General features: G+C 43.1%; 45 protein-coding genes and 1 riboswitch (2 of these 46 cut by a window edge). Of the genes, 21 read left to right on the top strand and 24 right to left on the bottom strand.

All coding sequences use genetic code 11. The annotated features are described in order from the left end of the window. Positions 1-508 carry the 5' portion of a DUF3530 family protein gene (locus tag AB4298_RS13975; protein WP_371987190.1) on the bottom strand. 395 nt of this gene lie to the left of the window's left edge, so only the first 508 of its 903 coding nucleotides appear in the window; the start codon lies at positions 506-508; its stop codon lies beyond the left edge, outside the window. 118 nt (positions 509-626) lie between these two features. After that, on the bottom strand, positions 627-3533 hold the full coding sequence (gene rapA / locus AB4298_RS13970; protein WP_371987189.1) for an RNA polymerase-associated protein RapA: 2907 nt from the start codon (positions 3531-3533) through the stop codon (positions 627-629). A 341-nt stretch (positions 3534-3874) separates the two neighbouring features. Between rapA and AB4298_RS13965 the strand changes: the two genes are divergently transcribed. From AB4298_RS13965 to AB4298_RS13950, 4 genes are all read left to right on the top strand, one after another. Beyond that, positions 3875-5269, top strand: coding sequence for a PhoH family protein (locus tag AB4298_RS13965; protein ID WP_248999070.1), 1395 nt, complete (start codon positions 3875-3877; stop codon positions 5267-5269). A gap of 183 nt (positions 5270-5452) precedes the next feature. Then, positions 5453-9157, top strand: a complete 3705-nt coding sequence (locus AB4298_RS13960; RefSeq protein WP_248999071.1) for a response regulator — start codon at positions 5453-5455, stop codon at positions 9155-9157. A 148-nt stretch (positions 9158-9305) separates the two neighbouring features. Further along, positions 9306-11711: a zinc-dependent metalloprotease gene (locus AB4298_RS13955; protein ID WP_371987187.1), complete on the top strand. Its 2406-nt coding sequence runs from the start codon at positions 9306-9308 to the stop codon at positions 11709-11711. 442 nt (positions 11712-12153) lie between these two features. Next, on the top strand, positions 12154-12468 hold the full coding sequence (locus AB4298_RS13950) for a hypothetical protein (protein WP_248999073.1): 315 nt from the start codon (positions 12154-12156) through the stop codon (positions 12466-12468). Positions 12469-12526: 58 nt separating this feature from the next. On the opposite strand, the gene AB4298_RS13945 is transcribed toward AB4298_RS13950, so the two are convergent. The 4 genes from AB4298_RS13945 to AB4298_RS13930 all read right to left on the bottom strand — a co-directional run bounded on the left by AB4298_RS13945 (position 12527) and on the right by AB4298_RS13930 (position 17843). Beyond that, entirely contained in the window at positions 12527-12877 is a 351-nt protein-coding gene (locus tag AB4298_RS13945; RefSeq protein WP_371987185.1) for a hypothetical protein, read from the bottom strand. Between the two features lie 28 nt (positions 12878-12905). Further along, the gene (locus AB4298_RS13940) at positions 12906-13289 is read right to left on the bottom strand and encodes a hypothetical protein (protein WP_371987184.1); all 384 of its coding nucleotides are present in this window, start codon (positions 13287-13289) and stop codon (positions 12906-12908) included. Between the two features lie 263 nt (positions 13290-13552). Continuing rightward, the gene (locus AB4298_RS13935; RefSeq protein ID WP_371987182.1) at positions 13553-16633 is read right to left on the bottom strand and encodes an efflux RND transporter permease subunit; all 3081 of its coding nucleotides are present in this window, start codon (positions 16631-16633) and stop codon (positions 13553-13555) included. A 127-nt stretch (positions 16634-16760) separates the two neighbouring features. Further along, positions 16761-17843 (bottom strand): efflux RND transporter periplasmic adaptor subunit, encoded by a 1083-nt coding sequence (locus tag AB4298_RS13930; protein ID WP_371987180.1) that lies wholly within the window; start codon positions 17841-17843, stop codon positions 16761-16763. Between the two features lie 274 nt (positions 17844-18117). Here AB4298_RS13930 and AB4298_RS13925 point away from each other — a divergent pair, with 274 nt between their 5' ends. Next, positions 18118-19068, top strand: a complete 951-nt coding sequence (locus tag AB4298_RS13925; RefSeq protein WP_371987179.1) for a LysR family transcriptional regulator — start codon at positions 18118-18120, stop codon at positions 19066-19068. 48 nt (positions 19069-19116) lie between these two features. Here the strand turns inward: AB4298_RS13925 and AB4298_RS13920 are convergent, their stop codons facing one another. After that, positions 19117-19773, bottom strand: a complete 657-nt coding sequence (locus tag AB4298_RS13920; protein WP_248999079.1) for a Qnr family pentapeptide repeat protein — start codon at positions 19771-19773, stop codon at positions 19117-19119. 35 nt (positions 19774-19808) lie between these two features. Beyond that, positions 19809-21170 carry an MATE family efflux transporter gene (locus tag AB4298_RS13915; RefSeq protein WP_371987202.1) on the bottom strand — a complete coding sequence of 454 codons (1362 nt, stop codon included), beginning with the start codon at positions 21168-21170 and terminating at the stop codon, positions 19809-19811. A gap of 246 nt (positions 21171-21416) precedes the next feature. Here AB4298_RS13915 and AB4298_RS13910 point away from each other — a divergent pair, with 246 nt between their 5' ends. Continuing rightward, positions 21417-21707, top strand: coding sequence for a co-chaperone GroES (locus AB4298_RS13910; protein ID WP_220782516.1), 291 nt, complete (start codon positions 21417-21419; stop codon positions 21705-21707). Positions 21708-21798: 91 nt separating this feature from the next. Next, positions 21799-23442 (top strand): chaperonin GroEL, encoded by a 1644-nt coding sequence (gene groL / locus AB4298_RS13905; RefSeq protein ID WP_371987177.1) that lies wholly within the window; start codon positions 21799-21801, stop codon positions 23440-23442. 111 nt (positions 23443-23553) lie between these two features. Here groL and AB4298_RS13900 read toward each other — a convergent pair whose 3' ends face one another. Together AB4298_RS13900 and AB4298_RS13895 are read right to left on the bottom strand one after the other, a co-directional pair. Next, the gene (locus tag AB4298_RS13900) at positions 23554-24288 is read right to left on the bottom strand and encodes an HNH endonuclease family protein (RefSeq protein WP_371987176.1); all 735 of its coding nucleotides are present in this window, start codon (positions 24286-24288) and stop codon (positions 23554-23556) included. A 343-nt stretch (positions 24289-24631) separates the two neighbouring features. Then, on the bottom strand, positions 24632-24778 hold the full coding sequence (locus tag AB4298_RS13895; protein WP_371987174.1) for a hypothetical protein: 147 nt from the start codon (positions 24776-24778) through the stop codon (positions 24632-24634). Positions 24779-25065: 287 nt separating this feature from the next. Between AB4298_RS13895 and AB4298_RS13890 the strand changes: the two genes are divergently transcribed. Then, a complete protein-coding gene (locus AB4298_RS13890) occupies positions 25066-25620 on the top strand; it encodes a recombinase family protein (RefSeq protein WP_371987172.1) in 555 nt (184 codons plus the stop codon). A 31-nt stretch (positions 25621-25651) separates the two neighbouring features. Here AB4298_RS13890 and AB4298_RS13885 read toward each other — a convergent pair whose 3' ends face one another. Together AB4298_RS13885 and AB4298_RS13880 are read right to left on the bottom strand one after the other, a co-directional pair. Next, positions 25652-26113, bottom strand: coding sequence for a hypothetical protein (locus AB4298_RS13885; protein WP_371987171.1), 462 nt, complete (start codon positions 26111-26113; stop codon positions 25652-25654). A gap of 3 nt (positions 26114-26116) precedes the next feature. Next, positions 26117-27142, bottom strand: coding sequence for a RexA family antiphage protein (locus AB4298_RS13880; RefSeq protein WP_371987169.1), 1026 nt, complete (start codon positions 27140-27142; stop codon positions 26117-26119). 403 nt (positions 27143-27545) lie between these two features. Here AB4298_RS13880 and AB4298_RS13875 point away from each other — a divergent pair, with 403 nt between their 5' ends. Beyond that, positions 27546-27800 (top strand): hypothetical protein, encoded by a 255-nt coding sequence (locus tag AB4298_RS13875; RefSeq protein ID WP_371987167.1) that lies wholly within the window; start codon positions 27546-27548, stop codon positions 27798-27800. Between the two features lie 12 nt (positions 27801-27812). On the opposite strand, the gene AB4298_RS13870 is transcribed toward AB4298_RS13875, so the two are convergent. From AB4298_RS13870 to AB4298_RS13850, 5 genes are all read right to left on the bottom strand, one after another. Next, complete coding sequence (locus tag AB4298_RS13870; protein ID WP_371987166.1) at positions 27813-28331, bottom strand: tyrosine-type recombinase/integrase; 519 nt, start codon at positions 28329-28331, stop codon at positions 27813-27815. Positions 28332-28937: 606 nt separating this feature from the next. Further along, positions 28938-29555, bottom strand: coding sequence for an excalibur calcium-binding domain-containing protein (locus AB4298_RS13865; protein WP_220782523.1), 618 nt, complete (start codon positions 29553-29555; stop codon positions 28938-28940). Between the two features lie 167 nt (positions 29556-29722). Beyond that, positions 29723-30283: a hypothetical protein gene (locus tag AB4298_RS13860; RefSeq protein WP_371987165.1), complete on the bottom strand. Its 561-nt coding sequence runs from the start codon at positions 30281-30283 to the stop codon at positions 29723-29725. 10 nt (positions 30284-30293) lie between these two features. After that, positions 30294-30866 carry an imm11 family protein gene (locus tag AB4298_RS13855; protein WP_371987164.1) on the bottom strand — a complete coding sequence of 191 codons (573 nt, stop codon included), beginning with the start codon at positions 30864-30866 and terminating at the stop codon, positions 30294-30296. A 213-nt stretch (positions 30867-31079) separates the two neighbouring features. Next, positions 31080-33230, bottom strand: a complete 2151-nt coding sequence (locus AB4298_RS13850; RefSeq protein ID WP_371987162.1) for a bifunctional 2',3'-cyclic-nucleotide 2'-phosphodiesterase/3'-nucleotidase — start codon at positions 33228-33230, stop codon at positions 31080-31082. 1115 nt (positions 33231-34345) lie between these two features. Here AB4298_RS13850 and AB4298_RS13845 point away from each other — a divergent pair. Beyond that, on the top strand, positions 34346-35974 hold the full coding sequence (locus AB4298_RS13845) for a BCCT family transporter (protein ID WP_248999088.1): 1629 nt from the start codon (positions 34346-34348) through the stop codon (positions 35972-35974). A 202-nt stretch (positions 35975-36176) separates the two neighbouring features. Here AB4298_RS13845 and AB4298_RS13840 read toward each other — a convergent pair whose 3' ends face one another. Continuing rightward, positions 36177-36524: a hypothetical protein gene (locus AB4298_RS13840; protein ID WP_248999089.1), complete on the bottom strand. Its 348-nt coding sequence runs from the start codon at positions 36522-36524 to the stop codon at positions 36177-36179. Positions 36525-36972: 448 nt separating this feature from the next. On the opposite strand from AB4298_RS13840, the gene AB4298_RS13835 reads away from it, so the two are divergent. From AB4298_RS13835 to AB4298_RS13825, 3 genes are all read left to right on the top strand, one after another. Further along, positions 36973-37698 (top strand): DUF6445 family protein, encoded by a 726-nt coding sequence (locus AB4298_RS13835; protein ID WP_371987160.1) that lies wholly within the window; start codon positions 36973-36975, stop codon positions 37696-37698. 109 nt (positions 37699-37807) lie between these two features. Then, on the top strand, positions 37808-38779 hold the full coding sequence (locus AB4298_RS13830) for a tetratricopeptide repeat protein (RefSeq protein ID WP_371987159.1): 972 nt from the start codon (positions 37808-37810) through the stop codon (positions 38777-38779). A 101-nt stretch (positions 38780-38880) separates the two neighbouring features. Next, entirely contained in the window at positions 38881-39288 is a 408-nt protein-coding gene (locus AB4298_RS13825; protein WP_371987158.1) for a hypothetical protein, read from the top strand. Between the two features lie 108 nt (positions 39289-39396). On the opposite strand, the gene ppnP is transcribed toward AB4298_RS13825, so the two are convergent. Further along, on the bottom strand, positions 39397-39678 hold the full coding sequence (gene ppnP, locus AB4298_RS13820; protein ID WP_371987157.1) for a pyrimidine/purine nucleoside phosphorylase: 282 nt from the start codon (positions 39676-39678) through the stop codon (positions 39397-39399). 393 nt (positions 39679-40071) lie between these two features. Here ppnP and AB4298_RS13815 point away from each other — a divergent pair, with 393 nt between their 5' ends. Then, positions 40072-43272, top strand: a complete 3201-nt coding sequence (locus tag AB4298_RS13815; RefSeq protein WP_371987155.1) for an HD domain-containing phosphohydrolase — start codon at positions 40072-40074, stop codon at positions 43270-43272. 39 nt (positions 43273-43311) lie between these two features. Here AB4298_RS13815 and AB4298_RS13810 read toward each other — a convergent pair whose 3' ends face one another. Further along, positions 43312-44151 (bottom strand): phosphatase PAP2 family protein, encoded by an 840-nt coding sequence (locus AB4298_RS13810; RefSeq protein WP_371987154.1) that lies wholly within the window; start codon positions 44149-44151, stop codon positions 43312-43314. Positions 44152-44435: 284 nt separating this feature from the next. Between AB4298_RS13810 and AB4298_RS13805 the strand changes: the two genes are divergently transcribed. From AB4298_RS13805 to AB4298_RS13795, 3 genes are all read left to right on the top strand, one after another. Next, positions 44436-45602: a BamA/TamA family outer membrane protein gene (locus AB4298_RS13805; protein ID WP_248999096.1), complete on the top strand. Its 1167-nt coding sequence runs from the start codon at positions 44436-44438 to the stop codon at positions 45600-45602. A 2-nt stretch (positions 45603-45604) separates the two neighbouring features. Further along, entirely contained in the window at positions 45605-46405 is an 801-nt protein-coding gene (locus tag AB4298_RS13800) for a hypothetical protein (RefSeq protein WP_371987153.1), read from the top strand. Between the two features lie 385 nt (positions 46406-46790). Then, the gene (locus AB4298_RS13795) at positions 46791-48317 is read left to right on the top strand and encodes a TerC family protein (RefSeq protein ID WP_248999098.1); all 1527 of its coding nucleotides are present in this window, start codon (positions 46791-46793) and stop codon (positions 48315-48317) included. Positions 48318-48380: 63 nt separating this feature from the next. Here the strand turns inward: AB4298_RS13795 and AB4298_RS13790 are convergent, their stop codons facing one another. Together AB4298_RS13790 and AB4298_RS13785 are read right to left on the bottom strand one after the other, a co-directional pair. Next, on the bottom strand, positions 48381-49706 hold the full coding sequence (locus AB4298_RS13790; protein ID WP_248999099.1) for an NCS2 family permease: 1326 nt from the start codon (positions 49704-49706) through the stop codon (positions 48381-48383). 151 nt (positions 49707-49857) lie between these two features. Then, a riboswitch (purine riboswitch) is annotated at positions 49858-49957 on the bottom strand. 101 nt (positions 49958-50058) lie between these two features. Then, on the bottom strand, positions 50059-50955 hold the full coding sequence (locus AB4298_RS13785; protein ID WP_248999100.1) for a DMT family transporter: 897 nt from the start codon (positions 50953-50955) through the stop codon (positions 50059-50061). Between the two features lie 144 nt (positions 50956-51099). Here AB4298_RS13785 and AB4298_RS13780 point away from each other — a divergent pair, with 144 nt between their 5' ends. From AB4298_RS13780 to AB4298_RS13770, 3 genes are all read left to right on the top strand, one after another. Next, positions 51100-51603 carry a MarR family winged helix-turn-helix transcriptional regulator gene (locus tag AB4298_RS13780; protein WP_248999101.1) on the top strand — a complete coding sequence of 168 codons (504 nt, stop codon included), beginning with the start codon at positions 51100-51102 and terminating at the stop codon, positions 51601-51603. A gap of 344 nt (positions 51604-51947) precedes the next feature. Next, positions 51948-53855 (top strand): methyl-accepting chemotaxis protein, encoded by a 1908-nt coding sequence (locus tag AB4298_RS13775; protein ID WP_371987150.1) that lies wholly within the window; start codon positions 51948-51950, stop codon positions 53853-53855. A gap of 93 nt (positions 53856-53948) precedes the next feature. Further along, entirely contained in the window at positions 53949-55271 is a 1323-nt protein-coding gene (locus tag AB4298_RS13770) for a toxin-antitoxin system YwqK family antitoxin (RefSeq protein WP_371987149.1), read from the top strand. A gap of 120 nt (positions 55272-55391) precedes the next feature. Here the strand turns inward: AB4298_RS13770 and AB4298_RS13765 are convergent, their stop codons facing one another. Continuing rightward, positions 55392-55643 carry a DUF2999 family protein gene (locus AB4298_RS13765; protein WP_220765371.1) on the bottom strand — a complete coding sequence of 84 codons (252 nt, stop codon included), beginning with the start codon at positions 55641-55643 and terminating at the stop codon, positions 55392-55394. A 283-nt stretch (positions 55644-55926) separates the two neighbouring features. Here AB4298_RS13765 and AB4298_RS13760 point away from each other — a divergent pair, with 283 nt between their 5' ends. Then, positions 55927-56607, top strand: a complete 681-nt coding sequence (locus AB4298_RS13760) for a Bax inhibitor-1 family protein (protein WP_371987147.1) — start codon at positions 55927-55929, stop codon at positions 56605-56607. A gap of 102 nt (positions 56608-56709) precedes the next feature. Here the strand turns inward: AB4298_RS13760 and AB4298_RS13755 are convergent, their stop codons facing one another. Continuing rightward, positions 56710-57671: the 3' portion of an HlyD family secretion protein gene (locus AB4298_RS13755; RefSeq protein ID WP_371987145.1), read on the bottom strand. Its footprint extends 70 nt past the window's final position; 962 of the gene's 1032 nt are visible here — the last part of the coding sequence; its start codon lies beyond the right edge, outside the window — the gene reads right to left on this strand; the stop codon is at positions 56710-56712.

Genomic DNA, 57671 nt, shown 5'->3' with positions numbered 1-57671 from the left:
TGTCTAGTTGCATCATGGAGTTGAGCATAAAATCGTGCTGCTTTTGCTGGATTTTAGCCAGTTCTTCATCACTATAATCTGGTGTTTCTTGGTCAGCCAACAGAGTGTGCTCTTGCTCACCGGCTTTAGTTATTTCATCAGCTTTAGTCGCAAAATAAGCGGGCTGACTTAAACTCGCAGGAGTTAATGCTAGCGTTGCCCAACCGGAATGGTTGAGTTGATGGCGTAGATAGTTTGCTGCGCCGGGCGCATCGGCGCGTTGAGAGAAGTCAGGAACGATGATCGCTAACCCATGTTTGGCTTTGCCTAGCCATGGTCTGAGTAAAGCAGGGATCTCTTGGCCATTAACTTGTAGTTGTTTGATTTCGTTTGCTGGTAAATAGTGGTAATTATCCGTGGTCAGCTCTGCAGTGAAAGCGCTCGTGGAGTAGAAGATAGCCCCTGCAAATGCACTCATACTTAATGTCATTAAAGCAAAGCGCTGGAATAAAAAAATAGAAAACTTCATCTTGGCAAACAACCTTTTATACCTACGACATAGATGACGGTAAGCGCAACAGTATATACGTTTAGCAGGTATAAAAAAGCCCTGACAAGTCAGGGCTTTTCGATTTGTATCAGCTTAATTAAGCGTGGCTAACTAATACCAATCTAATTGCATCAAGCTGTAGCTTGCTGCTGTCTAAATAACGGTTTAGCTCACCCATCTGCTCGCTTAAGTGACTAAGTTCTTCGTCACGAATGTTAGGGTTAACCGCTTTAAGTGCTTTTAAGCGCTCAAGCTCGCCTGACAGCTGGCTAGTCATCTTTTCACGTGCGCATTCAGTAAGCGTATGTAGCTCTGCATTGGCAAAGGCTTCAGCTTTAGAGAATAACGGATGTAAGATTGCTTGCGAGGCATTAACTAGCTTACTTGCGATATGACGGTTCACCGCACTCAACTGCTTGTTAAAGCTTTCGTAAGTCACGTTGTCAGACAGGTTATTACCGTTCTTATCTAGCAACACACGAATAGGTGTTGGTGGTAAGTAGCGGTATAGCTGACTTGACTTAGGTGCAGATGCATCGGCTAGGTAAATAAGCTCTAAGAACACAGTACCAGCAGGTAATGCCTTATTCTTCAGTACCGCAACGCTTGTCGTACCGGTTTCAGATGAAGTGATTAAGTCTAGACCCGTTTGTACCAATGGATGCTCTTGGGTGATCAACGCGATATCATCACGAGACAATGCCATGTCACGGTCAAATGTTACGGTAATACCGTCTTCTGGTAACCCTGGGTATGTTGGGAACATCATGTGTTCGCTTGGATGCAAGACAATCGCGTTCTCGCCGCTATCTTCTTGCTCAACACCAATAATGTCCCATAGGCGAATCACCGAGCCAATTAGCTGAGTATCTTCATCTTTTTCCGCCAGGCTTTGTACTAGCTTGTTAGCACGCACACCACCGTGAGAATTGATCTCAAGCAGTTTGTCACGGCCTTGCTCCATCGCCAGTTTAAGCTCTTGATAACGGGTCTTAGTATTATCAAGTAAGCTCGCTAGGGTCTCTTCATCATTATTCAACAAGGTTTCTAGTAACTCACCAGAAAACTCGTTAAATAGAATGTGACCACTTGGGCAAGTGCATTCAAAGGCGTTCAAACCTTGGTGATACCACTCAGTTAATCTTTCTTGTGCGGTGTTGGCTAAGTAAGGTAGGTGGATCTCAACATCGTTCTTTTGACCGATACGGTCCAAACGACCAATACGCTGCTCTAGTAGATCTGGGTTTAACGGCAGATCAAACAATACTAGGTTGCTGGCAAACTGGAAGTTACGACCTTCAGAGCCGATTTCACTACAGATCAGCGCCTGAGCACCACCGGTTTCTTGGGCAAAGTAAGCGCCAGCTTTATCGCGCTCGATAATAGACATGCCTTCGTGGAAAACAGTCGCTTGAATACCTTCACGGGTGCGTAGTGCTTCTTCTAGGCTTAGAGCCGTTTCAGCTTGGCTCGCAATAATCAGCACTTTCTTGCTGCGGTTGTTCTTTAGGAAATCAATTAGCCAGTCAACACGTGGATCGAACTTCCACCATGCCGCACTGCCGCTATCGAAATCTTGGTAGATCTTCTCTGGGCTAAGCACTTGGCGAACTTTAGCATTAGTATCTAAATGCTTGTTCATCATCGAGCTAACGCGGTAAGCTGTCACATACTGCTCAGGCATTTTTTGCGGATGTGTGTGCAAAATACGCTGCGGGAAGCCTTTTACAGATGCACGACTGTTACGGTATAGCACGCGGCCAGTACCATGGCGGTCAAGCAAGTCTTGCAATAAGCCATCGCGCGCTTGGAAGCGGCTGTCGGCATCCGCAGACTCATCTTGAATTAATTCAATGTTAGCGCTGATGTCTTTTTCAGATAAAAGACCCGTTAAGCTAGCAATTGCTTCAGCAGATAACTGCTCACCTGAGGCTAGGGCGTCCGCAGCAGTTGCAACGTCTTTGTAGCTGTCTTCTTCTTTTAAGAAAGCTTCATAGTCGTAGAAACGATCTGGATCCAGTAGTCGCAGACGCGCAAAGTGGCTCTGGTGACCTAATTGATCTGGGGTTGCAGTAAGCAATAGTACGCCAGGGATTTCTTCACTCAATGCTTCAACAATTTGGTAAGCACGGCTTGGCGCTTCTTCAGACCATTCTAAGTGGTGCGCTTCATCAACAACCATTAGATCCCAATCAGCATCTAAGGCTTGATCTAAACGGCGTTTTTTACGCAGTAGATCTAATGAACAGATCACTAGCTGCTCAGTATAGAATGGGTTGTCATGATCAGCATAAGCTTCAACACAACGGTCTTCATCGAATACTGAGAAGCGCAGGTTAAAGCGGCGTAGCATTTCGACTAACCACTGGTGGCGAAGTGTGTCTGGCACGATAACCAAAATACGCTCAGCACGGCCCGTTAGTAGCTGCTGGTGGATAATCAAACCGGCTTCGATAGTTTTACCTAAACCCACTTCATCGGCTAGCAATACGCGCGGTGCAAAACGCTGACCTACTTCGTGAGCAATCCACTGCTGATGCGGGATCAGTCCTACTCGTGGCCCTTGCAGTCCTAACAAGTCTGATGTGGCTAGCTTATTGCGAAGCTGCTGACATTGGTAACGCACATTAAATCTATCTAGACGATCGATTTGACCGGCAAATAAACGGTCTTGTGGTTTATTGAAACGAATGTTGTGATTAAGCAAAGTTTCGCGCAGGCTAACTTGCTCACCGGTTTCGTTATGAGTGCCGTGGTAAATAATCAGTGAATCTTTTTCTTCAACTTCAGTGACTGTAAGACTCCACTCTTCGTGGCTCTCGATACTGTCGCCTGGATTGTAGATAACACGTGTAAGCGGGGCTTCGGTGCGAGAAAACAATCTATTTTCGCCAGTGGCTGGGAAAAGTACGGTCACCATGCGACCTTCAACTCCAACAACGGTACCTAAACCTAATTCTGATTCAGTGTCACTGATCCAACGTTGACCTAAGGAAAACGGCATTTAAAACTCTCATATACTGGGTGAATCACAAGGGGCGCGTATGTTATACCAATCGCGAGCATATTGAAAATTGAACCCGCTAATATTCGCCTTAATCTGAAATAATAGTGTACTAAATAATCAGTTGCTCTGAAGTATTTTTTTGTGTCATGCCTTTGTCATATCGCCGCTATATCAATGGTTGTCTGTTGAAGATACAAAAACAGGTTTAAAAAATTACATAGAATATTGAAGCGCACGGTTATTGGTGGCAGTATAAAGTTAACGTTAACAAATTTATAACCAATAAAAGGAGCTGGGCATATCTTGTAATTGACTACTAATGCACAATTGGAGGCGCCATGGAACAAAACGACAGAAAGTTGTTTGTACTGGATACCAACGTATTACTGCATGAACCTTTAGCGATTTATTCCTTTAAGGAACATGACGTAGTCGTACCAATGACAGTTCTTGAAGAACTGGACCTGATTAAAGATAGAAAACGAGACGTCAGCCGTGATGCTCGAGTCGCGATTAGAGCATTAGAAGATATATTGGGTGGCCAAACTACCCCTGAGCAAATTGTCCAAGGCGTGCCACTACCGAGTCGAGAAGGTCAAGGCGAGGTATCGGGTTCACTCTCTATTTTCCCCGACCATCAAATCGAATTCACCATCGGCAGCATGCCTGGTGACAATAACGATAACCGCATTATTAACACCGCGTTACACCTGCAGCAATTGCACCAACCTCGTAGAGTCGTACTCGTTACTAAAGATATTAATATGCGCCTAAAAGCTAAAGGTGCGGGTATCGAGCAAGTTGAAGACTATCGAACCGATCAGTTAATCGATGATATTCGCTTTCTGACCAAAGGTTTTCATCGTATTGAAGGTGACTTTTGGGCACATACCGATGACGTAACGACTGAAAGTGATGGTCGTCATACAGTGCATAGTGTGCCACTCGAAAAGCTTGGCGATGATATGTTCTACACCAATCAATATCTGTTGGATGAAGGTAGTGAGTTCTGTGGTCGTATTATTGAAAAAACGCCGACAGAGCTTAAGTTTCTTGATTTAGGCCAAGAACGATTGCTCAATCTTGAGGCTTGGGGGATTAGGCCAAAGAATATTTATCAGGGTATGGCAATGCAAGCGCTGTTGGATCCAGACATTGATCTGGTTATTTTAACTGGCCCCGCAGGTTGTGGTAAAACTTTGCTCGCGATGGCCGCGGCGCTTGAATTGGTGGTTGAGCAAGGTAAGTATGAAAAAGTCATCGTTACCCGTAATACCCCTGAGATTGCCGAGTCGATTGGTTTCTTGCCGGGTACCGAAGAGGAAAAGATGGCACCTTGGTTAGCAGCGATTACCGATACCCTTGAAGTACTGCATAAGAATGACGTCAATCCTAGTGGTAGCATGAACTACATTATGGATAAGGCTAACATTCAGTTTAAGTCGATTAACTTTATGCGCGGTCGTTCGATTCAAAACTCAGTTGTATTGCTCGATGAGTGCCAAAACTTAACCGCGTCACAGATCAAAACCATGATCACGCGCATGGGTGAGGGCACTAAGTTGATTTGTAGTGGTAACTTGGCGCAAATTGACTCCAATTACCTCACCGCAGTGACCTCTGGATTGACCTATATTGTCGAACGTTTTAAAGATTTTGATGGCAGTGCAAATGTCTATTTAAATGGGGTTGTACGTTCACGTTTAGCTGAGTTTGCAGAAGAAAACCTATAGCTAATATTGTTTTCTAGGATGATTGATTAGGGCCTCACACTCGTAGAGGCCTTTTTTTAACTTTTAAGTTACATTTTTAAGCTATTATTGAAAGCTATCTTACTGATATTATTAACTCCAAAGGCCTGCTTTAAGGCGTTGCGCATTTGAATAATCTCAAAAGAGTATTACCAAGGGTTGTAAATGAAACGGATTGAACCGACGCTTCAGTTAAAGTCAACGATTCAAAAAAACTATAATCGAGCCGTTTTTTACACCTACATTGGCGTAATCATCATGGCGTCGCTTACCGCATGGATGTCATTTGACCGACAAAAAGCGCAGCTGATCCAGCAAACTGAAGAGTTAGTTGAACGTCATGTGCTGCAGGTCGATTTACTACTTGAGTCGAGTATTCGCGCGGTTAAAAGTCTGCGTAACGTGGCGGTTGATCATCTGCGTTTAGGAGAATTAGTCCGTAAAGAACGTTTACCTCAGTATGAAAAGTTTAACGAAAGCGGCCAGTTTTTTACCTTAGAGCCGAGCTATGCCAAAAGTGGTGAGCCATTTACCAATATGGGACGCATCACGGGCGCGGGCTCACTTAATGGCCGTAGCGACAAGTTTTATCAAGAACTAGAGATGCTATTTGAGCTGTCTCTATCTTTTCCTGTCGCCAATGAAGCGGCGCCTAAAGCCTCGTCTATCTACTACATCTCTAAACGCCGCATCATGTCGTATTATCCGTGGCCGTCTGATGAGCAACGATTTCGTGATGAACTGCTTAATAAGAAGCAGTTTCAACTAGTCACACCATCAAATAATCCGCAGCGCAGTATTGCCTGGAGCCCTGCATACGTAGAAGCCACAGGTAAAGGTTTGCTGACTACCTTAGGCGTGCCTATCTATTTAGAAGATGAGTTTATTGGCTCGATCAATTTAGATATGACACTTGCATCGCTGCGTAAGCAAATCCGCTTGTATTTTAAAATGCCGGGTACGGTTATTTTGCTGGATCAAAATAACAATATTTTGACCCACAGCGATATCGACACCTCTGATGTAAACCGGGTTTATCACATCAGCCAGAAGATCCCGTCTGAGCTGCACTCAATTCCTGAATCAGAGTTGTTTGATGCCCATGAAGGCATTATTCGTAATGGTTACTACATTCACTCGGTGGCTCTGCACAATGCACCGTGGCGTCTATTGTATCTACAAGATGTTGACGACCTATTTAAAGATTCGTGGGAAAAACTTGAGCTTACATTCCTATTAGTGGTGTTGGCGCTATCGATTTTGGTGACAATTGTTCACTGGCAAACACGTCGCTCGTTCGTTAATCCAGCATCGCGTTTATTGACTCATTTAGAAGAGTGTTCGGCTGAGCCAATCAAGCCTCCAGAAAAGATCACCGTAGGCTGGGCTCCATGGTTCCAGCTAGTGAGCCGAATTTTTGAAGAAAACAAACAGTACACACGGCATTTGGCTGAGCAAAACCGCCGGCTCGATAAGCTGGTGGCACAACGTACTGAAAGGCTAAAAGACACCACAGAGCGTCGCGAGCAAGAGTATGCACTATTGCGATCGCTACTCGACTCAATCCCTGAAGCGATTGTGTTTAAAGACAAAGAAGGCCGTTATTTAGGTTGTAATAAGTCGGCAGAGCGCATGTTAGGTTTCAGTGAGAGCGAAATGATCGGCCAGTTCTCAGATGCCTTAACGCCAGATGAGCAGGCGATACGTATTCGCGCTGAAGATGAACGCGTTTTAACGGATAGAACACCACTGCGTTATCAAGAAAAAGTCGATATTGCCGGTAAACCAGTATTGCTCGATGCACTTAAAATCCCATTTTATAACCGCCGTGGTGAACTACTCGGTTTGATTGCCGTATGGCGTGACGTAACCCGAGAATATGAATCTGCTGAGCAGCTACGTCTGTCTGAAGAACGTTATCACTTAGCCATGGATGCGGTAGAAGATGGTCTTTGGGATTGGTATTTAGATTCAGAGCAGATTATCTGTAACCCAGCGTATTACTCAATGTTGGGGTATAAGGTTAACGAATTCCCGGCACTCGTTTCGACTATAGACGAGCTTATTCACCCAGACGATCTGATTCGAGTACAAGAGTACCGCGAGCAATACCTAAGCGATCCTATTGGTGCTTACGACATCGAGTTTAGAATGTTAGGTAAGAGCGGTGAGTATCATTGGTTGCTATCTCGTGGGCGTATGGTGGAGTTTACTCCGAGCAATCAGCCAAAGCGTATGGTGGGTACCCATAAAGATATTACTCGTCATAAGCGTAACGAAGTGGCGATGCTGGAAGCCAAGCAAGATGCGGAAATGGCTAACCTGTACAAGAGTGAGTTCTTGGCCAATATGAGTCATGAAATCCGTACACCAATGAATGCCATTATCGGCATGTTACAGCTGGCGCAGCGCACCTCACTCACAGCACAGCAAAAAGATTACCTTGAAAAAGCTGGATTCTCGGCGCATTCATTACTACGAATTATCAACGATATTCTTGATTTTTCTAAAATTGAAGCCGGTAAACTGGAGCTTGAACGCGTGGGATTCCCACTGGATAAAGTACTAGAACATGCGCTAGATCTAAACGCACTTAAAGCACAAGAAAAAGGCGTTGAGTTACTGCTGTATGCACCGGTTACTGCTGGTTTGATCTTAGAAGGCGATCCGCTGCGTTTAGGTCAAGTACTGATTAACTTACTATCAAATGCCGTTAAATTTACTCAGTCGGGTGAAATCGAGCTCGGTTGTGAAGATGTTGGTGAGCGCGATCATCGCATCACGCTTAAGTTCTGGATCCGCGACACTGGTATCGGTATCACTAAAGAGCAGCAGGCGACTTTGTTTGATGCCTTTGCTCAAGCTGATGGTTCTACTACCCGTAAATATGGCGGCACCGGCTTGGGTTTGTCTATCAGTAAGCACTTAGTGTCAATGATGGGCGGCAAAATGCAGGTTGAAAGTGAAGTTGGTGAGGGGAGTACTTTTAGCTTCACCATTAGCTTTGAGATTGCCGAAGAAGCTGAGGTATTGCCATTAATCGTACCTGAAACCTTAGGTAACCTGAGAACACTGGTTATTGACGACAATCCTACGGCATTACAGATCTATTCGAGTGTGATGCGAGACTTCCATTTCCATGTTGATACAGCGGCAAGTGGCCCTGAAGGCCTTTATAAGCTTGAGAATAATCCGGTCGATCTGATCTTGTTGGACTGGATGATGCCTGAAATGGATGGTATTGAAGTCATTAATAAGATCGATGAAATGGTTGCAGACGGTCGTTTAGCAAAAAGACCCGTTATTATGATGATGACGGCATATGCCGCTGAGCCGATGCAAAAAGATGTTGCTGAAGCTAATGTCTATGCTTTGCTGCAAAAGCCGTTTAAGGCTTCATCTTTGTTTGATGAGATTATTTCAGCCTTTGCTGACGAGCCAAGTTTGAACCCTCTGCCAGAGGTGATGGAAGAAGTCGAAGATAAAGATGCGGGTTATATCTTGCTTGTAGAAGATAACTTTATTAACCAGCAAGTGGCGACCGAGCTTCTTAAGAGCGCGGGTTACACCGTCGACGTGGCTGAAAATGGTCAAATTGCTCTCGATATGATCGATAAAGCAACTTATGACGCCGTATTAATGGATATTCAAATGCCAGTAATGGATGGTCTTACGGCTGCTAAAGAGCTACGTAAGCGTTATTCAACTGAACAACTTCCAGTTATTGCGATGACGGCTCATGCTATGTCAGGCGATAGAGAAAAAAGTTTAGCTGCAGGCATGAACGCGCATATCACTAAGCCGATTGTGCTGACTGAGCTGTTTGACACCTTAAGTCACTGGATCACTAAATGCGGTAGAAAGTCTTAAGTAAACATTTGATCGCGATAGTTGTTCAAATAGACCAAGATAGGCTTGCTAAAGTGCAAGCCTATTTATTAAGCTGATCTAATGACTGATTAATAATAAAGACAATCGAGCTAAATACGATTGCGACCAACAAGATCAAGGAGATCGAATGAGACCCTACAAGCTCGCGCTGGCAATAGCACTTGCCGTTGTGCCCATGACCAGCGCCGTGGCTGCCACCACAAACACAGCAACGATTATAAAGAAAAGTCAGGCAGCAACAGGTTTCATTAATCTGTTTTATGAACAAGCTTCTGGTGAGTTATATCTTGAAGCCAATAAGCTTAACCAACCTTTTTTAATGCTCACCAGCCTGCCTCATGGCGTGGGATCCAATGATATAGGCTTAGACCGTGGCCAACTTGGTCGTACTCGAATGGTGCAATTTGAACGTCATGGTCCTTACCTTATTTTAAAACAGCTCAATACCGACTATCGCGCTAATACTGAAAATGCAGCAGAGCAGCGTGCAGTTAAAGAGGCGTTTGCTGAATCAGTATTATGGCGTGGCAAGTTGGTTACAGGTAAGCGCAACCTTGTAGCGATCAACGATCTAGTGGTGAATGATTTTCACGGGATCAGCGATGCTCTAGAGCGAAGTAAGCAAGGGAGTTATCACCTCGATAAGAGCAAGTCACTGATTTTGCCCGAAGGAGTAAAATCGTTTGAGCGCAATAGCGATATCGATGTGTTATTGACCTTTGACGCAGCTAAAGCCGGTAACTATGTGGCTCAGGTCACGCCAGATGCTAAACACTTGTCGGTTCGTTTACGCTATTCATTTATTGCCTTACCAGAAGAGGGCTATCAAGCTCGTGCTTATCACCCATTAAGCGGCTACCTGTCGGATGAATATCTAGATTATGGTACTCGCGTTGATGAAGATATTCGTCAGCGTTTTTTATTGCGCCACCGTTTAGAAAAAGTTACTCCGGGTAGCGCACCTAGCCAAGTGGTTAAACCTATTACTTACTATCTCGATCCGGGTGTACCAGAGCCTATCCGCAGTGCACTCCTAGAAGGTGCTAGCTGGTGGGAAGATGCCTTTACTGATGCGGGTTTTATTAACGGTTTTAAAGTTGAGTTATTACCAGAAGATGCCGATCCTCAAGATGTACGCTACAACGTGATCCAATGGGTACATCGCGCCACTCGTGGTTGGTCATATGGTGCAGCGGTTACCGATCCACGTACCGGTGAGATTATTAAAGGCCATGTGACGCTCGGTAGTCAGCGAGTGCGCCAAGATCATTTGATCGCCCGTGGCTTAACCGCAGGTTGGCAAGATCGCGCTGCTGCCGATGAAGCTTCTATGCAGTTAGCGTTAGCACGTATTCGTCAGTTATCTGCCCATGAGATTGGCCACACCTTAGGCCTAGATCATAATTTTGCCGCATCGAGCAATAACAATGCTTCAGTGATGGATTACCCACATCCAATGGTAAGTATTAATGGCGATAAAATTGATATCAGTAAGCCCTACGATGAAGGCATTGGTGCTTGGGACAAATACACTGTGGCTTATGGTTATGGTGAATACGCTGATCCACAGGCCGAGGCTGTAGGGTTAGCTCAATTGCGTGATGATGTACCAAAGCAAGGGCTGCGCTATATCGGTGAGGCTGATTCTCGTTCGGCAGCAGCGAGTAATGCCTACGCTAGCCTTTGGGATAATGGCAATGATCCAGTTGCAGAGCTGACTCGCTTAGCTGAAGTTAGAGCTAAGGCAATCAATGACTTCTCTGCAGAGGCTTTATTGGCAGAGCAACCTCAAGGTGAGCTACAAGACGCTTTTGTGCCAATTTACCTGCTCACACGTTTTCAAATAGCAGCTGCGGCCAAAATGATAGGTGGCACTACTTACAGCTACAGTGATGGTGTTGACGGTAAAACTTGGCACTATGTAGCGCCAGCGATTCAACAACAAGCGCTTGAAACGTTACTCACTACACTATCGGCAGAGCAGTTAGTTGTGCCAGAAAAGCTACAAGAGATCTTAGTGCCCAAAGCGGGGAATTATTACAAAACACGTGAAAGCTTTGATTCGGCACTTGGCGTCGTAACAGATCCTTTAGCAATGGCAGAAGGGTTAAGTCGTCTCACCTTGTCACAAATCTATGCACCAGCGCGGATCAATCGTGTCAATCAAGCATACCTAAGTGATAAAGAGCAGTTATCTGTGGCAAAGCTGACCGATAAGGTGTTTGCCCATACCGTATTTAGCGATATTCCTACTGGACATGAGTTGGGCGTGTGGATGCGAGTTAATGCGGTAACCCTTGATAGCATATTAGCGAGTTTCCATAACGAGCAAACACGTCCTGAAGTTAAAGCGCAGTTAGCGGAGCGTCTACATTATTTGGTTAAACAGCTAAAACGCAAAGTGAAGCGCGTCAGTGCATATGAAGCTGCGCACTTTGCTTGGTTGCAGCAGGGGGTCGAAAAAGGCCTAAAGGACGCAGACGCTAAGTTAATCGCTAAGCCTTTGGCATTGCCACCAGGTTCACCTATTTAACCTTTAGCTAATGAGCTGCTCACTAAAAGGCATGATGTATTCATGCCTTTTTTATTGCACAAAATCTCCCTACATGACGAGAAGCACTTCGACAATAGTTAATAATATTCACATAATTTGTGACCTTATGAGGTGATTTTTACCACTTGTCACTTGCAACAAACGTGGCAGTTGCAGTGATAATTTGGATTCATTTGTTATTTTGTTGCTACAAACAGACATTATTTCTTATGTTATAAAACAACTTTCAATTAACAATAAAAGCACCTTAACTCAGTTGCTTACAGCATCTCTCTAGCACGTAAATTACAAATTGCACTTAGTTTTTTGTGTTTTAAATTGTATCAAAATGCAATATTTGCCTCTTTTTTGTTCTCTAAAACGAACAAATAACTTATGCTGTTTGTTAAGCGAATGTAGGCAAATAAGATTGGAGTTGTATATGAATAAGTTAACCAGCGTAGCCTTAACACTAGCGATTGGCTGTATCTCTACTTCAGCAATGGCAGAACGACCTGATTTTTCGAAGACAGCTGCAGCACATGCAGATTATGATTTTTCTAAAAATGTCTCGGCTGCTGACCAGCCAAATCAAATTCAGCGCGTGTCGACACGCCATGATTTTTCAAAAACATTAGCAGCAACTAGCGACTATGATTTTGTAAAAAATCCACAGGCGCAAATGAGCGTCTATAATAAGCCAGCTAGCCAACATGATTTCTCTAAGACAGAGGCGTTGCGTAATAGCGGTATGTAAAGTTCGAGCGAGTTTAATAAAAAGGGCTACTGACGAGTAGCCCTTTTTTTATGGCTGGTTATTCAATTCGCTCATCGACTCGCTTGCTTAGACGGTAGGCATCGATAGCTGCAATTGCCCAAGATAACACAAACCCTGCAGTGGCAAGATTGACATAAAGCGCTTCGTTGCCAACAGGCGCTTGGGTCACTGCGCTGTAGATCGCATTGAGCTCTAACGGGATCTGACCATTCAATATTTGCTGTGAAATAAGCTGCGCACGCTCATAAGCATGCCACAGCAGATAAGAGAGTCCGCCCAATGAGCTGATTAAAAATACAGTCCCCATAAGTGGTTTTTTTAGATAAAAATGACCAGCGCCCGGACAAGCAAGGACTGATAACAGTAAAGCTTTCATTGATGTTTTCATGGATTGTGGCTTTTAATAAAGGCAGTGATCATTCGAGATCGATACGGCGGATCGCTTGTGTGAGAAAGTCACTCTTAGCTTGAAGGCGAGCTTTTATCTCATCATCACTTCGGTAGGTATTTAGTTGGCTGTTTACGCCTTGGAGCTCTTGTACTAACCAGCCACGGATCATCACGTAGTAGCGCGAATCCGTGCCATAATGGCTAATCAATTCTAGCGAATTTTTAGAGGGTTTCTTTATGGCGTTATCAAGCGCTTTCACCATCACGCCAATAGTATATTCTTCAGATTGCTCAGCTGGATTAGCTTGAGCTGGCAGGGTAAACATGGCGCTTAGTAGTCCCGCGCTTAAAAGCACTGTACTTAATAGAAGTGTGCTAGTGGTCAGTTTGTTGCGGTAGTTAAACTTCATTTACGCCCCCAATCTACAAATTGATTAGGCTAGATTAGCAGCCATACAGGGCAAATACTCTTTAATTTTTGTTTATCTAATATCAAGCTGTAAACAAAAGTTCGCTACTGAAAGTAGAACCTAGAAATGAAAAACCCTGATTAAGCGAACTTAATCAGGGGCGCCGGGAAGCAAATTTTCGGGGTTGACGATTACTTGGTTGAAGACCTCCTTAATGACAATTCATTATGCAAATACCTTATCGACAGTAGGTTGCGATCCGCTTAAGCGCTCTGCTTATGTGGATAAACAATTCTGAACGCTAAGGTGTAGGTCACCGGCAAAACAATTAATGTAAGTACTGACGCAAAGCCCAGACCAAAGATGATGGTGATAGCCATTGAGCCAAAGAAAGCGTCTGACAATAATGGGATCATACCTAGCATAGTGGTGATCGCCGCCATCAATACCGGTCTAACGCGACTCACCGCCGAGTCAACCACGGCTTGATAAGCTTCTTTACCTTGAGATAACTCAAGGTTGATCTGATCCACTAATACAATGCCGTTCTTGATGATCATACCGGTCAAGCTGAGTAAGCCTAACAGCGCCATAAAGCTAAAGGGGGCATCAAATAACAGTAAGCCCGATACCACACCAATTAACGATAAAGGCACGGTGAACCAAATCACCAATGGCTGCCTGACGGAGTTAAACAGCAGCACAGTGATTAAAAACATTGCTAGATAACCCAGTGGAATAGAACTAAATACCGATTCCTGTGCCTCCATTGAGGTTTCATACTCGCCGCCCCATTCAAGCTCGTAACCAGCAGGTAGTGAGATCGCTTCAATATCGGTTTTGATCTTTCTAAATACCGAGTCAGCGGTTTCATCTGTGCCGTTAACGGGATCGGCGAGTACTGAGATCACTCGTTTACGATCGCGGCGCATAATCAAAGGATCTTCCCATTCAGTGGTAAAGTCTGAGACCACTTGGGTTACCGGTACAAAGGTATTGTTTTCACTGCTCCAGATTTGCAGTTTCCAAATACTTTCAGCATCGAGTCGCTCTTGCGCTGGTGCACGAGCAATAATCGGCAGTAGATGACTGTTCTCGCGATAGGTACCCACTTGCTGGCCACTAAAGTTCGTCAGCAGGGCATTGTCGAGATCTTGCTTGCTGATCCCGGTTTCTCTTGCCTGTGCCAGTGCCAATTGTGGGCGCACTAAAGTCACTTGGTTACGCCAGTTATGACGCACGCCTACCGCAGTTGGTTCGTCTTTTAATATGGTTTCGGCCTGGGCCGCGAGTTGGCGCAGTACTTGTGGATCTTCACCATAAAAACGCGCTTCGATTTTTGCCGCAGGGCTAGGGCCATTTTCCATATACTTAAAACGGTACTGGGCTTCTGGATACTTAAGGCTTAGCTCGCGTTCCAGTACGCGCATATATTTATTTAGCGTCTCAAGATCGGTCATTTCCAATAAGATCTGACCATAGGCCTTGTAGCCTTTTTCTGGCACATAAGACAACACAAAACGCTGGGCACCTTGGCCGATCACTGTGGTTAAGTTAACCAAACCGGTATCTTGGATCTTTTGCTGCTCAAGCAGATCGGTTTCGATACGGCTAATCAAACGTTCGGTGGCTTTAATATCTGAGCCTTCAGGCATCCACACATCGACAAAGAACATTGGTGTGTTAGAAGCAGGGAAGAACACGTTCTTCACATGGCCAAAACCCACTACCGATGAGATCAATGCGGCAATCACCAGCAGTAAAGTCACCGCCCTAAAGCGCATTGCGAGGTTTAGCGTTTGACGGTAAAGCTGGAATAACCAACCCTTGTATGGATCGTCATTTTCATCTTCAGAGATCACCCCATCTTTAAACATTAAGTTGCAGAAGAAAGGCGTAAGTGTCATGGCGGTGATCCAGCTGATAAACAGTGAGATCAACAACACTTGGAACAAGGAAATACAGAACTCACCAGTGGCATTGTCTGACAGTCCAATAGGCGCAAAGGCGATAATCGCAATAATGGTTGCGCCTAGCAGCGGCCACTGGGTTTGCGAGATCACTTGTTTGGCAGTTTCTAAGCGGCTTTGCCCGCGCTTAATGCCAATCAAAATGCCTTCGGTAACCACAATGGCGTTATCAACCAACATACCGAGTGCGATGATCAGTGCGCCCAAAGAGATGATCTGCAACTCAATGTTGAGTATGTTCATCACTACAAAGGTGCCCAAAATCGTCAGCAGCAGTACTAAGCCCATTAATAGGCCAGAACGAACACCCATAAAGATAAGTAGTACGCCAATAACGATCGCAATTGACTCGGCCAAGTTAACCAGAAAGCCATTGACCGTCTGGTCCACCATCTTACTTTGATCGTAAACCGTATCGAGTGACATGCCGATAGGCAGTTCACTGTTAAGCTCAAGCATGCGCTCATTCACGGCTTCGCCGACTTTAACTACGTTGACGCCACTTGAAAACGAGATCCCGATAGACAAGGCCTTGTTGCCATCGGCATGATAAATACTATCTGGGGTCTCTTCGGTATCTTTATAGATCTTAGCAATGTCACCTAAGTAAATTAATTTGGCGCTGCCCGGTGTGCTAATCACCAGGCGTTCCATCTGGCTGACATTATTAAACTCGCCCGTAGGGTGGATACGAATACGGTTATCACCCACCAAAATACTGCCGGCGTTAGATACTACGTTTTGGCTGTTAACCAATGAATAGATGTAGTTCTGATCTAAGCCTAACGCGTTAAGCTTTTGCTGTGAGATCTCAACCACCACTTGTTCGTTAACAATACCGGCAATAGTGACTTTCTTAATACCGTCAACCAGCACCAATTCACGGCGTAAAAAGTCGGCATAGTTTTGTAATTCACGATCGGTATAACCTTCACCGGAGACATTTAATAAAATGCCGTACACATCACCAAAGTCATCGATTACCGATGGCGTCATCACCCCTGGTGGTAGCTCTACCGCTTTATCATTTATTTTGCGGCGTACTTCGTCCCACATTTGGGGTAATTCACTGGCGTCATAGTTTTCTTTAACTTCAATTTCAATCTGCGACAGGCCTGCACTGTTTACTGAAATGATATGTTTAATACCATCAAGTTGCTGCAAGGCATCTTCGAGCGGCAGGGTCACTTCTTCTTCAACCTGCTCAGGTGACGCGCCGGGGTAGGCGGTAACCACTAAGGCTTGCTTGATAGTAAACTCAGGAAACTCCAACTGGCCTAAGCTTAGGAATGAAATGCTACCGCCAACCAGTAGCAGTAAAGCAAACATCCAGCTTATGACTTTATGGGTTATGGAATATTCAGCAAAATTCATGTGCTAATCTCTTGTAAAGCGTGCTCGAAATCGTCCCAGCTTTGATAACTGAGAAAGCTTAGATAACTAAAATTGTCGAGAACTAAAAATTGTCGATAAGTGAAAGTATCTATATTAGAGGGGGCGTTTACACGCCACGTTGCCAGCGTAGTGGCTTAACTTGTAGATCTTCAGACAGATACTGTACGCCCGCCACCACGATTTGGTCGCCTACGCTAATACCATCAACAATCTCAATGCCATCAGTGGTGACCTTACCTAAAGTCACAATATGTTGGTTCACTTTGCCAAGCTCTGTGTTGTAGGCCCAAACGACATGCTGACCGTCCAGATCGCGTTTGCTGATAGCCGCAGCTGGTAAAACAGCATTGACGCTTTTAGCGCTATGGTTAGCAATATCAACAGTGAGTTCAGCGCTCATGCCTGGCAGTACCGTCATGTTGCTAGGGCGAGGCAGAGTAAATACCACCTCATAACTCTGAGTACCTGGGGTGACTTGGGTCGCGTGCTCTTTCAATGATGCGTTAAAAGTAAGGCTCGGATTATTAGCAAAGCGCACCACAGGTTGAGTCACTGCATTAGGGTTAAATTGCGTCACGCTGCTGGTTAGCGATTCAGGTACTTGAATAACAACATCAATATTGCTGTCCTTTTGCAATACCAATACTGACTGATTAGCTTGGATCATCTGGTAGTTATCAATCGCAATCTTAGCAACAGTGCCATTGTAAGGAGCGGTAAGCTCGGTGTAACTTAGCTGATCTTGCGCGCTAGCAAGATTGGCTTTAGATGACTTTAATTGCGCCGAGGCCAAGTCATAGTCTGCTTGAGAGATAAGCTCGCGGCGCAATAGTTCGCCCTTACGCTTAAAGTCCGCTTTAGCCAGTTCATAGTCAGCTTCACGGTTAAGCAAGGTGTTACGGGCATCACGGCTATCGAGACGCGCAAGAACATCGCCTTTTTCAACCTGTTGACCTTCAACCAAGTCAAAATCGACTAAGTGGCCAGACAGTCTAAACGACAGTTCTGCTTGTTTAGTGGCGGCCACTTTAGCCGGGAAAGCACGCATTGAGCCTGCATTAACATCGGTAACCTCAAAAAGTTTTACTGGTCGAATGCTGCTAGGCACGACTTCAGTCGATTCTGCACTGCAGCCAGAAATAACGGCAGCCAAAATGAGGAGAGAAAGAGAAGTCGTTAACTTATTCATAACGCGAATTCCATTGATTGATTGATTGTGACAAAATGTAATTTAGAGGTTGGTAAAGATAACAGGGCTTATCGTTGAGTAAAATGGAATTATATGGAATCATGGGTTCCGAAAAATGAAACCGTTAAAGCTTGATTTGACATGGCGACTGTGAACAAAGTAATAGTGAAAAACGATGTGTAGTTAGCATTTAGTTTGCAACTCGATACCAATATGGCGATTGGTGCAGAGCTTTTAGCCGTGATTAACCTCGTAAGCAGAGTAGAACCTTGTTATGAAAACCGAAGATATTGCCTTATTCCACCGGATCGTTGAAACCGGCAGTTTAGTGGAGGCCGCAGATATATTAAACCTGCCTAAATCAACCTTAAGCCGCCGCTTACATGCGCTTGAAGAGGAGCTGAATGTAAAACTGTTTCATCGCCAGAGTAGGGCGATGACACTGACGGCGTCGGGCAGCCATTTCTACGATAAAACCACAGGCATGCTAGCCACGCTTGAGCAAACCTTATCTGAGCTTAATGGCCAAGATGCTGAGGTGTCTGGTCATCTGCGTATTTTGATCTTTCCGATCCCAGAGCTGATGCACATTACCCACGCTATTTTTGAGTTTATGGATCTGCATCCAGAGCTAACGGTAGAGATTATTGTCAGCACTGAACCGCAGGATATGATCCGCAATAACATCGACTTAGCGTTTATGCTTGAAGATGCCTTTAACGAAAACGAAATGGTAGCACGGCACATTATTAGTGAAACCATCCACTTTTTTGCCAGCCCTGAATACCTTGAAAAAGTCGGTAAACCTATTAGCCCAGATGAGCTACCCCAGCATAATTCAATTTTGTTTCGCTACCCTAATGGTCGCATTTTCAACGATGTGCCTTTTGGCAAAGACCGTACCTTACAGGTCAAAGGCAACTTGTGTGTGAATAGCCTCGCCACTTGCTTAGAAGCAACCTTAATGGGGCGGGGGATCTCGATGATGCCACTGCCTTTTGCTAAAGAGCACATTGAAAGTGGCGAGTTAGTGATGCTGTTTGAAGATGTCGAACCTTATGAGGGCAAGTGCTTTTTGGTGTATCCATCGAGACGCTTTATTAGCTTGGCGAGTCAACGTTTTATCGACTTTATGATGTTAGCTATGGAAGAGTGTATGCAAAATGGCAGCGGCCGCTGTGACCGCGAGATCAGACTCAGAGGTGCAATCAAGTCGATGATCTAATTTGCTCTAAAGTCGTTTTAACTTGTTTAGGCAGCTTGTTAATACAGATTAATCTGGCGTGACGATTAGCCCGAGCGGCGCCAGCAGTTGCTCTTGCTGCCACTGGTTAATCATTACTCCTTCAAGACTGACCACTCTCGGATCGAGCCCATCAAGCTCAATTCGAGTGATATTGGCTCCTTGTAACTCAAAGGTGCCCCATTGCTCTGCTGAAAACTCACCACCACTTAAATCGCTGCCTTTGAGAGAGCTAGCGGTTAAGTTGGCGCCGCGCCAACGGTTGTCGAACAGCTCGCATTCTTCAAGCAACAGACCACCTAAATCGGCATAAGCTAAGTTACAAGCCGTGATATAAGCTGAGCAAAAGTAGCTTTTAGCGGTAATGTAATTAGCAAAGCTAGCGCGGCTAAAGTCGCTGCCTTGCAAGTTGCTATCTCGCAGTTCAAGGCCATAACAGCGTGCGCCTTTAAATAGCGCCATGCTCAAGTTACAGTGCTTAAAACTAGCACTGGTGAGTGTGGTATAGCTGAAGTCACAGCCTTCATCTTCACCAGGCACAATAAATTTGCAGCGAATAAACTGGGCATCAGTTAAATCACTGTGGTTAAAGCGGCAATGGTAAAAACTGCAGTTTTCAAAGCGGGCATCTTGCAAGTCTTGATCGCTAAAATCTTCATCATTAAAGATCTGGTCAATTGCGTGCATAGTGCCGCTCCTTGGAGAAATGTTTGGCAAGGGGATTATGTTTGGCTGACAACAATGGCGGTTTTATCAGGTTCAGAGATCCGTGTTGCCAAAATATAACAAGCAATACCCATAATGGCGTTAGTGATTGGCAACGCAAGCAGTAAGCCCTTAACTCCACCAAGATATGAACCTAACGCAGCCAGTGGCAGCATGATTAAAAACAAGCGGCACACATTCAAGATGAGTGAGCTCATTGGTCTGTGATAGGCATTGAGTGACGTCGCTACTAAGATCACAATCCCCAGCGGGCCGTAGGCTGCAGGCAGCACTAGAATGTAAAAGGTCAGCCACTCAATCACTTGTGGATCGCTACTAAATAGCTCAGCCAGAGGTTTAGCTAAAAACAGCAGCGGCAAATACAATAGGGTTTGAAACACCAGTACAAACTTAAGTGACAGCATGAGTGCGCCGCGAGCACGAGCTTTTTGACCCGCACCTAAATTTTGCGCCACAAACGGCACTAAGCTCGATGATAATGCCATGACCGCAATCAACATCACCGACTCCAGTCGAGTGCCCGCACCAAAGGCCGCCACTGCGCTGTGATCAATTCGCGCCAGCATCGCCATAATAATCGCGTTAGCCAACGGGTTAAGTAGATTCATTACTGCGGCAGGCTGAGCAATATGCGCCAGTTGCTTCCAATTACACTTTAAGCGCTCAATATTAGGCTCAACAAACTCAACCAGATGACGCTTAAATATCAAAAGATGAGTCGATAAAGAGAGTGCGACCACCCAAGAGATAACGGTCGCAATAGCAGCGCCTTCAATTTCTAAGCGCGGGAATGGCCCGATACCAAAGATAAGCAGTGGGTCGAGAATAAGGTTAATCAATGCGGCCAGCATCATGATTTTAGCCGGTGATTTAGTATCGCCAGTCGCGCGTAGACCTTGGTTACCCACCATTAATAACACTAATAACGGTGCACCTAAGTACCAGATAAACATGTACTCGTGGATCAGCGGTAAGCTTGAATCGTTGGCCCCAAGTAGGCTAAATAGCGGGTCGATGCACAAGCTGCCGAGCAGGGCTATTGCCGCAATAAGCAAGAAGGTCAGCATTAAGGCGTCGTGTAAAAACACTTTGGCTTTATCAGCATGACCGCCGCCAATTAAACGCCCAAGATTGGTCGATACTCCAGCGCCAATGCCGATGGCAATGCTAGAGATAATCAGGGTCACCGGAAAGGTAAAGCTAATCGCAGCTAAGGCTTCAGTGCCTAACTGGCTGATAAAAAAAGTGTCAACGAGGCTGAACCCGAGAATGGTTAGAATACCAATCAGGTTTGGAAGGCTCATATTTAGCAGTACACGACCAATTGGCTGAGTAAGCAGCCCGTGTCTGTCTCGCATAGGGAAGTCTTGCCTCGTCTTTACTCGGAGGGCGATTCTATCAGGATTGCCGCAAATTTTATCCGCGTGAGTTAAAAAAAACGGATTTATTTTGTAAATAGGCCTTGGATCTAACGACATTAACCCCCATGTATCGAACATCAAGCGACAGTTTTGATTTTACTTAAGTGAAATCGAGTAAAGTCGTTACTAACTTTAAAAGCCTGCAGATAAGTTTAGGCATAAATACAATTGGAGCATCCATCGATGAATATTCGTCCATTACATGATCGTGTCATTGTTAAGCGTTCAGAAGTTGAATCAAAGTCAGCGGGTGGCATCGTGCTAACAGGTAGTGCTGCTGAGCAGTCTAGCCGCGGTGAAGTTCTTGCTGTAGGCAACGGACGTATTCTTGAAAACGGTACTGTACAGCCACTAGACGTTAAAGTTGGCGACATCGTTATTTTCAACGAAGGTTACGGCGTAAAGAAAGAAAAAATCGATGGTGAAGAAGTACTAATCCTGTCTGAATCAGATCTAATGGCTGTAGTGAGCTAATTCACTCCATTTAGAACATTTTCCAATACTGACGAGCGAGCCCAAACGGCAGCTCGTCAGGCATTTCAAAAGAATTTAAAGGACATAAAAAATGGCAGCTAAAGAAGTATTATTCGGCAATGACGCTCGCGTAAAAATGCTAGCAGGCGTAAACGTTCTAGCTAACGCAGTTAAAGTAACGCTAGGCCCTAAAGGTCGTAACGTAGTACTAGACAAGAGCTTCGGTGCTCCACTAATCACTAAAGATGGTGTGTCGGTAGCGAAAGAGATCGAACTAGAAGATAAGTTCGAAAACATGGGCGCACAAATGGTGAAAGAAGTTGCTTCTAAAGCCAACGATGCAGCCGGTGACGGTACTACTACAGCAACAGTTCTTGCACAAGCAATCGTAGCTGAAGGCCTAAAAGCCGTTGCTGCTGGCATGAACCCAATGGATCTTAAGCGCGGTATCGACAAAGCCGTTGTTGCTGCAGTTGCTGAACTTAAAAACCTTTCTCAAGAATGTGCTGACACTAAAGCTATTGCTCAAGTAGGTACCATCTCTGCTAACTCTGACGAGTCAATTGGTGAAATCATCGCGACTGCGATGGAGCGCGTGGGTAAAGAAGGCGTTATCACAGTTGAAGAAGGTCAAGCACTAGAAAACGAGCTAGACGTAGTTGAAGGTATGCAGTTCGACCGCGGTTACCTATCTCCATACTTCATCAACAAGCCAGAAACTGGCAGCGTTGAACTAGAAAGCCCATTCATCCTTCTAGTAGACAAGAAAGTATCAAACATCCGTGAATTGCTACCAATCCTTGAAGGTCTAGCTAAAACGGGTAAGCCACTGCTTATCGTTGCAGAAGACGTTGAAGGTGAAGCACTAGCAACACTAGTCGTGAACAACATGCGCGGTATCGTTAAAGTTGCTGCTGTTAAGGCGCCAGGCTTTGGTGACCGTCGTAAGGCAATGCTACAAGATATCGCTATCCTAACTGGCGGTACAGTTATTGCTGAAGAGATTGGTCTAGAGCTAGAAAAAGCGACCCTAGAAGATCTAGGTACTGCTAAGCGCGTTGTTATCACTAAAGATGACACGACTATCATCGACGGTACTGGTGAAGAAACTCAGATCAAAGCACGCGTTGCCCAGATTAAGATCCAAGCTGAAGAATCAACTTCAGACTACGACAAAGAGAAGCTTCAAGAGCGTATGGCTAAACTTGCTGGCGGCGTAGCCGTAATCAAGGTTGGCGCAGCGACTGAAATCGAAATGAAAGAGAAAAAGTTACGCGTAGAAGACGCACTACACGCAACTCGCGCAGCGGTTGAAGAAGGTGTGGTTGCTGGTGGTGGTGTTGCACTAGTACGCGTAGCAAGCAAAATCGGCGAAGTTGAAGTTATCAACGAAGATCAAAAGCACGGTGTTGTAATTGCACTACGTGCAATGGAAGCGCCACTACGTCAAATCGCGACTAACGCCGGTGAAGAAGGTTCAGTTGTAGCTAACAACGTTAAGAACGGCACAGGTAACTACGGTTACAACGCGGGTAACGATACATACGGCGACATGCTAGAGATGGGTATCCTAGACCCAACTAAAGTAACGCGTAGCGCACTACAGTTCGCAGCATCAGTAGCAGGTCTAATGATCACTACAGAATGTATGGTTGGCGAAGTGAAGGAAGATGCACCTGATATGGGTGGCATGGGCGGTATGGGTGGTATGGGCGGTATGGGCGGCATGATGTAAGCCAACCATCGGTCTTACAGCCTTTGTAAATCAGTGGCTTACAGATTAGTGTAGACACTGATGTAGACAGGAAGGGATGCATAGTTGGAGACAACGGCATCCCTTTTGTTTTTATAGAGATCCTTTCCAGCCATTTTCGTCCATGATCTCTGCTGAACGCATCATTGCTTCTTCTCTTTGCTCAAGAAGCCAGTCATCCATTTCTGTTATTGCTTCTTGGATTTCGAAGTGTGATTCATCATTCCACTTAATAAAGGCGTAGGGGTGAAACTTCTCTTCCTCACTGTCTCGGTGGAAATATTCTTCAATCATCAGTTCATCTCGAGCTTTTGCAGCTTCTAGTGGATCTTTGAACTTCCCGTTCAGCTTTCCATCTGGAGATATTGCTTTGTAGATGCCTTTGGTGTGATGTTCACGGCTGATAAGGCCATCGGGTTGTGTAAACCTTTCGATCTTCTGAGGTTTAGTGCAATGAATCCCTGTGAGGCCTAATACGGGTTCAGATACCTTTGCCAAGTTGTTTTGCCTAGTTGAACATGGTCGTAAATTGCCTCTAGTATTATCTAGCGGGTCAGCATTAATATGGTCAACCTCTTGGTCTTCTATTGGATTTATTATAAGCCGATGAAGGTATTGACCTGTTTGGCTTGAACGCGCGACATACTGGCCATCATTACGTTTGTGAGCATAAAATGAATGCTCACTCAGTATATCTATATCTGAGACACTGATAATGGCCTTCTTGCGCTGCCCGAGACTGACAAAAGCAACGTTCTGCCCTTCATGTGTTGATATCTGGACTCGCTTGGTGTGCTTTCCATAGCCTTTTCTTAGTATTGTCATCATTACGTTCCTTGTTACAGTTCTGGAGGGCTTGTATCTCGTGTAACACGCGATGTAACAGGCTAAATCAGCGCTACTGCTGGCAAAAGTTCTGTTTGTTACAATGTTACATATATGGCAGTAAGAATTAATACACACATATATATAGAGATAAATACGATGTCAGGGTGGGGAACCCTTAGTTGAATTCAAAAACTTCCTTGCTGCTACTGTCTTTAATTAATACTGCTTCAACCAGATAGCTAAAACTTCGTAAAAACCTTGATAGTGGCGCTTGGGATGAGATTAGATAAATTATAGCGGCATACCTTCACTTTTTGAGCATGGCTTGAACCATATAGTTAGGTTAAGTCATCTTTTCTTGCCTCAAGATCTTACCTACAGTATTGCGGTGGCAACCTATTTGATTAGCGATTGCCGAATGAGTGAGGTTTGCATCTCTCAATGCGATGATTTTCTCTCTTTTCGTTCTAGTGATTCGATTCGTTTGCATACTGACTCCTAGTTTTTGATGCTGATAACTATATTTTAAGCTGGTGGAACAGCTATGCCTCATAAAGAACACTTTAGAACAATTACAGCTACTATTTTCAATAGCTTACCTACTACCTGTTATAAGGGATGTAGAGAAGGCCTCCTGTCTTCTTACTAAAAATATAGCTAAATATAAGGTGTGACTATGAGGCATGAAGTGTTAGTTGAGGTGTTAAAGGCTGCGGCAATTGCTGCGTTATCGTCATTGGTTGAGTTTGTGCAGCGCAGAAAATAAGAGGTGTGATTATGGCTATCGTCGGTTATGCCCGTGTTAGTACGGTTGGACAAAAGTTAGATGCTCAAATTGAAGCTCTAGAAGCCTGTGACAAGATCTTTATGGAAAAGGAGTCAGGGGCAAAATCAGAGCGAAAAGAACTTGAGAGGCTCCTTGAGTTTGTCAGAGAGGGGGATACGGTTAAGGTTACGAAGCTGTGCAGGTTAGCGCGTAACACTAAGCATCTATTAGAGATTGTTGACTATTTGGACGAGAAAAAGGTTTCGCTGCAGGTGCTAAACTTGGGGATTGATACTTCATCACCGACAGGACGGTTGATGCTGACCATGATTGGCGCAGTTGCAGCGTTTGAACGAGAATTGTTGCTAGAGCGTCAGGCAGAAGGGATTGCTTTGGCTAAAACTAAGGGGAAATATAAAGGGAGAAAGCCTACAGCGATGGTTAAACATGGTCTCGTGATGCAGCTATTGGATGATGGTGTGGGGAAAAAAGAGATATCTAGAAAATTAGGAGTGAGCCTGTCTAGTATATATAGGATAAAAAACACAGTTAACAAAGTTGCCTAAAGTGATGGGTTTAAGATGCTATCAATCGTTACTACTCCTCCGTTTGGCGAGCTTTAAACACTTTATCCATTATTATGATCGTAATTAGTCCTAGCTGAATAATATTATTAATAACGGACATCATCATAGCTTTGAATGCAAAGCCTTGTCCTTGTGAGGTAAAGACAAAAAGGCTGAACCCGAACGTTAAGAACAAGCAAATGAAAGCAACTTTGAATAAAATAAAGAAAATTTCCGAGTTGCCATCTTCAACCCACCTTTTGAAGAATCGGTATTTCTGTAATGAAAACAAAAATGCAGCTATTGCAGCTAGAAAACCAAGCATTGTGAAGCTGAAGCCCGCTATTACTGTTGAAAGGGTACGAACTTCTGTAAAACCAATAGACCAATTATAGTGATTCTTAACAGCAAGGTATGCGAAACCCAATAGCACGCCAATTAATGGAGTAAACCATATGAGTTTTTTTAGTTTTGCAACCTCGGTTCTAGTCATCTTTTAACTGCTTTCTCCTGTGGCTAATGGAGCTAGTGTTGCACCATCATTGTTTGCTGCTTGAGTTACATCAATAACTGGTTGCTTTTTCTTTGCGAATTCAGCTTTATTTGCATACTTTGATAGTAATGTATCTGCTTCAATCTTCAACTTTTTATTACTAATATAGGACTTATATAGCGAAGTTAGGCTTTGGTTTTCATCATATTTTGCAGTGATCTGATCTGCTAGCTTTACCTTAGCCCTTGGGTTCAAGGAATCAGACAGGCTGTTTTCATTGTCGAGCCAATAGTCGGTTAACTGACCTTTAAGCTCATCATGTTTAGCCTTAGCACCTATACGTGTAACACCCTGAGTATTCTTGGCTTTACCCGATGGGGCAAGCTTTTTTAGCATGCTGACAAAAGTCTGCTTCAGGTTTAACCCAGTTGGTTCAATGGTTATGCGAAAATTACCGAGGTTCGCATTGGAATTTCCAGTAAGTTCTTTTGCTATAAGTTTACCGAGACTCTTATCCGCAGCAACGTCTACGTAAACACTGTTGACCATTTCCATCTTCATTAGATCTTTTTTGTCGCTGTTTGACGTCAATGCCTCTATAAAGAATTCGTAGTTATCGAGTCCAGCTTTATTGAATAGTTCGTTAAGGTAATCCCCAAAATCATCAAAACGAGGACAGCTTGTACTGCCAGCGCAAGCCATTATGTTGTCAGTAGGACTTAGGTAAACGTACGACGCATATGCAACTTTCTCATTTGCTGATAATTTCTCAGATATATCGCTGACAGTAAGGTTCTGCTCATTGATTCGCTTGATTAGGTCATCGTCACTCGTACGAACGAAATAATAAAGATGCTGTTGCCCTGAAACATGCGTGAGATACAGTTTATCATCACCACGTTTGAAGCTGCTTTTTAACTCCATATTGCTTGAAGCAATGAAAGCATCAATAATTGACTTGATATTGAATAAAAACTTTTTCTGAGTATCACACTTACGCAAGTAGTAGCCAAAGTAGCGTAACTTCATTATCAAATCCCTTGTAGGTACAGCATTTAAATTATGTAATATATTAATACTTTACAGTATCACTGGTCATAATTCTATTGCCAGAGTCTCGAAAATGACTATTACATAAAGTTTATATTTACAGTGGGGCTGCTGTTTTATTGTGTAGATAGAGCATACCCTTGTGAGAAATGAGAAACCCACCTCAAAGCATGTCTTTAGGGGGGGGTATGTAATTCTGAGAAGACTTTGTCACAGGGTAGACTCTATTTACAGTTATTAGTCTATTTCAGTTCTATTTGATGCAGAACAAGAAGCGTAGATGATTAACTGTAGATTCACCTAATTGCACGTTGTAATATCCCTAAGGCGTCTCGCAAAAGAATATTTCGGCAGTATTTTTGAAATTATTTAAGGATGAATTATGACATGTCAGCTAACCCACCGTTACAACCCTGATTTTTCTTCGCTACCTGACGACCAAAGTAAGTTTAATGGGCGCCATAAGTGTGCTGGTTGCGCATATGATGAAGGACGTCGTTTAGGTTCAGAAAAATCTCCAATGTTAAGTCTTGATTATTCGCAATTACCAGATAGTCAAGCTGGTACGGTTCGGCATAAGAGCGTTCAAGCTGCTTTCGCTAAAGGTTATTATGATGGTGTGCTAACTTCTTACTAATGAGCTTTTTCGTTACCAAATAATGCGGTCGACACACTGGTCATATGCTTCCTTTAGCTGCTGTAATTCGTAACCGCGAGAGTAGTAGGCATATGTCATTGTGTTGCCCCTTTTATGGCCAAGCATTGCGGCTGCTTTCAGTTCGCTAACCTCAGCTTGCTGCATTGCGGTTGCGAACATTACTCTAAATGAGTGGAAACACTTTGAAGGGTCGTTTTGTATGTGCTCTGATTTTAGCCGAGAAAACCATCTACTCATATCTTTGGTTTTAACTCCAAGTAGTAAAGCTTCATCTTCATGGCCAGCTATTAGTGCCTGAACTTTTACTCCTAGCTCATTAGTTAGGGGGATTGTTCTCGTTGCCGCATCGGTCTTTCCTGTTTCAATGAAGATGGCTGTTATGTCACCGTCGACAATGACATGTTTGCAACGAAGTGCACATAGCTCTGAGATTCGACAGCCCGTAAATACTCCTAATTCAACTAACAAGTGCTGATTAGGTGTATGCGTGGCTAAACTGGACTTTATCAATGCAAGTTCGTCAGTTGTGAAGGGTTGCTTCTTGTTTACAAATATGTGGGGTCAGAGTAAACTTTCTCTTTCCCCCTAAACGAGCCGCTGTCCACAACCACAGTCTTGGCAGTTCAAGGTATAGGTTTCTTGTCGTTTTTGAACTCTCGAATAAGTGGAATAAGTGGGGTCAGAGTAAACTTTCTTTTTCCCCCTAAATCACCCGCTGGCCACTACCACACTCATTGCAATTCAAGGTGTAAGTCTCTTTGCTTTTCTTAACTCTTGTATTCTTGCTGCTGCACTGTGGGCAGGCTTGTTTCATCGGCGTGTTTTTAGAGCATTGTTTGCAATGGGAATAAGTGGGGTCAGAGTAAACTTTCTCTCCTCACTCAAACCACTCGCTGTCCACAACCACAGTCTTGGCAGTTCAAGGTGTAGGTTTCTTGTCGTTTTTGAATTCTTATATTCTTGCTGCTGCACTGTGGGCAGGCTTGTTTCATCGGCGTGTTTTTAGTGCATTGTTTGCAATGTATGTAACTATCTCTAAAGCGAGTGAATTTGCCATACATTTGGGGGTAATTCTTTGATTTTTAGCAATGTTTACAACATAAGCTAACCTTAGGATCACCAGTTGCAATGTTGTCTCTCACAAGGAATGCCATCTCCATCACCGTCCATTTTTGTGCCGGGGCAGTTTTTAATATAAAACTTAGCTTCATCGCATGAGCTCATTTGGCTGCAATGGGTTTTGCCGGTTTCACATTGAAACTCTGGCTGGCTGACACTCGTTGTTGATGATTTTGGCGGTAAGTCAAAGCGCATGTTTGCAATATCGTCGTTAGCTAGCACTATGGTTTTATTGATTTGTTGGTACTTGCCGTAACCAACGACAGCCATAACGATAATTAATGGGATAGCGAGCTTAGCCAAAAAGCTGGATTTAACTGGGCGTTGATTGTGGTGTGTCGAATGATTTTTGCGTGGCTTATTGATTCGTTTAGTTGTTGATTGAATAGCTACAACTGCCACACCTTCAATACTGGCTTTGCTGGCTCTGAGTTTGCCATCGGTTTGGCGCTCGGTAACAAACAGAATTTGGTCGCCAACAATGGGCTTTCGAGCCATCTGTTTAAGTGTCGAGATATGAATAAACACATCTTGAGTATTGGCGGCCTCAGGCTTAATAAAACCGAAGCCTTTGTCTGCGTTCCAACGAACAAGGGTGCCTCTTTCCATGAGCATCTTGTGTGACTTCCTGTTTACATCAAGTTAATAGCTACCAAGATACTACCAGTTATTCTATTTGTCAGCTCTGATCATGTTCAAATTAATAGGTTAATTTTCAAGCTAATCCATTACTAAGCTTTATTTTACGCTTCACTTAGCTTTAGCTAAATGCAATATACATATCAGCCTGCCCACGACTCGTTAAAAGTTTCAATTGGCACGAATTCTATGCCTGTTGGTGAGTGGCGCATGATCTGATCGACAATATCTTTATGAAAAAACGTATGAAAGCCCCATGAGCTATCGCGAAACACCTGTCTTTTGTATAGCGGGATCTGCGCCAGTTTATCGGAGTCGATAACCAGTGTTTTCATGCCACTAATGTAGCCACGTTTAAAGCGTTTAAATATGCTTTGCTCATGACAAATTACATCGATTTCGTGGGCGAGTTGCAGCATCATGAAATCATGTTCGCCTTGATCAAGTAACTTGAGTGGGATCCAGTTACTGCCATATAGCGACTCGATTTTTAGTGAATCGAATAGATGTTGAGATAACGCGAATTCTGGCTCAAGCAGAATATCGGCAATTGCATACTCTTGTTCTGGTTTATGGGTGGCGATAACTGGCACTGGTGCACTTGGGCTGGTAAATGGAGTGCGCAGCATTTCCTCTTCAAACTCTTCTGCTACTGCATAGATTGGCGTCGGCTGGTTCTCTCTTATAAAAAAATAGTCACTCATGTTGTTGCCTTTAACCTCCAAAATCCGAATAGCCTTCAGCTGGGATAAACTCCACGCCAGTTAACTTGAGCTTAGTTAGTTGCTCGACCACTGATTTGTGGAAAAACACCTGTTTGTACCAAGCTGGATCAATAAATATCAGTCGTTGTGCTAATTCGACTTCTGCCAATGCTTTAGGGTCAATGCGTAACTGGCGGATACCGCTCATCATCTCATCGCCATCGTCGTCCTTTCGGTAGCGCTTTATATTACTATTTACTCTATCTATCGCTTTGATTTGATTGGTAACTTGCAGCATGACAAACTCATGATGGCCGTTATGGACTAAATCAATATCTACCCAGTTAGTGCCTGCGATAGCTTGCAGGTCGATCGTGTTAAAAATGCTTTTTCGTATTGAAAATGCAGGCATCTCAAATACGTCGGGTACAGGTAAACCCTCTTCTGAATCATATTGGATGACTAAAGGTACTGGTGCGGTGGGATAAGTAAACGAGTAGCCTGGTACGGTATCGATGTGCTCATCAGGAAAAACATAACAGGCAATGCCGACGTTCTCTCTAGCAAAGAAGTATTCGCTCAAGGTTAACTCCATGTTTTAAATATTTAAGCGGTTATGGATCTTTGGAAGAATATCTTACTACGGCTAATAAGCTCACTCTAAATAAATCTCTCAACTCTGCTGTTTGAGGTGGTTTGGCAGCTAATGCAAAAAATCCCTACTTATTGCTAAGTAGGGATTTTTGTTTGCGCTGTAACTGACTTAGTTTAAGCGCTTTAACTCATTTAGTTTGAGTTACTTAGCTTTAGCCGCACAGTTGAACTCACCGTTGTAGTCAAAGTTAAAGTGGAACTTTGTAAAGCCTTCAGTTCCAGCTTTAGTTTCTTCTTCTTGAGTCGTAGAAAGACCAGTGATGCCACTATCAACACAGCGGAATGCTTCATCAAGCGTTGCTGATGCAAACCAAACGCTATCTGTGTTTGGCGCTACAAGCTGGAACACTTCAGCATTCGGGAATGCCAATGATGCTTCACCTTCGTTCTCTGCTAGCGAGTCTTCTAGGTAGTATTGTACTAATTCGCGGTTGTTAAATGCGGCTTCTTCTTTAACAAGCACGGCTTTATCAACACCAGGCATTTTCACATTAGATGCGCGGTAGTTGTTAGTAATAACATAGATTTCTGCGTCATTAGCAATTTCAACGCCGTTATAAGTTAGGCTGTCGATCTGCTTATTTTCAGTCTCTGTGTATTCAAAACCATTAATGTCGATGTACTTTGACTCATTCTCAACGTTCACAGTGTACTTAAGTAAGCCTTCACCAGCTTGGTTGAAACCACCAAAGAATACATCGAAGTTGTAACCAGGGAATGATTCATTTAGGAAGCGCTCACCAGCCGCTAAAGGTAGGCTGTTGTATGCATTTGAGTTAACCCACTCAATCCAGTTCTTCATATCTGAACCAGTCATCTTCAATACTGCTGGTGTATTGTTATCAAATACATAGATATCAGCAACAGAAGCGTTAGTTAGCTCGCCTTCTTGGATGTTGGTAAAGTCTTGTGGACCGTTACGGCCAGACTTGAATGGTGCTGAAACTGACAAGAAGATTGCGTCGTCAGCAGCATCTTTAAATTCACCGGCTTCTTTCCACTTCATTAACTGGTGCAGTTGCGCTTCGTTAACCACCTGAATAGATAAATCAGGTACTACTTGTGGGAAGAAACTGTTCATGTTCACATCGATTGCTGCAATAGTTGTAGACATGTAATCAATCGTGCCTTGATGCTCATCTGCAACTAAGTCTTCGATGATTGGGTCTGAGCTATTTGGCACTAATGAACGTAGCTCTGAAGTTGACTGAGTATGGTCAACACTCCAGCTTTCGCCGTTATCTTTAGTTGTTAGGGTTAAGTCAATAACACCTAGCTTAGCGCCCCAGAAACCAGGCATAACAGCTGGTACACCATTAATTAGACCCAGTTCTGCATCAACACCTTCGATTTCGCCGTACTCACCCGTAGTATTTGGGAATTCACGGTGATCGTGACCAAACATGATGGCATCGATGTCATCAACATAAGCAAGGTGCAATGTTGCGTTCTCTGCAAACTCATTATCGTTGTCATTTAGACCTGAGTGAGGAATAGCAACAATAATGTCAGCGCCTTCTGCTTTCATCTTCGGAACATAATGTTCAGCAGTTTTCTTGATGTCAGACACCATCACATTACATTTTAGTAATGATGCATCCCAGCCCATAATATTTGGTGGGGTAAAGCCGATTACACCGACTTTAACTAAGTAAGACTCACCTGTGCTGCTCTTAAATTCACGATCTAAGATCACGTATGGCTGATATTGATGTTCAGCTGTCTCATAGAACTCTTCAGTAATGCGAACTTCACACTCTTCAGCGGCGTTGCTTACTTTTTCTAGTGAGTTATCAAATTTCCAAACGTTAGCGCTTACGTATGGGAACTTAGAGCCTTTAAGAGACTCTTCTAGGTAATCTAAACCGTAGTTAAACTCATGGTTACCTAAGTTAGCCGCGTCGTACTGCAATTCGTTCATTGCTTTATAAACAGGGTGAGTATTGTCTTTAACGTGGTCAGTACCCAGTGACGCCATATAGTCGCCCATTGGGCTGCCTTGGATTAAGTCACCGTTATCAAACAGCATGCTGTTTTGGACTTCGTCACGTGTTGCAGCGATAACCAAAGAGGTACGTGCTAAGCCCCATTCAGGTAACTTAGTTTCGTTTACTTCTTGGCTAACAAAGTAGTTGTATGGCATTACGTTGGTGTGGATATCAGTGGTTTCCATCAGGCGAACGCTGATGGTGCTATCGTTCACGTTGTTATTGTCGTCATCTGAACTGTTACAACCCACTAATGCTGCTGCAATGCTTGAAACAAGCAGAAGCTTTTTAGTACTTAATTTCATGTTCACTCCAAAAACTATTATATTATTTTTAATTAAACTAATAACCACCACTCAATAATTGTTTTATGAATTATAAAATGGGGTAGAAACATCAACCGATAACACTAAATTCGGAGTGAAATTAAATAAAAAATGTGGCTAAGTAAAGTAAATAATAGAGTTGTTAAATCAAGATCTTATAATTAATAAGAACAAGTGTTCATCCTGGTTCTTAAATTGAGTAATAAAATTAAAAATGTAAAAAATAGAACAATACAGTAAATAATAAAACGCGCTATTTAGGTATTTAAATCAGTGTTTGATTGATTACAAATTGATTCGTTTTTCGCTGTGCAGTTGCGCTGTTGTTTGAAATTTGTTGGTTGCAGACTATTGGTGTACAAATTATTGTTCAAATATAATCCTTAAAATAAAACAGTGGATTTTAACTGGCATTTAAGCTTTTTATAAACAACACTCTAGCTTGTAACGATATTTTGGCTTTGGTGAGGAGAGACTCTTTGGTCCGATTAACAAATTTAGCCAGTCATTTTTTTGTGCGACTTTGCTTAGTGAGAAAATAATCATTTTCTCTGTCGATGTGTAATGATCAAAAAAGAACAGCTTTGATTAATATCTAAAATTTTATTGATATTTTATACCTAAAAAAAATTTGCACTAAAAAGGGTTAAAACACTAAAAGTTAATGTGATTAAAACAAATAAAATAAAAATAAATCATCTGTAACTGCTAGTGATACATTGTTTGTAATAAATCAATTTAATCAGTAGCTTAACCTTTGGTGTTGTTGCTTTCATCTTGTTTTCGATATTCTGAATTTCTTCGCTTTGGTCATATTTTATAATCGCTATGCTTTGGCAGATTAAATGCTTGAAATTACTTTTAAATTGAAATGATTCACTAGTTTCTAATATAGACTGCAACTTTCCTGTTAATTGCGTTGATTTTATTCCTACTTTCGTATGTGTTAAAATATCGCCCCTTTTACAGCCTCAACCTTTACAAAGTCGTTATAAGTCTTTGCAATAGCCGAGGAAAATTCACCGAATCAGCTTAAAATTAGTCGCTCTAAACTGACTTATTTAATGGCTGACGATGACAAAAGCGAATATTTAATGTCGAATTTGACACAATCTGTTGAGCGTAAATCAACTGATGAAAATTACCTTGCGGCGCATCCGCCAGAGCGAAGTAATACCTCAACCACTAACGCCTTTGCCAGTCCTGTACTCTGGTTAAGTGGCGGTTTTCTCGTTCTCTTTGTACTGCTTGCTGTTTTCGATACTTCCGCTTTATCCAACGTTATTCAGGTTGGATTCTCTAAAGTGACCCTATGGTTTGGCCCTTTTTGGCAGGTTTTGCTGCTGGCTAACTTTATTATTGGTCTCTACTTAGCCTTTGCCAGAACGGGTGACGTTATCTTGGGTAACCTTAAAGCACCGGAAATGGATACCTTTAAATGGTTGGCTATCATTCTCTGTACCTTATTAGCAGGTGGTGGCGTATTTTGGGCCGCTGCTGAACCGATTGCTCACTTTGTTTCTTCGCCACCATTTTATGGTGAAGCCGAAGGTCGCCGCTTGGCAATTAATGCATTATCGCAGTCATTCCTGCATTGGGGCTTTTTAGCTTGGGCGATACTCGGTACCTTAGCTGCTATCGTATTGATGCACTTACACTATGACAAAGGCTTGCCATTACAGCCACGCACTTTGTTATATCCTGTGTTTGGCGATAAAGCACTAACTGGCTGGATTGGTACCTTAACGGATACTTTTTGTATTATTGCTGTTGCCGCCGGTACCATTGGGCCTATTGGCTTCCTTGGTCTGCAGATTAGCTACGCGCTCAATGCTTTATTTGGTGTGCAAGATACCTTGATGACCCAGAGTTTAGTGGTGCTGTTTGCTATTGCTATGTATACCTTGTCGGCACTAAGTGGTTTGAGTCGCGGCATTCAGTTGGTGAGCCGTTACAACATTATTTTAGCGGCAGCGTTAATTATCTTTATTCTACTGTTTGGCCCAACAAGTTTTATTGTTGATGGCTATTTGCAGGGGATGGCGAGAATGGTGAATAACTTTGTGCCTATGTCGTTATACCGTGGCGATGCTGACTGGTTAAGTTGGTGGACAGTATTCTTCTGGGGCTGGTTCCTCGGTTATGGCCCGATGATGGCTATCTTCATTGCGCGTATTTCGCGTGGCCGTAGCATTCGTCAATTGATCTTGTCGATTTCAATCATTGCTCCGTTGATCACCTGCTTCTGGTTTAGTGTTGTTGGTGGTTCTGGCCTTGCGTTTGAACTTGCTAACCCTGGTGTTATGGCTAATGCATTTGAAGGCTTTAACTTACCAGGCGTATTGCTAGCGATTACTTCACAGCTGCCAATGCCGACACTGATTGCGATACTGTTTTTGATCTTAACCACCACCTTTATTGTCACTACGGGTGATTCGATGACCTATACCATTAGTGTGGTGGTGTCGGGGTCTACTGAGCCGAGTGGTGCGATGCGTGCGTTTTGGGGGGTATTAATGGGCTTAGTTGCTATCGCGTTGATAGCAATGGGGTCTGGTGGTATTTCAGCTTTGCAGTCGTTTATTGTGATCACCGCTGTGCCAGTATCATTTGTGTTGCTGCCGTCACTTTGGCAAGCGCCGAAAATCGCTAAGGCGATGGCTGATAAACAGTTTGGTAAAGCTTCGCTGCAACAGGTTAAGCAACAAAAAGATAGTTTATAAATAGCATAGCCCTATCGGCTCTCTATTTAGCTTGTATTTAAGCCTCGTTACTGCAAAGTCGCGGGGCTTTTTATTGTCTACGGTTATTAAATGCTTGGCTGTATTTGAACAGGCAACACTTGCAGCCATCTTGCGTGGCTTTTTAAGTGCGCGAGTAGAGCTAATTAAGCTGCTAGGGCCGAGATGTAACAGTTTGCACGGTTTACATCTCTTCGGTGACAGTGCACATGCCGGTAAATGCCGGCTGGTCGGCAACTTGTACAGTAGCAAGTAACTCGTGATCAGCTAGTGGGTATTGGGTGTAAGCAATGTAAGTCGGGGTTTCACTAATATCTTGGCCATCAACGCCGTCGATTCTGTAAATGTTTCCCATTACTGGCGATCTATAGCTACCGTCGATGCTGACGATTGACTGATTAGAGCGCAAAATTTCGATGTTCTTCATAATGACATCGTCACTGCCTTTGACCTTACAAATAAGATCGCTAGCTTGTGCCGCGCCGCCTAGTGCTGCGATGCTGATGGTTGAGCTGATTAATAGTTTACTCATTGTATTCATTCAATCTTGCCTCATTAGTTTGTTCATTGTCTGCACTCACACTTTTTGGGAATCGATATTGCTAAGTTGAGCGCCTAGATTGTTTTGGTTAATAACTGCATTTAAAATACTTCTTTAGGCAGGGTAACTAATATGAGCGCCCTATGGCAATAATAGTTCCCACTTATGTGCTGTCAATTTGGCTTGTTCACGAGCAAAGTTAAAAAATGAGACTTGAGTGCGTTTTTTGTCAGTAAACAAAGAGGGTCAATGAGCATTCGCTATTTATTATGAGTTGTTTTGCCTTGCCATTATCGGTTGTGTCGAACATTCAGTTGAGTTTCTTTGTTGCGAAATGAATTGAGTTTTTTTATTTGTTGGTTTTTGAATAGGTTAGAAGGTGCTACTATTTTCAGCGCTCAAAATGAGTAGAGCATGGATGTAAAGGGACTGGATCACTATGGCTGTAATTTCAAATATCAAATCAATGGTAATCAATCCGGATGCGCATATTCAGGTATTACACTTGCCTGACTCTGAGCATTTAATTTGGGTTATTGATGACTTTATTGCAGATTTTGAATCTTTAGTTGATTACAGCAATACCAAAGCTTATTTCAATCCGCAGGGCTCTGACGGCACGCTGTTTCCTGGTGTTCGTGATGAAATGCCCGATAGCTATTATCAAACCTTATCTGCTTTGATTGAGCTATTAGGATTACTGCCTCAAGGCAAATGCTTTAAGCATCACAGGATTGCTAAATGCTGGTTATCTAAAGTGACTTTAGCCCCTGAAGACTTATCGCCAAAGCAAAAGATGCCGCATTTTGATTCGTTGGCAGACCACTCTATGGCGGCGGTTCACTACCTTAATGGTGAGCGCTTAGGTGGCACTAGCTTTTATCGCTATAAGCATGCCGAAAAGTTAGCCCTCTCATTTGATGATAAAGAGATGATTTTAGATATGGTTGATAAGGTGGAGCAATCGGCGACTTCACGTTCGGGTTATATCAATGATAGTGATGAACTGTTTGAAAAGGTTTTTTCAGTTGAAGCAAAACCGAACCGAGTAGTGATCTACTCTGGCAATATCCTTCATAGCGCCAACATTACCTCTCAAGTTGATTTTGATAAAAACTCGTGCAATAGCCGTACTTCTGTTAATTCATTTTTTAGTGTGCAATAGCATAGTTCTTGGTTATTGCTGGCTTTAATTGAGGTTAGCAATATAGACATTAGGCTAGTGTTTTTGGTTATCTTATAAAAACGCTATACGTTATTAGCTGAGTATATTTATGCGTACATTGTTACCTATTTTTATTCCCATTATCACTTTATTAGGCTGCAGTAGCCAACTACTTGAGAATGAGGTTTCCTCTCAGATATTTGACCCATGGTGTGACTATGCGGTGGCTGGGCAAGCCGACAATGTGACTCAAGATTGTATCGACAATGCTAACCAGGGCGACGAGGATGCAGCCACTAATTTGGCTTACTTGTACGCCAAAGGCATGCTGGTTGAGCAAGATATTCACCGTGCCATGGATTTGTACCGAGTCGCGGCTGAAAAAGGTATGCCGGAAGCGCAATACTCATTAGCTGAGATGTATCGCAGCGGCAAAGTGGGTAAAGCTAAGCCGAAATTAGCTCGCTATTGGTACCAACAGTTGGCGAGTCAGCCTATTGATATGCAATTCTCAAGGTATCAAGTTGATGCGCAGTTTATGTTGGGGCTGATGTATTTCGAGGGGCAAGGTGGTGCTGTGGACTTGAACAGCGCTGAGCATTGGTTAAAGCAAAGCAGTGATAACGGCCACAAAGAGGCACCTTACATATTAGGTCAGCTCTATTTAGAGCAGTACCATAATCCACAGCAAGCCCTTGATTGGTACAAAGTGAGTGCCGATCGCAAGTTTGCTCCAGCAATGCATCAAATCGGCATGATCTATGTGAATGGACAGCTTGGTGAAGTTGAGGTTGTAAAAGCTGACTTTTGGCTTCAACAAGCGGCAGCACTTGGTTTGGCTGAAGCCCAAGTTGATCTAGCAACCCTTGAATATAATCATCGAGATGACGAAGCTGATTTGATCAAAATCTATATTTGGCTCGCCGCAGCTAAACATCAGGGTAATGAGATCGCTGTGAAGCGACTCCAAATGATTAGCCAAAAACTCAGTCAACCACAGCTAAACCAAGCGCAAGCGTTAAGTTTGCATTGTATTCAAAGCCTGTTTCAACAGTGCCAAGCTGCTACTTTGTTACCATAGCGGCCAATTTTAACTTTTAAATTTTAATCTAGGCCTCAGGTTCGCTAAGTAGTATGGGGCGATTTGCTATCTATTTTTGTTATTTAAGAGGGTATGACACCTTGGATACACATAATTCAAACTCATCTCGCCGTAAGCCGTTGATTGCTCTTGGAGTCGTGGCAGCTATTGTGGCGTTATTCGCAGCTTTAGTGATGGTAATGCCTAAAGGTTTTAAGGCGACTCATGAAGAGATTGGTACGGGTAAGCCCGCGATTGTTTTTGTCTATGATAATGGCTTAGCTATGAGTAATAGCCAGACTGAGCAGATGAATGAAGCGCGCGATTATCTTGGTGATGCAGTCCATTTTCTTATTGCCACAACGGGCACGCCAGAGGGTGATAAGCTGATCCGCCAACATCGTGCAGATTCTGCTGAGCTATTGTTGTTTGATGCGTCAGGTACATTGACTAAAAGACAATATGGCTTAAAAACAGCGGGTGAGTTAGTGATGTGGGTTGGTCAGTAAGTAATCACTAGCCAAAAAGCTAATCATTGAAAACCATCCACTTAGAGTCTACTTTCGGCTGTTAGTGGATGGTTCACTTGTTTTACATCTAAGGCATCTAAGTGCTTATTAGCCGTAAATGCAAAGGTAAGCGGTTTGAGTCGCTACTTTTACTTGAAACTTTGCATCGCCGATAACGTTAAACTGTTCACCTGCGTTAAAGGTTTGCCACTCAGTTTGGCCTGGTAATAGTACCGTAAGTGCGCCAGAGATCACTTGCATCACTTCTGGTGCTGCTGTACCAAACTCATAATCACCTGCTTCCATTACGCCTACTGATGCTGGTTTGTCTGCACCCTCAAAAGAAATAGACTTAACCTGACCTTCAAAATATTCATTAACAGATAACATTATAATTCCTCGTGATAAGAGTGTTGAGCATGGCAAAACAGACTTAGTTTAGGGCTCATGAATCAACGCCGCGATATTATCACTAAACAATAAAATACGCTGGCTCTATTCATCTCAATAGTCGTGATTAATTGCACAAAAAAGACGTTATCTAGAGCGTTATAACCTTAGTCTTATTCTACAAATATAAAGATATAAATAATTAAAAAATGGCTGTGGATAAGGGGAAGGTAAGCCGCAACTACTTATAGCGCTAACAAACGATTTTATTTGAGGTTAAAACGCTTATTTTACTGGAAAATTCAACGACTAATGCTATTGGGTTTGGTTGACATGTTATGACCTTGTTATAAGATGAGTCTTTCAAGGATGGAATGATCAATTAGGGGTTTTATGAGTGGCCTAGTCAGGTTGAGCAACAAGCGGTATACCATTCGGGTAACTGTTGTCGGGATCTTTATTCTAGCTACCGTATTAACCGCGGCAATCGCAATTGGCTTGCAATACTATTTCAGTAAAGCCATGGCAACAGATGCAGCGGTAACGCTCTACAGCCATACGGCAAAAAATACCAGTAATTATCTGACTCAAGTCGATAGTCAAGCTGTGAATGCTGTTCAGCTACTTTCGCACTTTGACGAGTTGATGATTGGTGGAACGGTGAATGTTGAAACTCGGCAAGCCTTTGCTGAAATCATGCGCAATAATTCGCTGTTTTATGCTATTTATATTGGCATGCCTAACGGCGACTTTTATGAGCTTATCAACCTCGATGCTCACCCTATTGTACGAGAACAACTTAATGCTTCTCATCTAGATCGATGGGTGATTATTGCTATTACAGGGAACGGCTCGTTACGCCAACGGCAACAATCTTATCTAGATGATCAATTTAACCTACGTGTTAGCCAGTCAGAACCAAGCGAATACGATGCTCGTATTAGGCCTTGGTTTGTCAACGCAGATTATAAAAACGTATCAAAAACTGAACCATATTTATTTCAACATTTGCAGTCACCAGGGCAAACTTATTCGATAAAACTGCCTGATTCTGGTGCCGTACTAGCCTTAGATATCGCACTTTCTACCTTATCTGATTACCTTGTGATGCAAGACGAAGAAGATGCGAGCAGTGACAAGAAAATTTACCTTTATAAGAAAAGTGGTGAATTGATTGCGTCGAATCAAGATAAACAAGTGGGCGTGCAAATCCCCCTGTCTAACCCGCTTACCCTGACAGCTAAACAGCGCAACCTAGTGGCTGCAACTGAGCCATTGAAAGTCTCTAACGAGACTGATTGGGCGCCGATTGATTTTGCCATATCGGGTATGCCCCAAGGCTATAGTGTCGATTTGCTTAACCTAATTGCGGATATGACAGGCTTACAACTGAGGTACATCAATGGTTTTAGCTGGTTTGAACTAACCGAAAAGTTTAAAAAACAAGAGCTTGCAATGTTGCATTCAGTGATTAAAACTGATGAAACACAACTGCTTGGTGAGTTTAGCGAGCCTTTTCTGGAGCTGCCTTATGCCTTGGTAACTCAGCAAGGTATTGACCCTATTACCCATATCAAGCAGTTGTTTGGTAAACAGTTAGCCATTCCTACTGGCTGGTCAATAGTCGATGTGGTTAAACGAAATTACCCCGAGATTGAGATTATTGAAATGCCTTCTACTCACGCTATATTGCATGCCGTAGAGGAAGGAGAGGTGTTTGCCGCACTCGATAGCAGCATCATATTGCATTACACGGCGAATCAGTTTTTTGTAGATAAAATTCAGTACCATGAGCAATTGGATTTCTCACCATTAAAGGTCGATACCGGCCTGCACATTATACTTTCTAAGAAAAATGCCGACTTAATTGAGATTATCAATTTAGCTTTAGCTAATATCACGCCAGAGCAAAAGCAGGCTTTGCAAGCCAAATGGTTTGGTGAAGGAGAAAAGCAGAACTTAACGACGAAAGGCACCGTTCCTTTCGCTGAGCTTATCGATTTAGCTAAAAACCCCAGTGACCAACAGCGCCTAGTACAGCGTGAATTTAATGGTGTTACAGAGTTTATTTACGTCACGCCTTTTGGCGATACTTCCGCTGGTGATGAAGAATATTTTGCCATTGTGGTACCAGCTAAAGAGTTGTTGGCGAGTAGCGTTGAAAGAGTGCAGCAGTCTATCTTACTGACGTGTATGTGCTTATTGTTAATCTTGCCTGTGTCGTGGATCTTCTCTTCACCGATTATTAGGCCGATTAAGTTATTAGCTAAAGAAAACGAAAAGATAAAAAATCGCCAATATGATGATGTTATAAAAGTTGAGACCAATATTACTGAACTAGATGAACTGGCACACTCGATGATGGATATGTCTTGCTCAATTAAAGAGTATGAAGAAAACCAAAAAGAGTTAATGGAGTCGTTTATTAAGCTTATTGCACAAGCAATTGATGATAAGTCGCCGTATACCGCTGGGCATTGTAATCGTGTACCTGAGCTTGGCTTGATGTTGGCAGAGGCGGCTGAAAAGTCACAGCTTGCTCCCTTTAAAGACTTTAAGTTTGAATCACTAGATGCACACCGAGAGTTTAGGATCGCCGCTTGGCTGCATGATTGCGGAAAAATCACCACTCCAGAATATATTGTCGATAAAGGCACAAAACTCGAAGCGGTTTATAACCGGATCCATGAGATTAGAATGCGCTTTGAGGTGCTGTGGCGTGATGCAGAGATCCATTATCTGAAGCAGGTTGCGTTAGACGAAAGCGCTAAAGAGCTTTACCTTAAAGAATTGACTCAACAACAAAAGCAGCTATCAGAGGATTTTAGTTTTATCGCGACGGCTAATATTGGTGGCGAGTTTATGGGGCAAGAATCTAAAGATCGTTTAGCACAGCTAGCGAATATTACTTGGCAGCGCCACTTTGACGATCGAATTGGTTTATCGCCTATTGAGGAACTCAATCTAAGCCAAAGAGATACTAAAGAAAGTTACCCCGTAACAGAGCCATTGCTGCGTGATAAACCTGAGCATATTATCAAGCGGATCAATAAGGTGGAGTTTGATCCTAAGTTTGGCATTAAAATGGCGATCCCAGAAGATCAATATAACCTTGGCGAGCTATATAACTTATCGATCTCACGAGGCACGTTAACCACCGAGGACAGGTTTAAAATTAATGAGCACGTGACGAGTACGATTAAGATGTTGGAGAATCTGCCGTTCCCACCAGAACTTGCTCGGGTACCGCGTTATGCATCAACTCACCATGAAACTCTAAAAGGCACCGGTTACCCGCGAAAACTTAGCGCTGAAGACTTATCGATCCCCGAGCGGATCTTAGTGGTAGCCGATATTTTTGAAGCGTTAACCGCAGCCGATAGACCCTATAAAAAGGCTAAGCCATTAAGCGTTGCGATTGATATCTTGTATAAGATGGCGCTTGATGAACACTTGGATATGGATATCTTTAAGCTATTTTTATCGAGCGGTATTTACTTGGAGTATGCCAACAAATTCCTCGATAAAGAGCAGATAAATGAAGTAGATACAGCTAAGTATTTGGACGATGCACAGCAAAGTAAAAACACATAATCACTTCATAGCAGCTATTATGACTATTTGCTAAATAACCTAATGACTGCTTGCTCTTGAGTTTGGATGACGGCGACTGCTTTTTTGGTACAAACAAAGGCCGAATGTGGCGGCTAACAAATAGAACTGTTGTAAGCGCTCTACAATGGGGAACTGTGCAAACTCGGTGGTACTAGTGATGCTTAATATGGCTAAAAGTACTAGCAGGGTGGTTAGGATAATCAGTTGTAGCTGTTTGTCTAACAACGATGGCTTGCAAAGTATTGATGCGAGATAAATACTGCCCCACCCAATTATTGCGCCTAGGGCGATATCAATAGGCCAGTGTGCGCCAACGGCAATACGTGAGAGGCCGACAATGACTGCGAGTGAGACAAGAACAATACGACTCAACAGTCGTGTCGACGATAAAAAAGCTGTTCCTGCTAGCAAGAAGATTGTTGAAGTATGTCCTGAGGGGAAGCTTTTGCTATAGCGTGCATCACCAATAATATTGATCTGCTCTAAAATGGCTGCAGGGCGTAGCTCTGCAAAATAGCTTTTTAATAAATGGGTTGAGATTAAGCAAATTACTGCAGCTAAAAGGACTCGTAATATCCAAGTCGGTTTAAAACATAAAATCAGTACCATAATACTGCCAGTTACTATGCCATTTCCCATATCTGTAATACTGGCTAAAAGCTCTGGGTTAAAATAGTCGCTAGTTTGGTTGATATACCAAAAATAAGCGTTATTGACGCTGGGTTTCATCATTAGTAAAAAGACACTAATTAATACAAATAGTACCCATAGAAATGCTGTGTTATGGCTTAAGGGTGAGCTAACAGGCTTAACTTTATGGAACGGTTGTAGAGTAAAATCTTGGTTTAGCTTATTCATCGTTTGTCACGCATCAGCAAATTTTTAGCAAGTCTATTAATGCTGAAGTGAAAGAAATGTCATCGACATTGCCACAGTCAAATGTGATTAATTCTTAATCGAAAAAAGTCATTGTTGAATATTTTTGTGATGGTAGAATGCGCGCTCGGCGAAATTTATTGCTGTGTTTATTTTGAGCTAAATGATTGCTGTTATTTTTATAATCTGTATTTCAATAGCGATAAATTAGCAATTTAGCACTAAAAATCAGGCATGGCATTTCTTCACTATTAATTCGAGTACTTATGAAACGGATTTTGTTGTTAACTCTATTGGCTTTATCCAACCAAGCTGCGGCTGTTGAACCACTTTTTGAAACTCCTAAAGATATGCAGCCGACATGGGTTGATGACATCTTGTCTGTATTTGGTGCTGATGGTGAGTTTGATGAAACTAAGCCTATCGATATGAGCTACCTGCCAACGGCGTATTACACACCGGAAAAAAAATTTGGTGTGGGGCTACTTATGGTTGGTCTATATAAAACCGATGGTTCATCGAGTGATGAACAGCCATCATCGCTGGTATTAAATTCGTTTGTATCAATGAACAACTCTTACGGTGTTGAAGTCGAAAACATGACCTTCTTCAACGGCGGTAAGCAGCGCTTACAGCTTGGTCTCGAGCTACATAACGAAGCGGCCGTTTATTATGGGCAAGGTATAGAACAAGGCAATATTGACGCTAATCATCATGAGTTTGAAGAGCAGGTTTATAGCTTTAAGCCACGCTTTATGACTGAAGTTGCCGATAACTATTTTCTAGGTATCGGTGCTGATTTTACTTATGCTAGTGCCGATAAGTTAGAGCTAGTTGAAACCGGTGTGCCAGTGGATACTGATACAGTATTGCCAAACAACTTTAGCTCTGGTTTGGTAGTGACTAGTATCTATGATTCTCGTGATTACCGCTTAAATGCCACCAAAGGTTGGTTATTTCAAATTGATGCTGGCTTGTATCAAAATGACGAGTACTCATCGTTCTCGACTTATGATCTTGAGTTAGCAAATTATATCGACCTGAGCTCAACGTCTTTATTAAGTCATGCGCCGGGCCTTATTGCTTGGCAAGTTCAAGGCCATTTTACCGATGGCGATGTGCCATGGAATATGTTGCCTGATCTAGGCGGTTCAGGTGCAATGCGTGGTTACATTAAAGGTCGCTACCGTGACAAGCAGATGATGATGGGCCAAGTGGAGTATCGACTACCTATCTTCCAGCGTTACGGCATGGTTTTTTGGGGCGGAGTGGGCAGTGTAGCCTCTAAAGTGAGCGATCTTAACGAAGAGCTGTTAACCTCTTACGGTACTGGGTTCCGCTTTAAAATCAAAGATAACATTAACTTACGTCTAGATATCGGTGTGGGTGAAAATGAGACTAACTTCTACCTTAACGTGAACGAAGTCTTCTAATCATGACTGCTATGTACGTTGTTAATGTGAGCCTAATGGGGCTGGCGCTAGCCTTTAGTTTTACTAGTTTGGCATCGACGGATCCAGTAATGTCACAGGCTGTGGTGTCTAAATCTATAACGTCTAAATCTGTAACGTCTAAGCATATAACATCAAAGCCAAGCGTCGATCAGTGTCGTCGTAATGGCAAATACGATATTTATTTAAGTGGGATCCATACCGGCACTATGGATCGCACCGAGATCTGGCAAGGCCAATCTGCAGTTGTGACCACCAAGAGCGAAGCCAGCATTTTGGGGATTGGCACTCAATATCATCAAACAGCTACGCTTGCTTGGTCAGATGATAGCAATCAGTGGCTAACTAACCACTTTCACCAAAAAGTAACTGGGTTTCGAGCGCGCGATATGCATGCTAGTTTTAGTGCTAATGGCCTTGAGTCTGAGGTCGAGATTGATGGTGATCTCGAGCACTATCGCTCTGATGATATCCCGCTGCGTGATGTGGATACCTTGGCGATTCAAATGCGTGAGTTTTTAATGCAAGGGCGGCAGCAATTTCGCTTAATTAGGCAAGCGTCAGATGCTATTGAACCTTACCAGTATTATGTAAAACAACCGATTAGCAAGAACATTTCCCCTTGGGGAGAGTTAACTCTTATTCCTGTTGAGCAAAGCGGCGCTGAAGAGGTGACCTATTATTTTGCTGCTGAAATGGATTACCAGCTGATCCAAGCACGTTATCACGGCATTATTATACGCGGACTCATAGAGTTAACTGACTACAGTTCATCTTGTGGTTAAAAGCTGAGTTATTTCTGTAAAAAATAATGCTGCTTAATCCATAGCAGTAAGTCGCAACTTCGTAGAGTTAGTGCTTATCTAATATTTTGTTAGTGATCACTTACTCTGTGTGTCATTGTTTATTTGATTATTCCTGTTAAATTCTAGATTACCTTCATTTATAGCACTCAACCGTTATTGCTCTCTTTCTCTATTAAACGATGGATTAAAATAGCGGTAAATTCATCGCTTTGGCGTAATTTTTTCAAAGTTAAAATTTAATTAATTATGGCTTTTATGAATTCTCCAATATAAATGCGTTTAACTTTTATTAATGCGTTATATTTTGGAGCTATTGACCAAGCTGATATTAACAATATCGGTATTTGGAAAATGAAAAAATACGATGGAATTTCTGCTTGAACCCCAAATATGGATTGGTTTAATTACCTTAATTATTATTGAGATCGTACTGGGTATCGATAATTTAGTCTTTATTGCTATTTTAGTTAAAAAACTCCCACCAGAGCAGCGAGACAAAGCTAGAACCATCGGATTGTCGCTCGCACTTATTATGCGATTAGGCTTGCTGAGTATTGTGTCTTGGTTAGTCACCTTGACTCAGCCTTTATTCAGTATTTATGACCTTAGTTTCTCTACTCGCGACCTGATTCTAATTACTGGCGGTTTATTCTTACTATTTAAAGCGACTCATGAATTGCATGAGCGATTTGAAGGCGATCTGAATCAACAGCAAGGCACTAACGTTTATGCCAGTTTTGGCGTGATCATCGCGCAGATCTTAGCGCTTGATGCAGTATTCTCACTCGATTCAATTATTACCGCTGTGGGTATGGTCGATAGTTTAACTGTGATGATGATTGCGGTTATCGTGTCTATGATTGTGATGCTATTAGCGTCGAAGGCGATCACTAACTTCGTTAACGCGCACCCAACGGTTATCGTATTGTGCTTAAGCTTCTTGTTGATGATCGGCTTTATTTTGGTGGCAGAAGGCTTTGGTGTACATATCCCTAAAGGCTACTTGTACGCTGCTATTGGTTTCTCTATTTTGATTGAAATGTTTAACCAAATGATTAGCTCAAGCCATGCTAAGCATGCAGAGCGAGTGCCACTGCGTCAGCGCACGACAGAAGCCATCTTCCGCTTGATGGGCAATAAACATTACAACGTCCATGATGACGAAGACACTGAGCCAGCGCCAGTCAGTTTTGGTGATGTTGAGCGTGAGATGGTCACTGGTGTTCTATCATTGTCAGAACGTAATGTGCGCACAGTAATGACCCAAAGAAGTGAAACCGTTTGGCTTAATACTGAAGACAGTAACGACAAGGTTAAGCAGACAATTAAAAATAGCTGTCACCAGCTGTTCCCTGTGTGTAGTGGCTCACTTGATAATTTAGTCGGCATTGTTCGCAGTAAAGATTTGTTGTTAGGTATCGAAATGGGCGAAAAGTTAGCGGATATCGCTGCGGCTTTCCCTGCCTACATAGTACCAGATAGCATTAATGTGATTCGTTTGCTTGATGGTTTTAGAGAGTCGAGAGCCGGCATGGCAGTACTTGCCGATGAGTTTGGTAGCATTCAAGGTATCGTGACCTTACACGACTTGCTTGAGTCTATTGTCGGTGAGTTCCCTGATATTGGTGAAGTACCTGAGATCAGCATATGTAACGACGGCTGGTTAGTAAAAGGTTCCACTTCACTGCATGATCTGGAATCGCGTTTAGAAACGATAGGTTTGATTGATAAGCAACAAGAATACATTACCGTAGCGGGTCTATTGTTAGCGGTGAACTCTACCATTCCTAAGGTGAGTGATGTGGTTGAATTTGCCAAGCTTAAATTTGAAATTGTCGAAGCAGATGATTTTAAAGTGTCGCTAGTTAAGGTAAGCCACATAGCAAGCTAAGTGGTTTTATCGACAGAAAGGGTCTGCATTGCAGACCCTTTTTATTAATACTTTAAGTCGTAATTACAGCATCAGTAAGTAAGCGATAAAAATCAGTGATAACGCGTAGATAATCGGGTGCACTTCACGCCCTTTACCGGCAACAACCATAGCAAACGCGTAGCTAATAAAGCCCATTGCCATACCGTTAGCAGGTGAGAAGCTTAAAATGGTGAACATCACGGTAAAGAAGGCGGCAATACATGAAGGCTTATGATCCCAGTTGATATGACCTAAGCGGCCAACCATATAAATGCCGACAACTATCATTGCAGGTGCAACGATGGCGGTAGAGAACATCGAAAATACGGGATAGCAAAACAGTGCCAGCAGGAATAAACACGCTGTTGCTACTGCTGCAAGACCAGTTTTAGCGCCTTGGGCTGACGCAATACCTGATTCAGAAAAAGCGGTAATCGAGGTGGTGCCCAATACGCTACCAATAACCGTACCGCCTGCATCAGCGACTAACGCTGAGCGTGCGTTTGGTACCTTGCCATCTTTATCGATGATCCCAGCATCTTTACCTACACCAACAATAGTTGATAAGCCGTCGAAGAAGTCGACGATAAAGAAAATGATCACGATAAACAGCAGGTCAAATAGCTTATCGACGGTGAGAAACTCAAAGTTAAATACCTTACCAAAACTTGGCTCAATGCTTGGTGGCACACTAAACCAATTTTCAGGGATAGGTGCGTATTGAGTTCCCAATACTGCATCGCTTATTAACGTTAAGGTAATCGAAGTCATAAAGGCGATAAAAGTGGCCAGCTTAATATTACGCACCATGCAGCCTACCGCGACAAATAGACTGATAAAGGCAATGGCTACTTGCGGTTGGCTAATATCGCCCATGCTAACCAGCACCACTGGGTTAGCCACAATAATCCCTGCATTCTTTAAACCTAGAAAGGCGATAAACAAGCCTAAAGACACTGTGATAGCGAGTTTAAGATCTTCTGGGATCGACTCAATCATCTGCTTGCGAATTTTGGTCATTGAAAAAATTAAATACACTATACCCGACAAGAAGATGCCGAATAGTGCCTCGTGCCAAATCAGCGCCACAGAGCTTGATGCTAGCATGCCTTTAAAAAAGCCATTCATGCTCATGCCTGGGGCTAACATCACTGGGTAGTTGCCAAAAAAGCCCATAATCAAGGTGGCGAGTGCGGCGGCTAATGCTGTGGCGGTAAAGATAGCGCCTTTATCCATGCCATCAATGCTACCTAAAATCGCCGGGTTCACGGCCAGAATATAACTCATGGCTAAAAAAGTAATAAAGCCTGCGTAAAGCTCGGTGCCAACATTGGCATTGCGCTTAGAAAGTTGGAAAGTGTTTTCCATAAAGCGGGACTGTCCCGCACGTCGAAGTAAGCTAGAGATTGCCACAGTGATGCCTTATTAATGTTTATTGATGCGCTTATTTTAAGCGCAGAGAATTCAATAAATTTATTGGCAGATACCACTGGGAGGCCAAGTGCTGTAGACGTTTGGCGACGGACGGTGATTGGGCTGTAGTCACAAGATTAGGTCTTGTGGTAGAGACTTCTGGACCAAATTTCCAGCGATATACAGCACAATAAATTGTTGGCGCGGATTGTACGCAAGCAGAGACGTTGCGCAAACAATTACAAGCAAAGTGTGCGATTGATCAATTTTTTCAGCATATAGAAAGTCGCTAAAAATTAGCTCAGTATTAGGTTTTAGTACTCACTGGTTTTGCCAGCTTTTGCCTTAGCATTTGAATTAACGCAGGTGACACTGAGGCTAGGATCATACTGACCATTAAGATGTATTGCGCTGGAGTATAAGATTCTCCCACCAGTAACATACCGCTAAGGATCCCCGCTATAGGGTTAGCAATACTTCCGAAAGTAAAATCAACTACGCTCATTCTTTGCAGCAGCCATACATACAAACCATAGCCTAGCACTGTATTGAGGATCACTATCCAGCCTATGCCGAATGTGTTCATTAGGCTAAGTTCTGTCGCAAGATGGATATACTTTTCTGGCGCATATAAGGCTTGCCCTAGCGCAATAAACAGCAAAATACTGCCGCCAATAATTAATTGCCAAGTGAGCACCGTCCACCAATGTATACGCGAACCTAGCTCTTTAGTTATTGTGCTACCGACAATAATACAGCTAATGGCAGCCAGCATAGCGATCAAACCCACAGGATTTAAACTGATAGAGCTGGGATCAAATAACTGCCAAGCGAGTATGACTATGATTGCGCCGGATATCGCTTGGATTGGATTAGGTAATTTGCGGTTCATTAGCCAATGGAAAAGCATGGCAAAGACTGGAACCGATACCATCCCCACACCCGATATGGCAGAGGGTAACGTCAGCGCCATGACAAAGATAAGACTGAAGAAGATCGCGATGTTGATTGCACCGAGTTTAATTAAAATTGGCCAGTCGGCTTTATTCGGTAAGCTAGGCTTGATCGCCAGTAAGATTAACCCTGCAGGTAAAGCCCTAATCGCACCCAATAATAATGGTGGCCAGTCAGGTAAACTGAACTGAGTCATGGCATAGGTGGTGCCCCAAAAAAAGGCTGGGATCATAGCAAGGAAAATATTCATCAACTACCTTTGTGTTAAGTATCTTTACATGAAGATATTATTTATTGTGTGCCGATAACTTAGTTTTGTAAAGTATCTTCTTATAAAGTATCTTTGCGTGAAGATTTAAATGTGCCGTATGAAGTGCTGAGTTAAAGGTGATAAATGGAAGATATCGATAAGGTCCGCGCGCAGTGGGAGCAAGAAAAGCCTCATTTAGATACGCTGCCAATGGCTATTTTTGGACGCATTATGCGTTTGCAGAAACATATCGAGGCTGAAGTTGCCGCTTGTCATAAGCAATATGGGCTGACGATGGGTGAGTTTGATGTTCTTGCTACGCTTAGGCGGTCAGGTGAGCCATTTAACCTGACACCATCTGCTTTGTTGTCATCTATGATGCTAACTTCTGGTGCCATGACCAATCGCTTAGACAAACTTGAATCTAAAGGTTTGATTGAGCGCGTGCACAGTAAAGAAGACCGCCGTAGTGTATCGGTAGGTCTAACTGCAAAAGGTTTCGACACCATAGACAAGGCGATTGAAGATCATGTTGCTGTTCAGCATCAGTTAGTCGAGCGGTTATCTGATGCACAAAAGCCTGAGCTCAACCAGTTACTCAAGACTTGGTTAACGGGTTTTGAAGGCACTAACGATAGTAACGTCTAACCGTATAAAGTGAATTGAACCAAAGCCAGCATAACTGCTGGCTTTTTTATTGGTTTAACTAAGTGGTTCTAATTAGCGGATTGGGCCTAACGCGAGCTAATTAACTGTTGTAGTCAATATCACTACTGATTTTGCGATAAACTAGTTCAGTAATCTTAAATGTGTCACATTTTTAGCGTCTTATCGGCTCTTTCTCCTGCCTTCAGCTGTTTCTGTGCTAAGTCAATCACGGTTTGGAATGTATTCCAGGTGTATAACCGTCGCCATAAACTCATCCTCATTGAATTGATACAGAATGTTCGCAGAGGATCGCTGCACCATTAAAATAAGGATATTCCCAAGCCATGAAAGCTATTGGATTTAAACAAACCATGACATTTGCCATTATGTTACTGGTTTCTTGCTGTTTATTAGTGGCTAATTGGATTTCATACCAAGCCTTAAAACAAGACACTATCCAATATGTAGAAAATAGTTCGCAAGCGATGACCCATTATGAAGCTGATGCGATCTCTCAATGGTTTAAGCGTAAAGCTACCGCCATTATAGCCATGGCAGATCAATATAAACGGGGAGATATACAGCAATATGTCGACTTTGCCCGTCTTGGTAAAACGTCAAATAGCCTATATTCGGTTTTTTGGGGGTTTGATGATGGTAGCTCTTACGCCAGTGTTGCGGATAATGCTATTTGGCGTGATGGCGTTGCCGATCCCAGTCAATATGATCCGCGCCCTCGTGGTTGGTATCAGCTAGCAAAAGCTAATCAGGCACCTGTGTTGACCGATATCTATACCGATATGGTAACTAAACAACCTGTCATCTCTATTGTCACGAATCTAGGCGATGGTGTGCTTTCAGGGGATATTGGTTTAGAAATTTTAGCTAAAACCGTAAAAGATATTGATTTTCCTGGTGCGCAAACCACGATTATTGATAGTAGTGGTAAGGTATTAGCTACGTCAGCGGGCGATCTGAAGGTCGGTCAATCTTTGGCTGATGCAGGGCTTGGTCAGTTAAGCCGTGCGATTACATCTCAAGACTCTTATAGCGGCGATTACATTCAGAATAAGGATCTGAAATTAGTTTTTAGTGAGTCAATCAGTCTACTAGCAGATCAAAATTGGTATCTATTCATTAGCGTTGATGAATCAGTTGCCTATGTGGGCTTAAACCAAAGCTTACGCAACTCTATGTTTATGTCCGCGATTATGTTGCTGATCAGTATTGGCTTAGTGCTGGCTATTTTAAACTGGTTGTATCGGCCAATTTTAAATTTGAAAGAGATGGTGATTGCCCTGTCTCATGGTCACGCTGATTTGACTCGCCGTTTACCTGTGACACGTGAAGATGATCTAGGAGAGATCGCTTCGGGAATTAATCGTTTCGTTGCTAACCTACAAAGTTTGCTTAAAGAGGTGGCGTCAGGCTCAAAAGAGATAGGTTCTAGTATTAGTAAGCTCAATCAGCAAACAAATGAAAATACTCAGGTGCTACAAAAGCATGTATTGGAAACTGAGCAAGTGGTTACCGCAGTAGAAGAAATGAGCGCGACTGCTATGGATGTGGCTAACAATACTTCTCAGGCGTCTAATGCTGCAGTAGTTACTAGCGATCAAGTTAGTAATACCAATCGTATCGTGGCAAATACAAAGCAAACTGTCGATCGCCTAATTCAAGATGTCGAAGATAGTGAAACGAATATTGCTCATGTGGCACAAGATGCCGTCAGCATTACAAAGGTGTTGCAAGTGATAGGTGATATCGCAGAGCAGACAAATTTGTTGGCGTTAAATGCTGCTATTGAAGCCGCAAGAGCCGGCGAGCAAGGCCGAGGTTTTGCCGTGGTTGCCGATGAGGTTAGGGCGCTCGCAGCGAGAACCCAAGTAAGTACCACTGAGATTGAGCAAACTTTAGATAAGCTACAACAAGGGATTAATAATGCCGTTGGTGCAATGAAGCAGACAAAGCTAACTTGCGAGCAGGCTAGTGAAGCAACCTTAGATGTCAGCGACAATCTTGAGAAAGTGGTGCGTTCAATTGCCGATGTAAATGACTTAAACACCCAAATTGCCACAGCAGCTGAAGAGCAAAGTGCTGTGTCTGATGAGATAAGCCGCAACATGAATGCGATCCGCGATATGGTGGTAGTACTTGATGATAATGGTCAGTCTACAGATCTTGAAACCAACAAGCTTACTGCAGCTAATGACAAGCTAATTGCAGTAGTGGACAAGTTTACCATCGAATAATAGGTGAATAACGGACCTCGACTAATCTGCTTTATAATCGAGGTCATTTGCTTTAGCATGCCTAACACTTAGCCAGCCATCTTGCTTAATCTAATGAAAAAAATACTAATTGCCGCCAGTGTAATAGCTGCTTTCACTCTATCTGCTTGCAGCAAAAAAACGGCTCAGATTGAATGTGAGACGTTCGAGCGTTGCTATGTATTGAGTTTGATAGCAGGGCAAAAAGCGCTGCAAAGCCATACTGAATTTAGGCAATTAAAAGTCGTTATTGGCATAGACTATGACGCTAAAAAAAGTACTGAAGTGCAAACTAAGGTTAAAGAGTCGAGCGGCTCTGCAGAGTTTGATGTACTTGCTAAGCAGGCATTACAAGATTCAATGGAAGCATTACTACCTGTTTTGGCGACATTGTCAGAAGAGGAGCAAGACAAAGGTGAGTCATTCAGTACAGATTTGATAATGAAAACGGCTGATTTCCCCATTGAGCCAAAAGTCGAACGAGAGCCTGAGTTAGTTGAACAGTTTCATGATAATGGTCAATTGAAAGTTCGCGGCTACGAGCTAGGATTTGATAGAGTAGGTCATTGGCAGACTTTTTATGCGGACGGCACGCTGCGTTATGACGAGCACTATCCTGCAGGAATAAGAAAGCGTTTCTATGAAAATGGTCAACTCGCACAAGAGGGCTATTTTGACGAAGGTATAGAGCAGGGCGAGTTTACAGATTATCACGACAACGGCAGTCTAAGAGCAAAGCGTCACTTTCAAGATGGCCAGATAGTTGGTTTCGCTGAATCCTATTCAGAAGATGGCACGCTGGAGCAGCAGGCCAATTTCGATGCTGAAGGTAACGGCACATTGCGAGAGTTTTGGCCTAACGGACAATTGAAGTGGGACACTGCAGTTATTAGCGGCCAGCCAACTGGTCAGCAGGTATATTACGACCAGCAAGGTCAGCGGCTCGTTGAAAAGGCGCTTGCAGCCGCCAAGGTGTTTCAGCAAAGTATTGCTGATAATGATATTGATACCTTTATGCACTTTATTGTTGATGAAGAGATCCTGTTTGAAGGCACTAGAGTTAGTTATCAACGCATCATTTGGCAGTTCACCGAAAAGATGAAAGCGGGCGTTTTTAGTCAAGACTCGGTGGCATTTACCGAGGCCACACAAATGTTTATTGATGCTGATGAGTTTTATGCTTACTTGCCAATGACAATTAGCACTCCAAGCAAACAAGGTATGCAGACTCGAGATTCAGCCTTAGTCGGTTACTCTACCGATATTGGTAAAACATGGAAGTTTGTCGATGCTAGCGATGGCTACAATGTGGTTGATGCTGTGTTACTGAGTTTACCTAATGAGCTGAAGATCCCTAAGTTTGCAGAGCCTCAAATTATTGTTGAAGAAGGTGAATAATTAGCAGTGTTAAAGTTGAGTGAAAGCCAAAAAAAGAGTAAGCCAAAGCTTACTCTTTTTTATTGCTGAAGCCGCGTGTTTGCCGCGATTTACTTCAGCAGTTATTACTTCTGTTGCTATCTACTTTTGTAGTTGGGCTTTAGCTGCTTCAACTTTAGAAAAGTCTAAGCCTAGTTCTTCAACAGCTTCTTTAATCAAAGCAGGGTTTTGCATTACAAGGCCCATTAACTGCTGTAGCTTTTCAGGTGGAATGCCGAGCTGACCAATCACTGCCATGGCCATCATTGGGTTTTCAGTTAGTGTTTGGAACAGCTCTTTAGCTTGCTCATCACTGACGTTGTGTTCTTTTAAGATCGCAAGAATCGGGTTCATTGCATTACCTTTTTGAGTATGTAAATTTTCAATAGTGACTAATTCTAACACTCATCTCTGCCCAAGGTGGAGTGAGTTTTATTGTTGTGTGTACTATAGGCATGCCTGCAACTGACTGTTGTTAGCTGTAGGATAGGTTTAGCTTAAAATGTAGTCATTTAACTCTCTGTTTATTGATGAGTTTTGCAAAGTTAGCTTTTAGTGATATAGCCAAATTTAAACCTTAGATAAGCTGCGCAGCAGTTGGCGTATAACGTCGTATTATTGCTAGGAAATAGCTTACATGGAAAAGTCACAAGCAGGCCTGAGTCATTACTTATCTGGGCTGTTTTTAAAAGATAGGCAGGTTAGCAAACGGGTATTTAATTTAGTGATTGGCTTAGTGCTAATTTGGGGATTTAGTCTTAATTATCTAGCTGTTGCGTATTTTCCGATTGAAATACTGCATTGGATAAATCCCTGGGTTTTGCTAGTAGTTGTGTTTGGATCATTAATGGGCGGCTGCTTGATTATGCTGCAGTATCCGCTGCCGCTGGTGAGCTTTTTAGGCTACAACCTGATGACTTTGAGCCTTTGCATTACCTTAAGCCTACTTCTACAAGGGTTTACGGCGGCAGAGGTCGCGGTAGCCGTGGAGTATACTGTAGGCATTACCTTATTAATGATCATTACTTCAACCTTAGTACCTAAGCTTTTTTTGAGTTTTGGCAAGGTGTTATGTGTAATTGGTGGATGGATAGTGTCGGTTGAGTTTACTTGGCTGCTGCTGTTTGGTCATAGCCACGATATGATCCATTTAATTGTCGCACTGAGTAGCTGCGGTTACATTGGTTATACTTGGGCTGTTGCTTGTGAGTATGGCGAAACCTTAGATGAGGCGATAGATTTTGGTGGCATGTTGTATATCCATATCATGAATTTATTTATGCGTATTCTAAATCTTATTGCATCGCTGCGATCGTAATTGACAGCCAGTGAGATTAAGCAAAAAGCACAGCCTAGGCTGTGCTTTTTTCGTTTAAAGCATTTCTACTTAGCAAAAACACTAAAACGTTAACATAAAAAGTTATAGCGGATTTAGGTAGGCTTTCACTGCGGTCAGCCTTACTGTTGCACCGCCGATAATATCGAGAAACCCTAGTATCGATAATGGCTTGTTAGCACTGACCCATGCTGAGCCCGTTGCGCCAATAGGGAGCATTGCCATAGTGGCTTCATCCACCTCTAGCACCACGGTTCTGCCCACAGGCATAGAACCTAAGTTTATATGGCGGGATACCATCTGCTCACGAGGTAAGATATCGCCCTGGGCTTCACCTGTGGCTTCGACCTTACTGTGCACTCTGGCTCTAAATATCTGCCCTGGATAAGCATCAATATAAAACTCAGCAAATTGACCTGGTTGAATATAGGCAAATGACTGATCAGGAATACGCATCTCGACAAATTTGCGCTTGATATCCCATAGGTGCATCGCTCCAACACGTGAGCCATCGGCGATATAAACATGGGTTACCATGCCGTCAAAAGGTGCGCGCACCTCTAGGCGTTTGAGCTCAAATTGCTGTTTGCGAAGTTGGGCATACTGCACTTCTAGCTGGGCATGTTGCACTTTAAGCTCTGCTTTTATTATCTCAACATTGTCCTCAGCATTTTCTAAATCGCGCTCGCTAACATGCTGACCTAGCTCGGCTTTACGTTTATGGGTGCGCTTAGCTTGGGCAAGCTTTACTTCAGTTGCCTCGATGCTGCGCTCAACCTCGTTGATCCGCGCGTTGATTTCATCGATGGCACTACTGACCTTGTCATCTACTAAGGTGTAGATCAATTCCCCTTTTTTGACTCGTTGATTGTGATCGACTTCGATCGATTCTATCTGCTGACCAATGGCAGGGGATAAAATCGCATGGGGAGCTCTTACTGTGGTTGAGTTAGTTAAGTCTGCAGGTGAATAAAAGCGGTGAGCCAAAAACAGCGCACTAGCAATTAAACAACCGACAAATACGCTAATAAAATAATTGCGCGGTC

Source organism: Shewanella sp. 10N.261.52.F9, assembly GCF_041471165.1.
Classification (GTDB): domain Bacteria; phylum Pseudomonadota; class Gammaproteobacteria; order Enterobacterales; family Shewanellaceae; genus Shewanella; species Shewanella marinintestina.
Note: the sequence above shows the minus strand (reverse complement) of the source record. Positions and strands in the feature narration are given on the sequence as shown.

Excerpts from the sequence above, each read along its gene's own strand:
- rapA (WP_371987189.1), bottom strand. The coding sequence starts at position 3,533 with ATGCCGTTTTCCTTAGGTCAACGTTGGATCAGTGACACTGAATCAGAA.
- AB4298_RS13965 (WP_248999070.1), top strand. The coding sequence starts at position 3,875 with ATGGAACAAAACGACAGAAAGTTGTTTGTACTGGATACCAACGTATTA.
- AB4298_RS13960 (WP_248999071.1), top strand. The coding sequence starts at position 5,453 with ATGAAACGGATTGAACCGACGCTTCAGTTAAAGTCAACGATTCAAAAA.
- AB4298_RS13955 (WP_371987187.1), top strand. The coding sequence starts at position 9,306 with ATGAGACCCTACAAGCTCGCGCTGGCAATAGCACTTGCCGTTGTGCCC.
- AB4298_RS13950 (WP_248999073.1), top strand. The coding sequence starts at position 12,154 with ATGAATAAGTTAACCAGCGTAGCCTTAACACTAGCGATTGGCTGTATC.
- AB4298_RS13945 (WP_371987185.1), bottom strand. The coding sequence starts at position 12,877 with ATGAAAACATCAATGAAAGCTTTACTGTTATCAGTCCTTGCTTGTCCG.
- AB4298_RS13940 (WP_371987184.1), bottom strand. The coding sequence starts at position 13,289 with ATGAAGTTTAACTACCGCAACAAACTGACCACTAGCACACTTCTATTA.
- AB4298_RS13935 (WP_371987182.1), bottom strand. The coding sequence starts at position 16,633 with ATGAATTTTGCTGAATATTCCATAACCCATAAAGTCATAAGCTGGATG.
- AB4298_RS13930 (WP_371987180.1), bottom strand. The coding sequence starts at position 17,843 with ATGAATAAGTTAACGACTTCTCTTTCTCTCCTCATTTTGGCTGCCGTT.
- AB4298_RS13925 (WP_371987179.1), top strand. The coding sequence starts at position 18,118 with ATGAAAACCGAAGATATTGCCTTATTCCACCGGATCGTTGAAACCGGC.
- AB4298_RS13920 (WP_248999079.1), bottom strand. The coding sequence starts at position 19,773 with ATGCACGCAATTGACCAGATCTTTAATGATGAAGATTTTAGCGATCAA.
- AB4298_RS13915 (WP_371987202.1), bottom strand. The coding sequence starts at position 21,170 with ATGCGAGACAGACACGGGCTGCTTACTCAGCCAATTGGTCGTGTACTG.
- AB4298_RS13910 (WP_220782516.1), top strand. The coding sequence starts at position 21,417 with ATGAATATTCGTCCATTACATGATCGTGTCATTGTTAAGCGTTCAGAA.
- groL (WP_371987177.1), top strand. The coding sequence starts at position 21,799 with ATGGCAGCTAAAGAAGTATTATTCGGCAATGACGCTCGCGTAAAAATG.
- AB4298_RS13900 (WP_371987176.1), bottom strand. The coding sequence starts at position 24,288 with ATGATGACAATACTAAGAAAAGGCTATGGAAAGCACACCAAGCGAGTC.
- AB4298_RS13895 (WP_371987174.1), bottom strand. The coding sequence starts at position 24,778 with ATGCAAACGAATCGAATCACTAGAACGAAAAGAGAGAAAATCATCGCA.
- AB4298_RS13890 (WP_371987172.1), top strand. The coding sequence starts at position 25,066 with ATGGCTATCGTCGGTTATGCCCGTGTTAGTACGGTTGGACAAAAGTTA.
- AB4298_RS13885 (WP_371987171.1), bottom strand. The coding sequence starts at position 26,113 with ATGACTAGAACCGAGGTTGCAAAACTAAAAAAACTCATATGGTTTACT.
- AB4298_RS13880 (WP_371987169.1), bottom strand. The coding sequence starts at position 27,142 with ATGAAGTTACGCTACTTTGGCTACTACTTGCGTAAGTGTGATACTCAG.
- AB4298_RS13875 (WP_371987167.1), top strand. The coding sequence starts at position 27,546 with ATGACATGTCAGCTAACCCACCGTTACAACCCTGATTTTTCTTCGCTA.
- AB4298_RS13865 (WP_220782523.1), bottom strand. The coding sequence starts at position 29,555 with ATGCTCATGGAAAGAGGCACCCTTGTTCGTTGGAACGCAGACAAAGGC.
- AB4298_RS13860 (WP_371987165.1), bottom strand. The coding sequence starts at position 30,283 with ATGAGTGACTATTTTTTTATAAGAGAGAACCAGCCGACGCCAATCTAT.
- AB4298_RS13850 (WP_371987162.1), bottom strand. The coding sequence starts at position 33,230 with ATGAAATTAAGTACTAAAAAGCTTCTGCTTGTTTCAAGCATTGCAGCA.
- AB4298_RS13845 (WP_248999088.1), top strand. The coding sequence starts at position 34,346 with ATGTCGAATTTGACACAATCTGTTGAGCGTAAATCAACTGATGAAAAT.
- AB4298_RS13840 (WP_248999089.1), bottom strand. The coding sequence starts at position 36,524 with ATGAGTAAACTATTAATCAGCTCAACCATCAGCATCGCAGCACTAGGC.
- AB4298_RS13835 (WP_371987160.1), top strand. The coding sequence starts at position 36,973 with ATGGCTGTAATTTCAAATATCAAATCAATGGTAATCAATCCGGATGCG.
- AB4298_RS13830 (WP_371987159.1), top strand. The coding sequence starts at position 37,808 with ATGCGTACATTGTTACCTATTTTTATTCCCATTATCACTTTATTAGGC.
- ppnP (WP_371987157.1), bottom strand. The coding sequence starts at position 39,678 with ATGTTATCTGTTAATGAATATTTTGAAGGTCAGGTTAAGTCTATTTCT.
- AB4298_RS13815 (WP_371987155.1), top strand. The coding sequence starts at position 40,072 with ATGAGTGGCCTAGTCAGGTTGAGCAACAAGCGGTATACCATTCGGGTA.
- AB4298_RS13810 (WP_371987154.1), bottom strand. The coding sequence starts at position 44,151 with ATGAATAAGCTAAACCAAGATTTTACTCTACAACCGTTCCATAAAGTT.
- AB4298_RS13805 (WP_248999096.1), top strand. The coding sequence starts at position 44,436 with ATGAAACGGATTTTGTTGTTAACTCTATTGGCTTTATCCAACCAAGCT.
- AB4298_RS13800 (WP_371987153.1), top strand. The coding sequence starts at position 45,605 with ATGACTGCTATGTACGTTGTTAATGTGAGCCTAATGGGGCTGGCGCTA.
- AB4298_RS13795 (WP_248999098.1), top strand. The coding sequence starts at position 46,791 with ATGGAATTTCTGCTTGAACCCCAAATATGGATTGGTTTAATTACCTTA.
- AB4298_RS13790 (WP_248999099.1), bottom strand. The coding sequence starts at position 49,706 with ATGGAAAACACTTTCCAACTTTCTAAGCGCAATGCCAATGTTGGCACC.
- AB4298_RS13785 (WP_248999100.1), bottom strand. The coding sequence starts at position 50,955 with ATGAATATTTTCCTTGCTATGATCCCAGCCTTTTTTTGGGGCACCACC.
- AB4298_RS13780 (WP_248999101.1), top strand. The coding sequence starts at position 51,100 with ATGGAAGATATCGATAAGGTCCGCGCGCAGTGGGAGCAAGAAAAGCCT.
- AB4298_RS13775 (WP_371987150.1), top strand. The coding sequence starts at position 51,948 with ATGAAAGCTATTGGATTTAAACAAACCATGACATTTGCCATTATGTTA.
- AB4298_RS13770 (WP_371987149.1), top strand. The coding sequence starts at position 53,949 with ATGAAAAAAATACTAATTGCCGCCAGTGTAATAGCTGCTTTCACTCTA.
- AB4298_RS13765 (WP_220765371.1), bottom strand. The coding sequence starts at position 55,643 with ATGAACCCGATTCTTGCGATCTTAAAAGAACACAACGTCAGTGATGAG.
- AB4298_RS13760 (WP_371987147.1), top strand. The coding sequence starts at position 55,927 with ATGGAAAAGTCACAAGCAGGCCTGAGTCATTACTTATCTGGGCTGTTT.